Origin of the sequence: Micromonospora sp. NPDC049081 (genome assembly GCF_040648835.1) — a bacterium.
Lineage (GTDB): Bacteria > Actinomycetota > Actinomycetes > Mycobacteriales > Micromonosporaceae > Micromonospora > Micromonospora antibiotica.
This window is the reverse complement of record NZ_JBEZEK010000020.1, coordinates 1-57,100: the sequence shown is the minus strand read 5'-3', so window position 1 is coordinate 57,100 and position 57,100 is coordinate 1. Positions and strand designations below refer to the sequence as shown.

The window sequence follows — 57,100 nt, the reverse complement described above, 5'->3', positions numbered from 1 at the left end:
TGACACCAACGGCTGGGTCAGCACCGCCTGGGTACGCCCCTGCTCATAGCCCTCCCCGCCGCGCGCGGGCGTCCGTCCCGCCCGTAGCTCTCCGGCGGTGCTGCCGCATGGCGCAGCCGTGCGGTAGGTCCCTCTCCCCTCTCGGGCCCCTGCCCCGCGTCGGATCCCCTCCCCGTGTCACCTGCCCGGAGACACGTGTGCCCGGCTGACAGCCCCTGCCAGCCGGGCACACGTCGTACCTGCGAGTGAGTGGCGCAGGGTGCCGGCTCCCGCCGCCGGGTAGCGGGCCGCATCCGCGGTGCTGGGCTGGGATGTTCAGGTGGCGGGGGTCGCGGCGACGTACAGGCCGACCCCTTGGACACCGACGATGATCCCGTGGGCCTGGAGGAGCATCACCGCTCGCTGCACGGTCGAGACGCTTGCCGAGTACAGCCGGGCCAGCTCGGTGTAGGTGGGCAGCCGGCTTTCCGGCGGGTACTCGCCCTGCTGGATGCGGGCGTGCAGGTCGGCGGCGATCTTCCGGTAGCCCGTCGGGATGGTCATGGAGCCTGCCTCCGTCCGGCAGTACTTTCGTCGGAGACCCGTATGACTGTCGGGCATTTTTATGCCTGACAGTCATACGACCTTCTGGAGAGTGGTACCCCCGTCGCGGTTACGCATTGTGCGGGCGGGCGATCTACTCCGGGCTGTCGGGCGCCCGGCAGCGGTTCCCGCGCTACGCGGGGGGCTTCGGCGCGACGAACGACCCCTTGCCCTGGTGCACCTCGATCCAGCCCCGCTCATCCAGGATCCAGAGCGCTCGTTTGATCGGGTTGTCGGACGAGCTGTACTGCTGGGCGAGCTGAGCGATCGTCGGCAGTTTGTCGCCGGGTTTGAGCGTGCCGCTGCGGACCGACGCGATGACGTCGTCAACAACCTGTTCATAGACGGGCTTGCGGGGCATGGGACCACCTCTCGTCAGCCGGTCCAGAATCTCACCAGGCGCGACACGGTGTGGACTCTGTGTTGACTCAGGTGCCTTAGGGTCCTAAGTTGGTCCCTGTCGGGAGGCTTCCTCGTCAGCAGCGGAGCGCCTTCCGGCCCCGATTGGCAAGCCGGCACAACCGCCCGGCCGTCGGCCGTGGCCTGCATCTTTGGTGCACCCAGGAGGAAAACGGGATGGATGAGCGTCCACATCAGGGGCTGGGACGAGGGGCGTATCCGGTGCCGGGTGGCCCTGCTCCGCTGCCCGACGGCGACCGGGTGCCGGTGCCGGTCCGGCCACGCCGCGCGGCGGTGCGTCGGCGGCGGTTCGCCTACGGGGTGGCGGTCGCGGTGTGCGTACTCGTGCTGCTCGTGGTGGGGATCGTCCGGTGAGCGGGACGGGGCGGCGGTGAACGAGCTGCCGGTGGGCCGCCGGGTCGCCCAGTGGCGGGTGCGGCGCAACATGACGCAACAGCAGTTCGCCGACCATCTCGGCAAGTCGAAGAGCTGGGTCGACAAGGTCGAGCGCGGGGTGCGCCGGCTGGAACAGGTGTCCAACCTCCGGATGGTCGCCGAGACGCTCCGCATCGACCTGGAGGTGCTGCTCGCCGGGTCGGCGGGGGAGTCGGCGCGACCGGAGACCGCCACCACCGGTGTCGACGCGGTGCTGGCCGCGCTCGCCCGCTACCACGTCGAGCCGCCGGCCCGGCCGCCCGACGTCGCGGAGGTGCGCACCCGCCTGGCCCACGCGGAGCAGAGCTACCGGCACGCCCGTTACCCGGAACTGCTCGTCCTGCTGCCCGGCCTGGTCGATGCCGTCCGCGCGGCGCGGGCACTCCGGCCCGGTCGGGCCACCGACGGGCTGCTCGCCCGGGGGTACGGCCTGGTCGCGCTGGTGCTGCTCAAGGTCGACCGGCCGGAGGTGGCCTGGCTGGCCGCCGACCGGGCGGTGGCCGCCGCGCAGGTCACGAAGGACCCGTGGGTGGCCGCCGCCGCCACGGTGCCGCTGGCCCAGGCCCTGCGCCACGGCGGCCGGCGGCGGGCCGCGATGGAGGCCGCCGCCGTCGCCGCCCACCGCCTCCTGCCGGGGCGTTCCCCGGGCACGCCCCTGGCGACCTCGTCGACGCCCGGTGACGACCGGTCGGCCGACCCCGCGCTGCTCGCCACGCTGCTGCTCCAGGCCGGCCTGGCCGCCGCCGGGCGGGGTGACGGCCGGGCCGCCCGGGATCTGCTCGACCGGGCCGGTCGGGCCGCCCGGGAGGCCGGGGCCGAGGGCGGCGGCGCGGCGGTCGAGGCCGCGCGGGTGGTCGCCGAGGCCGCCCTCGGCGAGGTCACGGCGGCGACGGTACGCCACGAGCGGCTGGTGGCCGGCGACGAGTGGCGGTGGCTGCCCCCTGAGCATCGGGCCGCGTACCTGCTCGATACCGCCCGTGCCTACGTGCTCGACGGCAACCTGCTCCGCGCCGGCCGGGCGGTGCTCGAAGCGGAGCGCACCGCCCACGGCGAGGTGCACCACCGCCCGGCGGTACGCCCCCTGGTCGCCGTGGTGGCCCGTTCCCCCGCCGCCCCGCCCGCCCTGACCCGCCTCGCCGCCACCCTCCACGTCACCTGACAGCCCCAGACAGAGACCTGCGACACGTATCATGTGTATTACGTATCTAGGGGGCTGCCGTGAAGTTGAACAGCAAGGGTCAGGTGACGATCCCGGCGGAACTGCGGGTCCGGTACAACCTGCACGAGGGTGACGAGGTCGACGTGATCGAGGAAGGCGGCGCACTGCGCATCGTGCGCGTCAGTGACGCTGAGACCCGTGGTCAGCGTCTGGTCCGGCACATGCGCGGCAGGGGCAGCGCCCCGGAGGTGCAGGGCATGTCGACCGAGGACCTGATGGACCTGCTCCGTGGGGAATGAACGGATCCGGGCTGTCGCCGCTCGGGTGCCGGAGACGGTTGCCACGCTGGTCGACACCAACGTCCTGCTGGACGTCTTCACCGAGGACCCGCAATGGGCCGACTGGTCGGCTGAGGCCCTGGCCAGCGCCCGCGACGAGGGCATTCTGGTGATCAATCCGATCGTGTACGCCGAGGTGTCAGTGCGGTTCGACGGTGTCGAGGAACTCGACGATGCGCTGCCCGCCACGGATTTCCTCCGCGAGGACCTGCCGTACCCGGCGGGCTTCCTGGCCGGCAAGGCGTACGCGCGGTACCGCCGGCAGGGCGGCTCCAAACGTTCGCCGATCGCCGACTTCTACATCGGCGCACACGCGGCGGTCTGCCGCTACCGCCTGCTCACCCGCGACAGCAGCCGCTACCGCTCGTACTTCCCGACGCTGAAGTTGATCGCGCCCGGCGAGTGACGGCCGTCCGTCGCCTGGCCCGTCCGTCGTTGGCGTAGGGCGGGGTGGCTACCTGTCGCCGTAGTGGTACCGGCAGGCGATGATCTCGACGTCGTCCTTCGTGATGCGGTACACCAGCCGATGTTCGCGATCGATCCGGCGGGACCAGAAGCCGGACAGCTCACCCCGCAGGGGCTCCGGCTTGCCGATGCCCTCGTATTCGTTGCGCATGACGTCGGCGATGAGATCGTTGATGCGTTTGACCAGCTTGCGGTCCGTGTGGCTGAGGTACTGGTTCCACGCCGTCGCGGTGAAGACCAGCCTCACCCGACGTCCCGTACGGTCGTCGGGTCGACCAGTTCCCGCTCGGTGGCGTCACCCTCGTCGAGTTCCGCGATCGATCGGCGCAGGGCCGCCGCGTTGCCCGGACTGCGTAGCAGGTACTCGGTCTCCTTCATCGACTCGTACTCCGCCAGCGGCACGATGACCACCGGCTCGTGACCCGACCGGGTCACCACCACTTCCTCCGCGTCGTTGATGACGCTGTCGAGTTCGGCGGCCAGGTTCTGCCGCAGCTGGGTGAAGTTCACGGTCCGCATGACCACCTCCGAGGTAGGTACAGAAAACTGTACCTGACCTGGTTTATTCCAGGAGTGAGCGGTACAGCTCCAGGGTCTGGACGGCGATGGCGTCCCAGGAGAAGTGCTCCACGGCCCGCCGCCGGCCGGCGAGACCGAACGCCTCGGTGCGCTTCGGGTCGGCCAGCACCTCGTTGATCGTCGCGCCGAGGTCGGCGACGAAGCGGTCCGGGTCCAGCGGGTTGCCGGAACCGTCGCCGGCCTGCTCGATCGGCACCAGCAACCCGGTCTCGCCGTCGGCGACCACCTCGGGGATGCCGCCGGTGGCGGTCGCCACCACCGCCGTCTCGCAGGCCATCGCCTCCAGGTTGACGATGCCCATCGGCTCGTAGACCGAGGGGCAGACGAAGACGGTGGCGTGGGTGAGCACCTGGATCACCTCGGGCTTGGGCAGCATCTCGGCCACCCAGACCACCCCGGACCGGTTGGCCCGCAGCTCGGTGACCAGCCCCTGCACCTCGGCGGCGATCTCCGGGGTGTCCGGGGCGCCGGCGAGCAGCACCAGCTGGGTGTCGGCGGGCAGCTCCCGGGCGGCGCGCAGCAGGTAGGGCAGGCCCTTCTGCCTGGTGATCCGCCCGACGTACACCACGCTGGGGCGGGCGGGGTCGACGCCGAGCCGGTCCAGCACGTCGGTGCCGTGGTCGGGGGCGTACTGGGCGGTGTCGATGCCGTTGTAGACCACCCGGACCCGGTCCGGGTTCACCGCCGGGTAGGCGGTCAGCACGTCCCGCCGCATCCCCGCACTCACCGCGACGATCGCGTCGGCGGACTCCATCGCCGTCCGCTCGCACCAGGAGGACAGCGCGTAACCGCCGCCGAGCTGCTCGGCCTTCCACGGGCGCAGCGGCTCCAGGCTGTGCGCGGTCACCACGTGCGGCACCCCGTACAGCAGCTTGGCGGTGTGCCCGGCCAGGTTGGCGTACCAGGTGTGGCTGTGCACCACGTCGGTGCCGGCGCACCCGGCGGCCATCGCCAGGTCGACGCCCATGGTGCGCAGCGCTGCGTTCGCGCCGCCCAGGCCGGCCGGCTCGGGGTACGCGGTGACGCCCGGCTCGACGCGCTCCGCGCCGAAGCAGTGCACCCGGACGTCGGCGAGCCGGCGCAGCTCCCGGGCCAGGTACTCGACGTGCACCCCGGCCCCGCCGTACACCTCCGGCGGGTACTCGCGGGTGAGCAGGTCCACGCGCAGCGGGGCGGAGTCGGTCATGCCCGGCACCCTAGTGCAGATTCCGGCCGCGCACCGGTCACGGAACTGTGCCCGTACGAGTGGTGAAGTCGCAGCGGTATGGATAGCGTCTGGTCATGGCTGCCAAGGTGCTCGCGATCGTCCTGGCCGGCGGAGAGGGCAAGCGCCTCATGCCGCTCACCGCGGACCGGGCCAAGCCGGCCGTCCCGTTCGGCGGGATGTACCGCATGGTCGATTTCGTCCTGTCCAATCTGGCGAACGCCGGCTTTCTCAAGATCGTCGTTTTGACCCAGTACAAGTCCCACTCCCTGGACCGGCACATCACCAAGACGTGGCGGATGTCGACGCTGCTCGGCAACTACGTCACACCGGTGCCGGCCCAGCAGCGCCGGGGCCCGTGGTGGTTCGCCGGTTCCGCCGACGCGATCTACCAGAGCTTCAACCTGATCAACGACGAGCAGCCGGACTACGTGATCGTCTTCGGCGCCGACCACATCTACCGGATGGACCCCCGGCAGATGGTCGACGACCACATCGCCTCCGGCGCGGCCGTCACCGTCGCCGGCATCCGCCAACCGCTGTCGATGGCCGACCAGTTCGGCGTGATCGAGGTCGGCGAGGACGGCAAGCGGATCCGGGCGTTCCGGGAGAAGCCCACCGACGCGGTCGGCCTGCCCGACGCTCCCGACCAGATCTACGCCTCGATGGGCAACTACGTCTTCTCCACCCGGGCGCTCTGCGAGGCCGTCGAACGGGACGCCGCCGACAAGACCAGCAAGCACGACATGGGCGGCAGCATCATCCCGATGCTGGTCGAGCGGGGCGAGGCGAACGTCTACGACTTCAAGGACAACGAGGTGCCCGGCAGCACCGACCGGGACCGGGGCTACTGGCGGGACGTGGGGACGCTCGACTCGTTCTACGACGCGCACATGGATCTGATCAACGTGCACCCGGTGTTCAACCTCTACAACTTCGACTGGCCCATCTACACCGACCAGCCGCCGTACCCGCCGGCGAAGTTCGTCCACCAGTGGGGCGAGCGGGTCGGCCGGGCCGTCGGCTCGATGATCTCGCCCGGCGCGGTGATCTCCGGCTCGCTGGTGGAGAACTCGGTCGTCTCGCCCAAGGTCAAGGTGCACTCCTGGGCGCAGGTCGACGGCGCGGTGCTGATGGAGGGCGTCGAGGTGGGCCGGCACGCGGTGATCCGCCGGGCCATCCTCGACAAGAACGTCTTCGTGCCCGAGGGCGCCGAGATCGGCGTCGACCTGGAGAAGGACCGGCAGCGCTACACGGTCTCCGACAACGGCGTCGTCGTCATCGGCAAGGGTCAGCGCGTCGAACCCTGAGCCGGGTGTGACCCGGCCGACGCCGGGGAAGACAGCGCACCGACCCGTACCCCAAGGAGGTTTCCGCAGTGGCCCACCCCCGTGCCGGACAGCCCGCCGAGCCCGCCGACCTGGTCGACGTGCCCCGGCTGGTGACCGCCTACTACGCCGAGCACCCGGACCCGGACGACCCGGCGCAGCAGGTCTCCTTCGGCACCTCCGGCCACCGGGGGTCCAGCCTGCGCAACGCCTTCAACGAGGATCACATCCTCGCGGTCACCCAGGCGCTCTGCGACTACCGCCGGGAACAGCACCTCACCGGCCCGCTCTTCCTCGCCCGGGACAGCCACGCGCTCTCCGCCCCCGCCGAGGTCAGCGCGTTGGAGGTGCTCGCCGCCAACGGGGTGACCGTGCTGCGGGACAGCCGCGACGGCTACACCCCCACCCCGGCGCTGTCGCACGCCGTGCTCACCCACAACCGGGGGCGCACCGACGGGCTCGCCGACGGCATCGTGATCACCCCGTCGCACAACCCGCCCGACGACGGCGGCTTCAAGTACAACCCGACCAACGGCGGGCCCGCCGACACCGACGTCACGAGGTGGATCCAGGACCGGGCGAACGCGATCCTGGCCGCCGGGCTCAAGGAGGTCAGACGCATCCCGTACGCGCGGGCGCGCGCCGCCGACACCACCGGCACGTACGACTTCCTCGCCGGCTACGTCGACGACCTGCCGTCGGTGCTCGACATCGACGCGATCCGCGACGCCGGGGTGCGGATCGGGGCGGACCCGCTCGGCGGGGCCAGCGTCGCCTACTGGGGTGAGATCGCCGAGCGGCACCGGCTCGACCTCACCGTGATCAACCCACTGGTCGACCCGACCTGGCGGTTCATGACCCTCGACGGCGACGGCAAGATCCGGATGGACTGCTCGTCGCCCAACGCGATGGCGTCGCTGATCGCCGCCCGGGACCGGTTCCAGGTCTCCACCGGCAACGACGCCGACGCCGACCGGCACGGGATCGTCACCCCCGACGGGGGCCTGATGAACCCCAACCACTACCTGGCGGTGGCGATCGGCCACCTGTTCCGTACCCGGTCGCAGTGGGGTCCGGCGGCGGCCGTCGGCAAGACCCTGGTCTCCTCCTCGATGATCGACCGGATCGCCGCCGACCTGGGTCGACCGCTGCTGGAGGTGCCGGTCGGCTTCAAGTGGTTCGTCCCCGGGCTGCTCGACGGCACGGTCGGCTTCGGCGGCGAGGAGAGCGCCGGGGCGTCGTTCCTGCGCCGCGACGGCAGCACCTGGACCACCGACAAGGACGGCATCCTGCTCTGCCTGCTCGCCGCCGAGATCATCGCCAGTACCGGCCGGACCCCGAGCGAGCACTACGCCGCACTGACCGAACGCTTCGGCGCACCCGCGTACGCCCGGATCGACGCCCCGGCCAGCCGGGAGCAGAAGGCGGTGCTGGGTCGGCTCTCCCCGGAGCAGGTCACCGCCACCGAGCTGGCCGGTGAGCCGATCATCGCCACCCTGACCAGTGCCCCGGGCAACGGGGCGGCCATCGGCGGGCTGAAGGTGACCACCGAGTCGGGTTGGTTCGCGGCCAGGCCGTCCGGCACCGAGGACGTCTACAAGATCTACGCCGAGTCGTTCCACGGGCCGGCGCACCTGGCCCAGCTCCAGCAGGAGGCGAAGGCCCTGGTCGACGCCGTGCTGGAGTAGTTTCGGCGGCTGCCCTGCGCCCCGTCCGGCTATCGGACGGGGCGCACGCCGTGCTGCCCCGGTGCCCGGAGTTTCCGCTCCGGAGCGTTTCGTGGACCTCGACTCGCTCGTTGCGCATGAGGCGACCGAAAACGGGTGAGGGGGCGGACGATGACCTGTTCCAGGGCGGTCTCCGACCCTGGTTCCGAAATCGATGTCGTCGAATCCCGGGCAGCGTCGTCGGGACGCCATCGGGAACTGGTCGGTCGGCTGCTGCGCTGCTATCCCGTGAGCTTCCTGGTGCTCGCCCCGTATGCGCTGTTGATCTTGCCGATGGCGTTGGTCAATGACAACCCGCGTACCGGTTTCATCGTGTTCCTGGTGGGCCTGGCGTTGCTGGGCAGTGTCTCCGTGGAGACGTTCTGTCTGCTCCTCGGGCGACCCGATCCGCAGTGGCGGCGCGGCATGCGCCAGGCGACCGCCCGGTACCCGGGGATCTATCCGGTGGCCCGCCTGGTCGTGCTGATCAGCATCGCGGCCGCACTGCTGGGGGCGCACCTCGGGGAGGGGAGCCTCGTCGCGCAGATCTCCGGGGAGACGTCCGACACGCCGATGGTGGCGCTGACCAAGTTGTTCTCCGGTTGGGCGGCGCTCGGGTTCGCGCTGCTGGTCGCCAGCCACCTGGGCGGCCACCTGTCCAAGGCGAAGCTGTACGGCTGGTTGGGCGCGCTCGTCGTCACCAAGGCCTTCGTCACCGTGCTGACCGCCCTCACGGCGCCCCTGATCGCCTTCGTCTTCTTCGCGGTCACCGCCGGGGTGGTCTGCGGCGTGTTCCGGTTGCGGTACCTGGTGTTCGGCACACTGGTGCTGGTCCTGTTGTGGCCGGCCATGTTCGACTACCGCAACGGGATACGGGAGGACCAGGGCGTCGCGGTGGACGACGCGGTGACCGCGACGGACCGGATGCGCCTGGACCGGCAGCTGACGGTCGTCGCCCCCACGGAGGTCCCCGTCGACCTCGGTCAGCCCGAGGGCGTCGACTACCTCAGGTACGGGCTGGTACCGCGGCTCCTGGACCCCGGCCGGCCGGCTCTGACGACCGGGCAACGGATCAACCAGTACCTCGGCGGTAGCCGGACGTCGGCCTCCAACTTCCTGCTGCTGGGCAACATGTGGTTCTTCGACGGTCCCGTCGGGGTGGTGGCCGTGCACGCCTTCTGGGCCGGGTTCGTGGCGCTGTTGCTGCGCTGGCGGGGCCGGCCCGGCCCGGCCCGGTTGAGTCTGGTCTGTCTGGTGTTCTCCGACGCGTTGCTGTGGTCCGGCACCTACCCCGACTCGATGATCGGGTTCCTGCAACACGCGGTGTCGGCGATGGCGGTCTTCTTTCTGCTGTGGTTGGCCCGCAGATTCCCGGGCCGGGCGCCCGCATGACCCGAGCGGGGCGGGGATCCGGGTGAAACGTCAGCGGGAGTTGGTCGGCGGGCTGCTGCGGTGCTATCCCGTCAGCTTCCTGGTGCTCGCCCCGTACGCGGTGTTCATCGTTCCGATGGCGGTGCTCCACCACAACCCGCGTACCGGCTTCCTCGTGTTCCTGGTGGGCCTGGCGTTGCTGGGCAGCGCCAGTGTGGAGACGGCCAGCCTGTCCTTCGGGCGTCCCGATCCGCAGTGGCGGCAGGGCATGCGGCAGGCGACCGCCCGGTTCCCCCAGATCTATCCGGTGGCCCGGCTGGTGACCCTGACCGGCATCGCGGCGAACATCGTCGGTGCCCACCTCGGTCGGGGGACCGTCGTCGCCCAGGTGTCCGGCGAACTGGCCGACACACCTCTGGGCATGGTGTGCGGGCTCTTCTCCGGGTGGGGCACGCTGGGCTTCGCACTGCTGGTCGGCAGCCAACTCAGCGGTCGGCTCTCGCGGCCGAAGCTGTACTGCTGGCTGACCGCTCTCGTCGGCGTGGAGGCGTATGTCGCAGCGCTGACCGCCCGTTCCGCGCCACTGGTCGCACTGGTGTTCTTCGTGGCTGCCGCCGGAGCCGTCTGCGGCGTCTTCCGGCTGCGTCATCTCCTGCTCTGGACGGTGGTGCTCCTCCTCGCCTGGCCCACCATGTTCGCGCAGCGCAACGCCATCCGGGAGGAGTCCGGGGTCATGGTGGACACTCAGGTCACCGCCGCCGACCGGCTCCGTCTGGACAGTCAACTCACGGCGGTGGCGGGCTTCGAGGTCCCGGTCGAGATCGGCCAGCCCGGTGTCGTGGACTACTTCCGGTACGGTCTGGTGCCCCGGGTGATCGATCCGGACCGGCCGGCGCTGTCCACCGGGCAACGGATCAACCAGTTCCTCGGCGGCGGGCCGACGTCGGCCTTCAACTTCCTGTTGCTGGGCAACATCTGGTTGTTCGACGGCCCCGTCGGAGTGGTGGCCGTGCACGCCTTCTGGGCCGGGTTCGTGGCGCTGCTGCTGCGCTGGCGGGGTCGACCGGGGCCGGCCCGCTTGACGTTGTGCTGCCTGGTCTTCTCCGATGTGCTGCTCTGGTCCGGGACCTACCCCGACTCCACCATCGGCTTCCTGCAACACCTGATGTCGGCGGTACCGGTCTTTCTCCTGCTGTGGCTGACCCGTCGCTCCCCCGTCGGGCGGGACGACCGGGTGCCGCTGTTGCGGGGTGCCGCCCGGTGACCGTCCGGGTCCGTGCTCGCGCGGCCCGGCACCGGGCCGTTCCGGGCCCGCCCCGGACCGGTCGCCGTGCCCTGCTCGCCCTGGTCGTCGGGGGTCTGTCCAGCGGCGGCAACCTGCTGGTGGCGATCACCGTCACCCGGCTGGAGCCGATCGGTGGGGTGGGTCAGTTCGCGCTGGCCTTCTCGTTCTACATCCTCGGCTCCGGGCTGGTACGCAGCATGGTGACCGACTCGACCCTGGCGGCCGGTACGGGGGCCGCGTCCGCCGCCCGGCGGGCCATCCTGCTCGGCACGGTCAGCGGCGTGGCGCTCGGCGCGGCGGGGATCGCGTTTGGCTCGTCCTATCTGGTGTTCGTGGGCCTCGCCCTGCCCGGTCTGGTGCTCTACGACTACACCAAGGCGATCGCCGTCGGCGTCGGGACACCGTCCGGGGCCCTGGCCCAGGAGACCGCCTGGGCGGCGGTCACCGGCTGCGCCGCGCTTGCCGGCCTGTTCCGGCTGCTCGACGCGCCGTACGTGTTCGCCCTCTGGGCGTTCGGTGGCGGGCTCATCGGCGTGGTCGTCGCGCTCCGCCGCCGGTACGCGTTGCGACCCGGCTGGCGCATCGGTCGGGCGGAGAGCCGCGTCGCGTTGGGGTTCGGCACGCAGTTCCTGCTGACCACCGGATCGGCGCAGTTGGCGCTGACCGCCCTGGCCGCCTTCGCGGGCACCGCGGTGGTCGGCGCGTTGAGCGCCGGCAGGACGCTGCTGGGGCCGGTGAACCTGGTCCTGTCCACCGCCGCCACGCTGATCCTGCCGCACCTGGCCCGCAGCCGTGCCGAGTCCCGCGCGGTGCGGACCCGGGTGGCCGTACGACTCGCGATGCTGGTGTCCGCCGGCGTCCTGCCGATGACGACGGCGGTCGCCCTGCTGCCCGACGCGGTCGGGACGACGCTGCTCGGCGCCAACTGGGACCTGGCCCGCAGCCTGTTGGTGTTGCTCGCGCTGGAGAGCCTGTTCGCGGCGCCGGCTGCCGTCGGCTTCGCCGGGCTGCGGGTGGAGCAGGCGAGCCGGCTGGCGATCCTGCTCGGCGTCCTGCTCGGCGGAATCCGGGTGCCCGTGGTCGTTGCCGCAGCGGTCCTGTCCGGTCCGACCGGTGCGGCCGGCGCACTCGCGGTGCTGGCCCTGGCCAGCGCGGTCGCCTGGGGCGGCAGCTATCTCCTGCTGCTGCGCAGGCGCGAGGCGGACCGCGCGCGGGGTGTCCGGCGAGACCCCACCGACGAACTGGCCGACGTTGTCCGCCCGACGTGAGCTGCCCCCGCCCCGCGGCACCGGGCGGGGGCGGCACCCGCGTCAGGCGACGGTCGACAGGGCGGCGCGGACGCGCTCCACCACCGTCTTGACCCCCGCGTCGGTCAGCTCCGGATAGGTCGGCAGGTTGATGCCGCGCCGGCTCAGGTCCACGGTCACCGGGCAGTACGCCTGCGGATCGTGGTGCGCGGGCAGTTCGGGGATCGGCACGAAGAAGGGCCGGGTCTCCACGCCGAGCCGGTCGAGTGCCAGGGCCACCGTGTCCCGGGAGGTGGCGTCCCCCGCCGGCCCGACCAGGAAGGCCGCCATCCACGGTGCGCGCCGGACACCGGCGACCACGGGCTGCGCCGCCAGCGCCGGCTCGTCGGCCAGCTGCGTCTCGTAGCCGGCGATCACCGCGTCGCGCCGGGCGAGAATCTCGTCGGCCCGGTCGAGCTGGGCGCAGAGCAGCGCGGCGGCCAGGTTGGTCATCCGGTAGTTGTAGCCCAGCACCGGGAAGTAGTACCGCCGCTGCGGATCCATGCCCTGGTTGCGCAGCAGGCGCATCCGGTCGGCCAGCGCCTCGTCGGAGGTGGTGACACAGCCGCCCTCACCCGCGGTGATCACCTTGTTGCCGAAGAAGGAGAAGGTGGTGGCGTCCGCCAGGGAACCGGTCGGGTGCCCGTCGACCGTGGCCCCGAAGGACTCTGCGGCGTCGGCCACCAGGAGCAGTCCGTGCCGCTGGCACAGCGCGCGCAGGGCGGGATAGTCGGCGGGGTGGCCGTACAGGTCGACGGCGATGACCGCCCGGGTGCGTGGCCCGATCGCGGCCCGGACGGCGGCGGGGTCGACGCACCAGCTCTGCGGCAGCACGTCCACACAGACGGCGCGCGCCCCGCAGTACGCGACGGCGTTCGCGGTCGCCACGTAGGTGAGCGCGGGAACGATGACCTCGTCGCCCGGACCGATACCGGCGGCGGCGAGGACCAGGTGCAGGGCGACCGTGCCGTTGGCGGTGGCCACCGCCGTGCCGGCGGCACACCGTCGGGCGAACCGGTCCTCGAAGGCGTTGAGGTAGGGGCCCTGGGAGGAGACCCAGCCGCTCCTCAGGGCGTCGACCACGTACCGCTCCTCCAGGTCGGACAGGCTCGGTCGGGCTACCGGATAGCGGTCGTCCGTCATGCTCACGACGCTTCCTCCCCGCTGAGTTCGGCGGCGAACGCGGATCTCGGTATCGGTCCCGGTCGTCCCTGCGCCACCCAGCGCAGCACGTCGAGGTAGTCGGCACCGGTCGCCGCCCAGGTGCGGGCGGCCAACCGGCCGTTGGCGTGCCGGGCGGCGGCGGCGTAGTGCGCCCGGTCGGCCAGCAGCCGCTGGACCGCCTCGGCGAGGGACGCCGGGTCGGTGGCCCGGAAGACCGTCGCCTCGGCACCGGTGAACTCCAGTTGGGCCAGCAGCGGCTCGGCGTCCGCGCAGGCGACGGGCAGCCCCCAGCTGAACGCCTCCAGCATGGCACCGCTGGCCGCCTCCCAGAGCGACGGGATCACCACCGCGTCGGCGCGGGCGTAGAGGGCGTTCAGCTCGTCGAGGGTGACGAACCCGGGGAAGGACACCCGGCCCCGCAGGTCGGGCTGCGCGGCGCGGGCGAGCAGGCGGCTGGCGTCGGGCTCGACCAGCGGGCCGGGGCAGACCAGCCGGCACTGCGGCAGCAACGCCATCGCCTCCAGCAGGGTCGCGTGGTTCTTGTGGGTCGCGGTGGAGGACGGGTAGACCAGCAGGCCCGGTTCGGGCCGGGCGGCAGCCCGTTCGGGTGCGGGCTGGAACGTGGGGGTCGGGATGAGCGCGGTCCGCTCGGCAGCCTCGGGAAACAACCGCAGGGTCTCCCGGTACGGGTGCGGCCAGGTGACCACGAGGGCGGACGCACGGGCCACGTTCTCCCGGACCACCGCGGCGAAGCCGGGGGAGTGGAAGGCGGCCCGCAGGTGCCGCAGGTCGTGCACGACGACGACCGAGGGGCCGGGCCCGATCGGGGCGCTGTGGAACGGGTACAACGTCACGTCCGATCCCCGCTGCCGAGGGACCGAGCGCTGCCGGACCGCGTTGACCGCCCTGCGGACGGCGAGCGAGTCGCGGACCCGGGTCGGCGTCCAGCGGCGCAACAGCTGCCCGGGAGGAGTGTCCGAGCGCAGCGGCTGGGCGATCTCGGTCCAACCGAGCTGATCGGCGGGCACCTGGTCACGCCACTGGTCGAGGGTGCCCCGCAGGATGTTCACCCGCAGGTCGTGGGAGGTGTCGGCGGCCATGCCGGTCAGCAGGCCGTAGGTGAAGGCCTCGACCCCGGCGGCGTGTCCGGGGCGGATCGGGGTGGCGTCGACGGCGATCCTCATCGGTCCACCCGCACGAGACGTCCCATCCGCTCGTCTTCCAGGAGTTGTCGGTCGGCGTCCACCATCACCCGTACCAGGTCGCCGAACAGGGTCTTCGGCGCCCAGCCCAGGTGCCGCCGGGCCTTGCTGTAGTCGCCGATGAGCGCGTCGACCTCGGCGGGCCGGAAGTAGGCGGGGTCGATCTCCACGTACCGCTGCCAGTCAAGACCGACCCGGTCGAAGGCGGCCTGGACGAACTCGCGTACGGAGTGCCCCTCGCCGGTGGCCACCACATAGTCCTGTGGGGTGTCCTGCTGAAGGGCCAGCCACATCGCCTCGACGTACTCCGGGGCGTAGCCCCAGTCCCGGACCGCGTCGAGGTTGCCCAGGTAGAGCTTGTCCTGGATGCCGGCCTCGATCCGGGCCACCGCGCGGGTGATCTTGCGGGTGACGAAGTTCTCGCCGCGCCGGGGGCTCTCGTGGTTGAACAGGATGCCGTTGACGCAGAACATGTCCCACGACTCGCGGTAGTTGACCGTCGACCAGTAGGCGTAGACCTTGGCGCACGCGTACGGGCTGCGCGGGTGGAACGGGGTCTCCTCCCGTTGCGGAGGCGGGGCGGAGCCGAACATCTCCGAGGACGACGCCTGGTAGAAGCGGCAGTCGATGTCGGCCGCCCGCGCCGCCTCCAGCATCCGCAGGGCACCGAGCCCGGTGATGTCGGCGGTGTAGCCGGGAACGTCGAAGGAGACGCGGACGTGGCTCTGCGCGCCGAGGTTGTAGATCTCGTCCGGCCGGATGTCGCGGATCAGCGCGGTCAGTGAGGCCGGGTCGGAAAGGTCGCTGTAGTGGAGGAACAGACGCGCCTCGCCGTTGCGGGGATGGACGTCGACGCGGTCGATCCGTTCGGTGTTGAACGAGGACGACCTTCGCTTTATCCCGTGCACCGTGTATCCCCGGTCGAGGAGGAACTCGGACAGATAGCTACCGTCCTGACCGGTGGTGCCGGATATGAGTGCCACTCGCGACATGGGGGTCCTCTCGTGCCGGTTGGGATTTGTTGCGCGACTCCCTTATACCGTTTGCCGGACCGGTGATCATGATTTTTCGGGTGGCGTTCGACGAATTTGCGCCAAGCGCGGTACGCAGTCACCGAAGTGACACTCGCTCGTTGTTCCACCCAGTTCCCAGATTTCAGCGAGGAGCGAGGATGGCCGGTGACACCAGCCCCGCAACGAACGTTGACGAACGGTTGGCGGGTGCCGGGGGGACCACATTCCGGGTCCTCGTCACGGCGGGCTACTTCAGCCCCGGGTGGCGTGCCGGAGGGCCGGTCCGTTCCATTTCGCACGTGCTCGACACGGCCAGCGGCGCGGTTTCCGCCACCCTGCTCACCCGGGATCGCGACCTCGGTTCCCGGGCGGCCTATCCCGGGCTCTCCGGCACCTGGGTGCGACGCGGCCGGACGAAGGTCTTCTATCTCGGCGTACGGCACCCGGCGCACTGGCTGACGCTCTGGCGTTCGTTGCGGTCGGCACGTTTCGATCTGCTCTACGTCAACAGCGTCTGGTCGGTCTTCTCCATTCTTCCGATCGCCGCCACCCGGCTCGGCCTGCTGCGGGCGGATCGCATTCTGGTGGCCCCGAGGGGTGAATTCGGCTCGGCCGCCCTCGCCCTGCACCGGGCCCGCAAACGGATGTTCCTGGCCGGTTGGCGGTGGATGCTGCGGGGGCCCCGGGTGCTGTGGCACGCCACCGGGCCGCAGGAGGTCGCCGACATCCGGGGGGTGCTGCCCCGGGCCCGGATCGGCGTCGTCGCGATCGGCGTCGGCCCCGAACCGCGCCCCGCACCGGCCGACCCGCCGCCGGCCGACCCGCCCCGGCTGGTCTTCATCGGTCGGATCTCACCGATGAAGAACCTCGACCTGGTGCTCGCCGCGCTCGCCCACGTCCGGGCCCGGGTGCGGCTCGACATCTACGGCCCGGTGGAGGACGCCCGGTACTGGCAGCGCTGCGAGCAGTTGTGGTCCGCCCTGCCGGACCCGTCCGTCGTCAGCTACCGGGGAGAGTTGCGCCCCGACCAGGTCGGCGAGACCTTCGCCCGGTACGACGCCTCCGTCCAGCCGACCCGGGGGGAGAACTTCGGCAACGCGATCGCGGAGAGCCTGGCGGCGTGCTGCCCGGTGATCTGTTCGGACCGGACACCGTGGACGGCCGTGCTGCGTGACGGCGGCGGGCAGGTGCTCACCGAGCTGACCCCGGTGGCGTTGGGCGCGCTGGTCACCCGGCTCGCCGCCACCTCGCCCGGGCAGCGGCAGGCGGCCCGGGCGGCGGCGGGGGAGGCCTACCGCCGCTGGTGGCTCAACCGGCCCCGGATCAGCGTCCTCGACCAGGCATGGCAGGCGGTCAGCGCCCCGGCGTGCCGGGTCCCCCCACAGGGACGGCCGTCGTGACACCGGCCGACCCGCGTACCGCCGACCCGGACCCCGCACCGCACCGCCGGGCGGACCGCGCCCACCGGTGCCGGGCGGTCCCCGCCCCACCGCGACCGACCATGAGGAGACGTCCATGACCCGGGTGATGACCGTCGTCGGGACCAGACCGGAGATCATCCGGCTGGCCCGCGTGATCGACACGCTGGATCGGACCGTGGAGCACACGGTGGTGCACACGGGCCAGAACTGGGACCCCGCGCTGTCGGACATCTTCTTCACCGAGCTGGGCGTCCGGTCCCCGGACCGCTTCCTGCGGGCCGACACCCGGTCGCTGGGTAGCCTGCTCGGGGCCGTGCTGGTCGGCACCGAACAGGCGATCGGTGAGCTGCGCCCGGACGCGCTGCTGGTGCTCGGCGACACCAACAGCGCCATCGCCGCGTTGATGGCCCGGCGGATGAAGGTCCCCGTCTACCACATGGAGGCCGGCAACCGCTGCTTCGACCTCAACGTGCCGGAGGAGACCAACCGCCGGCTGGTCGACCACGTCGCCGACTTCAACCTCGTCTATTCCGAACACGCCCGGCGCAACCTGCTCGCCGAGGGCCTGCACCCCCGCCGGATCCTGCATACCGGCTCACCCATGCGGGAGGTGCTCGACCACTACCGGCCGCAGATCGACCGGTCCACCATCCTGGCGCAGCTCGCCCTCGAACCGGGCGGCTACTTCGTCGTCAGCGCCCACCGCGAGGAGAACGTCGACCACCCGGACCGGCTCCGGCGGCTGCTGGACTGCCTCTGCGCCGTACGCGACGAGTGGCGGCTGCCGTTGCTGGTCTCCACCCACCCGCGTACCCGCAAGCGCCTGGAGTCCCTCGCCGTCGACGGCACGCTGCTGGACGGCATCACCTTCCACGAGCCGTTCGGGTTCTTCGACTACGTGACCCTGCAACGGCACGCCCGGTGCACGCTGTCCGACAGCGGCACCGTCAGCGAGGAGGCGGCGATCCTCGGGTTCCCGGCGGTGACCCTGCGGGAGTCCATCGAGCGCCCCGAGGCACTGGACTGCGGGGCGATCGTGATGACCGGGCTGGACCCGGCCGGGGTGGTGGAGGCGGTACGGGTCGTGGTGGCCCAGGTGGCCGCCGGTCCGGTCGCCTGCCCGCTCGACTACCAGGTGCCGGACACGTCACGCCGGGTGGTCGACTTCATCCTGTCGACCGTGCGCCGGCACCACGCCTGGGCGGGCATCCGCCGCTGACCGGTCCACCGGCCGGGCGGGCACCCCGGTGACCACCGCGCCGGCCGGGACGTCCCGGGTCACACACGCGCCCGCACCCACCACGGCGTCCCGACCGACCCGTAGCCCCGGCAGGACGGCGGCGGTGGTGCCCACCATGACCCCGTCGTCGAGCCGGCAGTAGCCGGAGACCGCGGCGAGCGGATTGACCGAGACGTGGTCGCCGAGCACGCTGTCGTGCCCCACCGTGCAGTTCTGGTTGAGGTGCACCTGACGGCCCAGCACCACGTTCGTCGTGACCCGGGCGCCACCGGCCGCGAACAGCCCTTCCTGGAAGACGCAGTCCGGGCCGATCTCGGCGGCCGGGTGCACCACCGTGGCGGCGGGCAACCCGTAGCGGGCCAGGGCCCGGTCGGTCTCGCGGCGCAGCCGGGGGTGCCCGACGCCCAGCGCCACCTGCAGGCCCGCCGGTGCTCCGGCGAGCCACCGGGTGGGGCCGAGGAAGGGCACCCCGAGCCGCCGCACCCGCTCCACGTTCGGCGCGGTCGGATAGTCGTCGACGAAGCCGAGGACCCGCCACCGGGCGTCGTCGACCGGGTAGGCGTTCAACAGCCGAATTACCCCGAATATCTCCCGGCCCATCCCGCCCACACCTACGATCACTAGGTCGGTGGTCAACCGTTGCCCCCTCGGCCACGCAGAGCACCGGTCGCGCTCCGCCATCCGCCCCCGGGCGGCACCGCCGGGGTCCGCCCGGCGCGGGCACCGGCAAGGGTCGAGTTCCCGGCCCGCGGACGCGTCCCCCTCCACGACTGCGGCATCCGGTACGGGCTGCGCCCCCCGGTAGCCCCGGTCGTTGCCTGTGCAAGCCAGACACCCCTGCGGGATGCCGATCTGCGGACGGCACGGTGAAGGTGGGCCGATGGTGGACAAGTTGACAAGGCTGCCCTCCCTGGACGACGCCGCCGTCGTGCGCCGGACCGGTGACACGGTGGGCAGCTACCGGGTGGTCGCGACCGCAGGGGTGTTCGAGCCGGGCTTCCGGGGTGGCGGCCCGATCCGCTCGCTGCGGTTCATCCTGGACACCCTGCCGGGGCATCTCGACGTCACCCTGGTCACCCGGGACCGGGATCTCGGCTCGTCTGCACCGTACCCCGGTCTGTCCGGGCGGCTGCTGCGGCGCGACGAGCGGTCCGCCGTTTTCTACCTGGACCCGTGGGCGCCGCGACACTGGGCCCGGCTGATCCGCCACGTCCGCGCCCGCCCGGTCGACCTGCTCTATGTCAACAGCATCTGGTCGCTGTTCTCGGTGGTGGCGATCCTGGCGGCGGCGCTGCGCCTGGTGCGCGTGGGGGCCGTCCTGGTCGCCCCGCGCGGTGAGCTGTCGCCCGGCGCCCTCGCGATCCGGTCCGCCAAGAAGCGGCTCTTCCTGGCGGTGTGGGCGCCGCTGCTGCGCCGGCTGGGGGTGCGCTGGCAGGCGTGCAGCTGGCTGGAGGAACAACAGATCCGGGCGACCATGCCGTGGGCGCAGGTGATGGTGAACGGCAACGAGAGCCCGATCCCGGCGCACCCGGCCCCGCCGGCCCGACCGCACGACGGGCCGCTGCGGTTGGTCTTCGTCGGCCGGATCTCGCCGATGAAGAACCTCGCCACCGCCCTGGAGGCGGTGGCCGGCACCACCCGGCCGGTCGAGTTCGACATCTTCGGTCCAGCGGAGGACCCCCACTACTGGGCGCGCTGCCAGCGGGTCATCGCGGCCATGCCGGGCCACGCCCGGGTGCGCTACCTCGGCGAACTCCCGGCGGCGGACGTCATGCCGACGTTCGGCCGGTACGACGCCTTCCTCTTCCCCACCCTCGGTGAGAACTTCGGCCATGTGATCCTGGAGAGCCTGGCGTCGGGCTGCCCGGTCATCTGCTCGGACAACACGCCGTTCAGCGAGCTGATCGCCGACACCGGCGGGACGGTGGTGCGGCCGGCGACGGCGGACGGCCTCAGCCGGGTGCTCGACCTGCTCGCCGACCGGTCACCCGAGGAACGGGCCGAGGCGAAGGCGACGGCCGGCCAGCGGTACCGGCGTTGGCGGCAGCACCGCCGGGAACCGAACGTGCTGGAGCACGCCCGCCAGTTCTGCCGCTGAGCCCGTCCGAGCCGCGCCCGGCGTCACCAGGGCCGGGCCCGGCTCGTTCACCCCAGTGACCGGGACCACCTGCCCCGGTCCGGTGCTCTCCCAGCCGTACCCTGCGATCGAGGACAGTCAGTGCCCAGTCGTGTTCGTACGATGGTCCGGCGGGTGCGGGACCATCTGGCCGCGTCCCGCGACCCCGAGGCGTTCGTCCGGTCCCTGGGGGTCAACCTGACCGGCCGGGTCAGGTTCTACGGGGTCAACCGGGCGATGTTCGGCTCGGAGCCCTGGCTGATCACCATCGGGGACAACGTCTACGTCACCTCCGAGGTGCAGTTCGTCACCCACGACGGTGGCACCCTGATCCTGCGCAAGGACTATCCCGACCTCGACTGGACCGCGCCGATCAGGATCGGCGACGACGTCTACATCGGCATGCGGGCGATGATCCTGGCCGGGGTCACCATCGGCAACCGGTGCGTCATCGGGGCGGGTTCGATCGTCACCCGGGACATCCCGGACAACACCGTGGCGGCGGGGGTGCCGGCGCGGCCGGTGCGCACCACCGACGAGTACCTCGAACGGCTGCGGGCCAAGTCGCTGGGCATCGGACACCTGCCCGTCCCGGCCAAACACGAGGCGATGAAGCGGATCTACGGCGTCCCCACCGGTTGACGCCCACGGGGCCCGCCCGCCGCAAGGTCAGGCCCGCCGGTAGGCGACCTGCGGCGGACGGAACTGGTGCACCCCGCTGATCGTGATCGCCCCCAACGCCCCGGTCACCCCGGTCACCTCGTAGCCGAACCGGTCACCGGTCATCGCCGCAGCGGTGGACCCGAGTTGCAGCGGCACGGCACAGCCGACGCTGCTGGCCCGCACCGTGGGCGGGGTGACGCCGCTGACCTGCCAGACCTGCCCGTACCAGTGCCAGCCGGCGGGTAGCGGCACCGGGGCACCCAGCACGGACTCCTTCACCCCGACCGTGGTGACGGCGACGGTGCCGAAGTCGGCGAGCGGGCCGAGCAGGGCCGGCCGGCCGGTGGTCGGGTCGTGGGCGTACACGCCGTGCCGTAGTACGCCGGTGCCGACCTTGGTGACCTCCACACCGGCCCGGTCGACCGGGGTCGGCTCGGCCAGGAAGAACGGGTGCAGCAGCAACCGCTGGTAGGCGCCGGTGCAGGTGCTCTCCACCGTCGGGCCGGACCGGACGAGGAAGTACCCTCCCCGGGCCCGGGTCACCCCCGGCGGCGGCTCCGGCAGGGCCTCGTCGGGGTCCGCACGCCACATCCCGTAGCCGGGGGAGACCGGCACGGCGTACGGCACCCCGGCGACGGTGACCCGGTCGGGCACGGTGAGGTTCGTCGGGCCCACCGGGACCAGCAGCCGGTGGAACAGTTGCGGCGCGTCCAGCTCGGCCTGGGCGGCCGCGCCGACCCGTTCGATCAGCACGAAGTCCTGGCTGCCGGTGGAGACCACGATCTCGGTGGCGGTCGAGGGAGGCATCAGGTAGCGGCGGTAGGCGGTGCCGGCCACCGACTCCCCGGCGGCCAGGGTGCGGCCCCAGACCAGCTGCGGGTAGTTCTTCTTGAGACTGGAACTGATGAACCAGCCCTTGGCCGTGGTGTAGCGGGTCCGGATGCCGGGCACCCCGTCCGCGACCGGCAGCAACCCGACGGCGATGCCCCACTGCTGCACGCCGCCGCCGTTGATCACCCACTGGGTCATGCTGCTCGCCGGCATCGACCGGTCGGTGAGGGTCGCCGGGGTGAAGTCGGTCAGCGCAGCGAGGGTGTCGATGTTCGCCCAGGCGGACCAGTTCAGGCCGCCGGCCGCGCCGACGTTGGGCATGAACTGCCGGCGGCTGCCGCCGGCCACCGGGGTCAACGGCGCGCACTGGGTCACCCCCGCGTTCAGGGTGAACCGCGTCAGGGCGGTCACCTGCTGCGCGACGAGCAGGTCACCACCGGGCGACCAGCGGTAGACGTTGGAGATCCGGCACAGCGACGGGATCCTCGGCATGATCGTGGCGATCGGGGTGCCGACGTTCGCCCGCGCCGTGTCGATCATCCCCTGGTAGGAGGGGATGACGTACGACTCCCGGATCACCAGTTCCTGGCCCGTCGACCGGCCGTCGGGCACCGGCCGGCCGTCGAGTTCGACGGCCACCGTGTGGGAGTGGGTGGCCGGGCGGATCTGCACGTCGGGGGTGAGGCCGGTGATCGGCACGGTGGCCCGGTTGGTCGCCCCGGAGACGTGGGTGAGCGGCGCGGTCGGCTTGACCCGGGCACCCTGGGCGATGCCGTCCACGATCGTGTACGGGTTGCCGAAGAGCAGGCTGTTGGCGTTGGTCACCGCCAGCAGGGTGAAGATGCGGCTGCCGTCGCTCCACTGCGAACCCACGTCGGCGGTCGTCTTGCCGTGGTTGGCCACCGCGATCTGGTTGCCGACGTTGTAGCCGTGGTTGCCGCCGACGTACGACCAGCCGGTGTTGATCGGGCAGTTGTCGTCCGAGGTGTCGTGGATGCGGGTGCCGACGGCGGACAGGACCGGCCACACCTGGGCGTCGGTGGCGGTCGAGGGCACCAGGCTCACCTGGGGCAGGCCGGAGTGCCACATGCCGACCATGCTCTCCGCGTACGCCAGGTTGACGGGCATGATCACGTCCCGGGTGGCGTCGATCCGCGACCTGACGGACATCAGGGCGTTGGACCGGTAGACGATCAGCTCGGCCATCCTCCACACCTCCACCGTTGAACTGCGACGATGCTGTCACTGTGCGCGTTTGCCCAGCTGGCGGTTGGTGTCGGTCGGCTCCCGGACAGCACCACCGGCCGTTCGGTTGACCTCGGCCGGGCTGCTGCAGGCCGACGACCGACAAATTTGTCCTAATTGTGATGAAGATTCCGTCTGTGCCGTAATGTGCTGCATGCCTGCTTCGACGAACAGGTGAGGTGTGTACCGGGGGGTTGTCCATGCGCATTCTGATCACCGGTGGGGCCGGCTTCATCGGTGCCAACCTGGCCCGCGCCGCCCTGGACGAGCCGGCCGTCAAGGAGGTCAGCGTCCTCGATGATCTCTCGGTCGGGCTCCGGGGCAACCTCGACGGGCTGGACGTCGAATTCGTCGAGGGGTCGATCCTGGACCCGGCCGCCCTGGACGCGGCGATGGCGGGTAGGGAGGCGGTGGTCCACCTGGCCGCCCTGCCCAGCGTGCCCCGCTCGCTACGCGACCCGCTGGCCTCCCACCACGCGAACGCCACCGGCACATTGATGGTGCTGGAGGCGGCCCGCCGGCACGACGTGGGACACGTGCTCGTCGCCTCCTCCTCGTCGGTGTACGGCATGAACCCGGCATTGCCCAAGGCGGAGCAGACCTGGACCCGCCCGATGAGCCCCTACGCGGCCAGCAAGCTCGCCACCGAGGCGTACGCCCTGGCGCACCAGGCGTCGTTCGGGCTGCCCACCCTGGCCTTCCGGTTCTTCAACGTCTACGGCCCCGGGCAGCGGCACGACCACGCGTACGCGGCCGTCATTCCCCGGTTCACCCACGCCGCCCTGCGCGGCGAACCGGTAGTGGTGCACGGCGACGGCACCCAGTCCCGTGACTTCACCTACGTCGGCACGGTCTGCGACGTCATCCTCGACGCGCTGCGCCGCCGGGTGCACCACCCGCATCCGGTCAACCTCGCCTTCGGGGCGCGGGCCAGCCTGCTCCAGGTGCTCGACGAGTTGGAGGAGCTGCTCGGACGGCCGATCGCCCGGGAGCACGCGCCGCCGCGTACCGGCGACGTCCCCCACTCGCTGGCGGACGACAGCACCCTGCGGCAACTGTTCCCGGACGTCACGCCGGTCCCCCGGGCTCAGGGGTTGCGGGCGACCGGCGCGTGGCTGGCCGCGCGGCTGGGGGTCGCCCCCGCCCTCCTCCGGTGACCCGGGCCGTGGGCCGGCCCGCCGCCGAGGCGGTCGCAGCCGGACCGCCGGCTTCCGCGCCGCCGCCGGCCCCCGCGCCGACGTCGGCTGCGGCGCGGACCGGCACGGCGGTCGTCACCCCGGTGGCGACGTCCGGCCCACCGTCGGGGCCCGGTCGCGACCGCGCCGTCACGGTCGGCATCGCCACCGCGATGGTGGCCAAGGGGATCGGCCTGGCCGCTCCGCTGGTCATCACGCCCGCCTGCTTCCGGTATCTCGGCGACCAGCGGTACGGCCTCTGGATGGCGATCACCGCGCTCACCGGGATGGCCTGGTTCGCCGATCTGGGGCTGGGCAACGGGCTGCTCACCCGGCTCGGTCAGCTGGCCGACGACCCCCGGCAACAGGCCCGGGAGATCTCCGGGGCCTTCGCCACCCTCGGTGTGGTCGCGGTGCTGCTGCTGGCGGCACTCGCGGTGGTCACCCCGGTGGTCCCCTGGGTGGACCTGTTCGCCGTCCGCGACCCGGCCGTCGCCGCGCAGACCACCACCATGGTCCTGATCTGCTTCGGCGCGTTCGCGGTCAACATCCCGCTGTCGGTGATCCAGCGGATCCAGTACGCCCGCGGCCAGATGGTGCAGAGCAACGCCTGGCAGTCGGCCGGGGCCCTGGCCGCCCTGGCCGTCGTGCTGGTCGCCATCGCCGCCGACTGGGGACCGCTGGTGGTCGTCGGCGGCGCGGTGCTGGCCGTGCCGGTGACGAACCTGCTCAACACGGTCACCTACTTCTGGTCCGCCGACCCCGCCGGCCGGCCGGGACCCCGGCTCGTGCACCGGGCCACCGTCGTCGGCCTGCTCCGGCTGGGTCTGCAGTTCTTCGCGCTCACCACGATGTCGTCGATCGCGCTCAACGTGGACAACCCCCTGGTCGCGAACGTCCTGGGGCTGACGGTGGCGGCGCACTACGCGGTCGTCGGAAAGCTGTTCGGGGTCCTGTGGATCTTCGTCGGGCTGGTGGGCATGACGGTCTGGCCGGTCAACGGCGCCGCCCTGGCGCGCGGCGAGGTGGCCTGGGTACGCCGCAACACCCGACGCATGATGGTGCTCTACGGCGTGATCGTCGGGGCGGTCGGACTGCTGCTGGTCGGCTACGGCCACCGGCTGATCGAACTCTGGGTCGGCCAGGTCGACCGGTCGACGATCCGGCTCCCCGTCCTCGTCGGGCTGGCCGGCTGGTCCCTGCTGGTCGCGGTCACCTCCCCGCTGATCCTGGTGCAGAACAGCATCGGGCTGCTCCGGCCGCAGTTCGTCGGCTGGGCGTCGTTCCTGGTGCTGGCGACCGGGCTCAAGGTCTGGGGACTGCGACAGTTCGGCCTGGCCGGGCTGCCCGCGGCAGCCTGCGCCGGGTACCTGCTCACCATGGTTCCGGCGGCGCTGGTGGGATACCGGCGGGCCCTCGCCCGGTGCGGACCGTCGTGACCGGCCGGGTCCGGGTGCTGCGGGTCGTCGGTGAGCTGAACTTCGGCGGCACCGAGATGCGTACGGCCGAACTGCTGCCCCGGCTCGCCGCCGCCGGCACCGAGCTGCACCTGGTGACCCTCAGCGACACGGTGGGGCCCGGACCCCTGGCCGACATGGTCACCCGGCACGGCGGCACCGTCACGGCGATCCCGCTCGACCTGCGCTTCCCCGCCCGGTTCCTGCGCCTGGTCGGGAGGCTGCGCCCGGACGTGGTGCACGCCGACTGCGCCAACTTCTCCGGGGTGCCGCTCGCGCTCGGCGCGCTGCGGGGCGTACCCGGACGGGTCGCGCACTTCCGGGGGGACGACAATCGGCCGCGTACCCTGCGCCGCCGGGTCTACCGGTGGATCTGCGGTCGGCTGCTGGGCAGCTGCGCCACCGACATCCTGGGTGTCTCACCCAGTTCGCTGACGTTCGGCTACCACCCGGGTTGGCGTGCCGACCCCCGCTGCCGGGTGGTGCTCAACGGGCTCGACCTCGACCGGCTCCGCCGCCCCAGCCCCGACGACCTGCGGGCCCTGATCGGCGCGGGGCCGGCCGACCTGGTCTGCGTGACCGTGGGCCGGGCCTCGCCCGAGAAACGCCGCTGGCTGTTGCCGCCGATCCTGGCCGCGCTGCGGGAACTGGGCGTGTCCGCGCACGCGGTGCTCGTCGGGCCGGGTGACCCGGCCGACGACGACCGGGTCCGGGCGGCGGCACACGCCGTCGGGCTCGGCGACCGGGTGCACCTGCTGGGCCCCCGCGACGACGTGGGCGGGCTGCTGCGGCAGGCCGACGTCGTCGTCCACCCGTCCTGCCTGGAGGGGTTGCCCGGGGGAGTGCTGGAACCCGTCGCGGTGGGCGTGGGCACGGTCGCCGCCGACCTGCCGGGCGTGCGCTTCATCGGCGACCGGCTACCCGGGGTGAACATCGTCGGTGTCGACGCCCCGCCGCACGTGTGGGCGCGGGCGGTGGGCCGGGCGGCGGCGTACACCGCGTCGACCGCCCCGGCGGTGGCCGCCGACCGGTTCGAGCACAGCGTCTTCGCCATCGACACGGCGGCCAGCATCCACCTGGAGATCTACCGACGGCGGGCCTCGGCCCACCCCGGGCGGGACCGGGTGCCACGAGAGAGCAGCCGACCCCCGGTCGGCTCGGGACGGTGAGAGAGATGACCGATCAGAGCATGCTCGTCGGCCGGGAGCCACGGCCGGCCGGCGGATCGAATGCACGGGCCGACCAGCCCCGCCCGCTGCTCGTCGGCGCCTACGCCTTCCCGCACGGCGACGCCACCTCCAACCGCCTGCTGCAACTCGCCCGGTCCGCCGCCCCCGAGGGCAGCCGCACGCTCGTCGTCAACGACTGGCCCTGCGAGCTGGCCTTCCCGGCCCGACCACCCGAGGCGGCCGGCGTCGACCTGGTCACCCTGCGCGTGCGTGGCCGGCACCGGCTCACCCGGCTGCCGGCCCGGCTGGCCCGCCCGGTCCGGGTGCTGCGGGCCGCCCGCCGGCAGGGGGTACACCGTGGCGACGTGAACGTGGTGCTGCTCCCGATGGCGTTGATGACCCTCGGCAACTGGACGGTGCTGCGTCTGGTGCTGCGCTGTCCGATCGTGGTCGACGCCAGCGAGCGGCACGACCGGCGGCAGTTCCGGCACGGCTGGCTGACCCCGTACTTCGTCCGGCACCGCTGGTCGACGTTCCTGGCCACCCGGCTCGTCGGCCGGGCCACGGCGGTGTCCACCACGTTGGCCGGCTACCTCGCGGCGCACGGGCTCACGGTGCTGGTGGTGCCGCCGCAGGTGGACTGCGACGACTTCCCGACCGGCCGGCCGCCCACCCTCTCCACCGGCCTGCGGCTGCTCTACGCCGGCACCCCCGCCCGCAAGGACATGCTGGACGTGATCCTGCGCGGCATCGGCCGACTCACGCCGGAACAGCAGCGACGGGTCAGCCTCACCATCGCCGGGGTCACCCGGGAGGCTGCCGCCGCCCACTCCGACCTGGACGTCTCGGTCCTCGACGGGCTCCACGCCGAGGTGCGGTTCCTGGGTCGGGTGCCCCGCGCCACCGTGCTGACGCTGCTCGCGGAGTCGCACTTCTCGATGCTGGTCCGCCCCACCGGGGGATACGCCGCCAACGGCTTTCCGTCCAAGGTGCCGGAGAGTCTCGCCGCCGGCTGCCCGGTGCTGCTCAACCACACCAGCGACCTGGCCACCTACGTGCACGACGGTGTCGAGGGGCTGGTGCTCGACGGCAACGGGCCGGACGACGTGCGGTGGGCGGTCGAGCGTGCGTTGCGGCTGACCGACGACGACTGGACGGCGATGAGCCGGGCCGCCCGGTCGAGGGCCCGTGAGTCGTTCGACCACCGGGCCTGGCGGGACCGGGTCAGCGCCTTCCTGGCGGCCGACGACCGGAGCTGACCCCGGCGTTCCGACGAGGCGGTGGGCGTCCCGACCGGACGCCCACCGTCGTGTGATCCCAGGCCCGGTACCGAAGCCGGGTCTCAGTTTCTCCGCCGTCGGGTGATCGTTGCGCGGCGCCGTCGGGTGAGCTCAGTGCGGCGCCGTCGGGTGATCCTTGCGCAGCGCCGTCGGGTGAGGTGAGCTCAGCGCAGCGCCGTCGGGTGAGCTCAGCGCAGCACGGTCGGGTGATCCCTGCGCAGCGCCGTCGGGTGAGGTGAGCTCGGCGCAACGCCGTCGGGTCGATGTCAGCGCAGCACCGGCACCGGCCGGCGTGGCACGGCGTCCACCGGGGCGTGGACCTGGTGCGGGTGTGCCGGCGCGGGGGAGGGCTCGACGCCGTCGTCCGCGTCGGCCCGGCGGTCGGGCAGGTGCCGCAGCACACCGGCGGCCACCAGCCAGAACACGTACGGGTAGGTCTGCCCGGTGCCGAAGATGGCCGACTCGGTGATCTGGATCAGCACCCCGGTGACGACGAGCCAGACCAGACCCGAGTCGGCCCGGCGCACCGGTGCCCGCAGCGCGACCCGCCCGACGGCCAGCAGCAGCAGCGCCAGCGGCGCCACGGCGGCGAGCCCCAGCTCCAGCAGCAGTTGCAGGTAGCTGTTGTGCACCACGCTCACCCCGGTCCCGAGGGACTCGTCGAGGCTGGCGAGGGCGAACAGGTGGTTGCGGGACGCGTACCCGAAGCCCAGGGTGGGGCGGTTCTGCCACCACAGGTCGACCGTCGCCTGCCACATCTCGGTGCGGCCGTTGGACAGGTCGCCGCCGGTGGGGTCGGTGAAGCGCAGCACGAGCTGCCGCATCCAGGGGCCGGCGAACAGGATCGGCAGCAGGTTGAACAGGTACGCCACCAACAGCCCGGCGGCCAGCCCGGCGGCGATGCGGACCATCCGGCCCAGCCCGTGCCGCAGCACGACCCAGAGGGCGCCGACGAGCACGGCGATCAGCCCGGTGCGGGACTGGGAGAGCAGCAGACAGGCGACGGCCGGCACCATGCCGAGCAGCTCCGCCCGTCGCCGGGACGCCCGGTAGACCGCCCAGCCCAGCGGGGTGGTCAGGGCACAGACGATGCTGAGCATGTTGGGGTTGTTGTAGAGGCCCTCGAAGCGGTCGGTCTGCGACAGCGCGGCGACGAGGGTGCCGTCGGCGAGCCCGAGGCCAAGGCTGAGCAGGGCGGAACCGCTGAGGACCAGGTAGACCACGCGCAGGTCGGCCAGCATGACCGCCCGGTCCGCCCACCGGCAGCGGATCAGGACGTGCACCAGCGCGGCCAGCAGGAGCAGCGCCACGCCGCGTTGGAGAGTCTCCAGCGGCACCACCGACCAGGTGAAGCTCAGCGTGGCGAGTCCCGCCATCGCCCAGAGCGCGCCGATGAGCAGGCGGGTCCACGGGTCGAGCCGGGTCGCCGCCGCACCGGGGGTGCGCAGACCCCAGAAGGTCAGCGCGGCGACCGCCGCGTACCGGGGATAGAAGCTGGCCTCCACCAGGGACGGCAGCTTGGACGAGGCGCAGACCAGGAGCACCATGGTCAGACCCAGCAGCCACCGCCAGCCGTCCATCTGCTGCGCGAGGGCGAACAGCGCGAGCAGCAGCAGAGCCACCGCCCCGACCGCCACCATCGGGACGTTGACACTGGCGACGGTGGTGACCACCGCGACGACGAACGCCCCGACGATCAGGCACAGTTGACCGACTCGGTTCCCCACGTGATGTCCTCTGACTCCGGCAGGCCGGCGGTGCCGGCGGTGGTCGTTTGGTCCGTCAGCGCGGGACGCCCGCCAGGCCCGGCCGGGCCCGGTCGAGCGCCCAGCGGGACCGGGCGGCGTGCATCGCCGCGATCATGTCCGGCCAGCTCGGCGGACGGTAGCCGGTGACCTGGGCGAGGGCGTCCGCGCACATCGACCGGTCGCAGACGAACTCGTCGTCCGGCACCAGTTCGCCGGGCCATCCGTACACTTCGGCGACCAGGCGGAGCAGGTCGTACTTGGCGATCGGTGCGGCGGCGACGTGGTAGAGGCCGGTCAGCTCCGCCCGGGGCAGGACCACGGTGCGCAGCAGCCGGGCGAACTCCACGGTCGTCACCCCGCTGTAGATGGCCCGGGTGAACCCCCGTACCTGGCTGCGTCGGGAGAGGAACCAGTCGACCAGGGAACGGTTCGTGCCCAGCTCGTGCCCGACGATCGAGGTACGCAGGGTGAGGGCCGACGCTCCCGACGCCTCGCCCAGCAGTTTGGACCGGCCGTAGAGGTCGGGCGGGTCGGGCAGGTCGTCCTCACGGTAGCCGCCCCGGCGGCCGGAGAAGACGCAGTCGGTGCTGACGTGCACGAGCCGGCTGCCGAGCTGTGCGCAGGCGTCGGCCAGCAGGTGGGGCAGGAGAGCGTTGAGGGTGACCGTGGGCACCGCGTCCTGCACGTCCGGTCGCTGCTTGATGACGCCGACGCAGTTGACGACGACGTCCGGTCGCAGCTCGTCCACGAGCCGCCGGACGTCGTCGAACCGGGTCACGTCCACGGCCGCGACGATGCGGGCGAGCAGGTGCGCGGGGAACCACCCCGCCCGGTCGTCGATGGTGCGGGCGAGGCCGTGGACGTCGAGATCCGGGTCGTCGGCGAGTTCGCGCAGCACGGCGTGGCCGAGCATGCCGGTGACGCCGACGACGAGGACCCGGCGGGCCGGGCGTTCGGCCTGTTGGTCGCTGCGCCGCCGGGGCACCCGGTCGGGCCGACCGGTGTCGGCGGCCGCGCTCATGTCGTCACCATGGCCGCTGCGTGGGCCTGCACCTGCGCGCGCACCTCGGGCAACGTCATCAACAACGACTCGATCTCCGGTACGGACAGCCGGCGGGCGTTGTGCGAGTGGAAGTCGGCCAGGCCACCGTGCTCGACGTCACCCTCCTCGAAATAGAGGGAGTAGTTGAGGTCGCGGCTGTCCACCGGCACCCGGAGGAAGTCGCCGAGGTCCTCGGCGAACGCGAGTTCCTCCCGGCTGGCCAGGGTCTCGTATAGCTTCTCCCCGTGCCGGATGCCGAGCACGGTGAACTTCGCCGGCACCCCGAACAGGTTGCACAGGGCGGTGGCGAGGTCGCCGATGGTGCAGGCGTCGGCCTTGCGGATGAAGACGTCCCCCGGCTGGCCGAAGGTGAACGCGTGCTCCACCAGATCGACCGATTCGGGCAACGACATCAGGAAACGGGTCATCGTCGGGTCGGTGACCGTCGGCAGGCCGCCGCGCAGGATCTGGTCGATGAACAGTGGAATCACCGATCCGCGCGAGTACATGACATTGCCGTACCGCACGCAGCAGACCCGGGTCCGGGCCGCCGCGTTGTTGCGGGAGTGGGCCTGGGCGACCTTCTCCATCAGCGCCTTGGTCATGCCCATCGCGTTGACCGGATAGACGGCCTTGTCGGTGCTCAACAGGACCAGCGTCTCCACCCCGACCCGCTCACAGGCGTCCACCACGTTGGCGCTGCCGAGCACGTTGGTGCGGACCGCCTCGAGGGGGAAGAACTCGCAGGAGGGCACCTGCTTGAGAGCTGCGGCGTGGAAGACGAACTCCATCCCCCGGGCGGCCTTGAGCACGCTGTCGTAGTCGCGGACGTCGCCGACGTAGTAGCGCACCCGGTCGTTGCCGAGGCGGTGCCGCATCGCGTCCTGTTTCGACTCGTCCCGGCTGAGCACCCGCACCTCGGCGGCACCGGCGTCGAGCAGTCGGGAGACCATTGTCTGGCCGAACGACCCCGTGCCCCCGGTGATCAGGAAACGCCTGTCCGAAAGCGAGGGAAGCATATCTCCTCCTGCCTGTTTCCCGGCGGACCATCCTCGGGAATCGCGATCTCGTCAAAGGTGACCATACTGTTGCAATAACGAGACCGGGCGGGCTTCCGGTAAAGGGAGGAACAATCATGTTTCATCTTTGCCGGGGATGCTGCGCACTCCATTGTCGACCTGTCCGGGGTGGCGAATGTGAAAGCGCGGATCGTCCTTCGTAAAGGTGGTAGGTGTGTTTCATGCCCAAAGTTGCTGTCCATACGGCACCGCCGCGAGCCGGGGCCGACGGGCGGGGAGCCACCCCGACACACCGGCGGCCGTACGACCGCTGGAAGCGGTTGTTCGACGTGCTCGGCGCGCTCGTCGTGCTGACCGTCGGCGCACCCCTGCTGGCCCTCGTCGCCCTGGTGGTGCTCGTGACGCACGGGCGGCCGGTGCTGTTCCGGCACACCCGGCCCGGCCTGCACGGCGAACTGTTCGACGTGGTGAAGTTCCGCACCATGCTCCACCCCGACCCGGACCGGGGGCTGGTGACCGACGCCCAACGCCTCACCCGGGTGGGTCGTTGGCTGCGGGCGAGCAGCCTCGACGAGTTGCCCGAGTTCTGGAACGTGCTGCGCGGCGAGATGAGTGTGGTCGGTCCCCGTCCACACCTGGTGCGCTACCTCGACCTCTACAACGCCGAGCAGGCCCGCCGGCACGAGGTGCGGCCCGGCATCACCGGGCTCGCCCAGGTGCGCGGGCGCAACGCCCTGAGCTGGGAGGCGAAGTTCGGCTACGACGTCGAGTACGTCGACCGACGCTCCTTCCTGCTGGACCTGAAGATCCTGCTGACCACCGTCCGGGTGGTGCTCGCCCGGGAAGGTATCTCGGCTCCCGGCGCCGCCACCTGGCACGAGTTCACCGGCAACGCCCCTGCGCCCGCCTCGGCACCGACCGATGACCGGGCGAACGCGTCGGCACCGGCCGACGCCCGCACGGACGCGTCGGCACCGACCTACGCCCGGCCGGACGCGTCATCCCCGGCCGACACCCGGACGGACGCGTCGTCGCCGGTCTACGTTCAGCCGGTCGACGGCCCGGGGCCCGTGTCGTCGCCGGTCGACGACCGGGACGCCGCGTACCGCCGATGAGCCGGGTGCTGCTGCTGGGCGCGGGTGGTTTCCTGGGCCGGCACATCGGTGCCGCACTGGCCGGGCACACCGACCTGCGGTCGCCCACCCGGGCGCAGTGCGACCTGGTCCGGATGGACCTGCCGGAGCTGACCGCGCTGGTCGCCCGGGAACGACCGGACGTGGTGGTGAGCGCGGCCGGCCGGATCGTCGGTTCCGGGCTCGACTTCGTGCGGGCGCACGTCGTGACCACGGCGAAACTGGTCGAGGCGGTGGCCGTCGCCGCACCCCGGGCCCGGCTGGTCCGGATCGGCTCGGCCGCCGAGTACGGGGTCGTGCCGCACGGCCTCGCCGTCGCGGAGGACCACCCGGCCGCCCCCGTGAGCGAGTACGGGCTCAGCCACCTGGCCGCGACCCGCCTGGCCGAGCTGGCAGGCGACACCGGCCGCCTCGACACGATCGTGCTGCGGGTCTTCAACCCGGTCGGGCCGGGGATGCCGGCGGGAAACATGCTGGCCCGGGTGACCGCGATGGTCCGCGCGGCGGCGGCCGACGGGGCGGGCGACCTCGCTCTGGGGCTGCACGACACCTACCGGGATCTCGTCGACGTGCGGGACGTGGCGGCGGCGGTGCTGGCCGCGACGCGGTGCGCCGCGCCCACGCACCGGGTCGTCAACGTGGGCAGCGGACGTGCGGTCGCGACGCGCGACGTCGTGCGGCTGCTGGCCGACGTGGCCGGTTTCCCCGGGGAGATCCGGCCGGGCGGCTTCCCGCCCGACGCCACCCGCTCGGCCGCGGTGCCGTGGATGTGCGCCGACCTGGACCGCGCCCGCCGGGTGCTCGGCTGGGCCCCGGTCCACGACCTGACCGAATCGCTGCGCGCCCTGTGGGCGGCCGACGGCGTGCGGCCGACCGGTCCGGCGGCTGACGGCGTGCGGCCGGCCGGTCCGGCGGCTGACGGCGTGCGGCCGGCCGGTCCGGCGGCTGACGGCGTGCGGCCGGCCGGTCCGGTGGCCGGCGTGGCGGCGGGGTGACAACGATGCGGATCGGCCTGCTCACCCAGTGGTTCGACCCGGAACCGGGCCCGGCGGCCCTGCCCGGGATGCTCGCCCGCGCTCTCGCCGACCGGGGGCACGAGGTCCGGGTGCTGACCGGTTTCCCGAACTACCCGAGCGGCCGGCTGGCCCCCGGCTACCGGCTGGCCCGCCGGGTCGACGAGACCGACGGCCCGGCCCGGGTCCGCCGGGTCGCCCTCTATCCCAGCCACGACCGTTCCGCGCCACGTCGGTTGGCCAACTACGGGTCCTTCGCCGTCTCCGCGCTGGTCTCCGGCACCCCGGTGCTGCGGGGTCTGGATGCCCTCTGGGTCGGCAACTCGCCGATCAGCGTCGCCCTGCCGATGTGGTTCACCCGCTATGTGCACCGGGTGCCGGTGCTGCTGCACGTGCTGGACCTGTGGCCCGACAGTGTGCTGGCCAGCGGTTTCCTCGGCACCGGTCGGGTGTCACGGACCGTCGAGCGGGGGATGGCAGCCTGGTGCGGTGCGATGTACCGCAGCTCCGCCCGGGTCGCCCACGTCTCCCCGGGCGCCGCCGAGCTGCTCGCCGGCCGGGGGGTGCCCCGGGACAAGCTGGTGCACATCCCGATGTGGGCGGACGAGACCCTGGGCGTCCGCGCCACCGACCTGCGCGCCGACCTCGGACTCCACCCCGACCAGGTGGTGCTGGTGTACGCGGGCGCGCTCGGCGAGGCGCAGGGGCTCGACTCGCTGATCGACGCCTGCGCCCGCACCGGCGACCCCCGCCTGGTCTGCCTGATCGCCGGTTCCGGCACCACCGAGGAGCGGCTGCGTCGGCGGGCCGAGGCGGTGGGGGCGGCGAACGTCCGCTTCCTCGGGCAGCTGCCCCGGGACCGGATGCCCGCGTTGATGGCCACCGGTGACGTCCACTACGTGAGCCTGCGGCCCGGTGGTATGTCCGCGTACACGATGCCGAGCAAGGTGCAGTCGACCCTCGCCGCCGGGCGGGCGCTGCTGGTCGCTGCGGAAGGCGACGCCGCCGCGGTGGCCCGGGACAGCGGCGCGGGCATCACCGCCCGCCCCGGTGACCCCGACTCGATCGCCGACGCCCTGCGGGAGGTCTGCGATCTGGGCCGGGAGAAACTGGACCTGCTCGGGCAGGCCGGCCGGGCGCACTACGACCGGATGTTCTCCGTCGCGACGGGTGCCGACCGGGTCGAGCGGACCCTGCACGAGATGGTGGCCGCCGGGCCGGTCAGGGCCAGTCGTCGCCGGCGGCCAGCCGACGGGTGAGCAGGTCGGCCAGCGGGACCGACTCACCGTCGCGTCCGCCCCGGCCGACGACCAGGGGCGGCCGGGCCGGTGGCACGTCCACGCCGAACAGTCTGGCGCGTACGCCCGGCGGCACGGTGAGCAGGAAGAACCGGCCGTCGACGGCGACCGCGCGCAGGCCGGCCCGGTCGACGTACCAGCCGGTCAGGCCGGTCCGGTAGCGGCCCCGTCCGTCGTAGCCCTGAGCCACCAGCCGGGTGGTCCGCAGCCCCCGCCGGGTCGCCTCGGCCGTGAACCGGGCGACCAGTGCCTCGGCCTGCGCGTGCTCACCGTCGCGTTGGCGGGCGTCGGCCGCCGCGTGCGCCCGCGCCGCCCGCTGCTGCTGCTCCCGCCACCCCGAACCGCCGTCACCACCCATGCCGCGACGGTACGCCCACCCCCTCGACCGCTCAGGCCAGGCCCGCCCGGCGCAACGCTTCGGCCATCGCGTCATTGGCGGGTGCCGGTGCGGAGCCGCCCCGGCCCTGCCGTTGCGGCGACCCGCCCCGGGACCCGCCCCGTTGCTCCCGCTGGCCGCCGGACCCGCCTGCCCCGCCGGACCCGCCCGCGCCGCTCCGCCGGCCGCCCGGCGCGTCACCGCGCCCGCCCTGGGGGGCACCGCGTTCGCGACGCTGCCCGTCGGCCGCCGGTCGGTCACCGCCGGTCGGCACCTCGTCGTCCAACCGCAGCGTCAACGAGATCCGCTTGCGCGGCACGTCCACGTCGAGCACCTTGACCCGCACCACGTCACCGGACTTCACCACGTCGCGCGGGTCCTTGACGAAGGTGTGCGACATCGCCGAGACGTGCACCAGGCCGTCCTGGTGCACGCCCACGTCGACGAACGCGCCGAACGCGGCCACGTTGGTGACCACACCCTCCAGCAGCATGCCGGGGGTCAGGTCGCCGATCTTCTCCACCCCCTCGACGAAGGTGGCGGTGCGGAACTCCGGTCGCGGGTCCCGGCCGGGCTTCTCCAGCTCGGCGAGGATGTCGGTGACGGTGGGCAGGCCGAAGGTGTCGTCGACGAAGTCGGTGGCCCGCAGCCCGCGCAGGATGGCCGACTTCCCGATCAGCGAGCGCAGGTCCTGCCCGGTGCTGGCCAGGATGCGGCGCACCACCGGGTACGCCTCCGGGTGCACGCTGGACGAGTCGAGCGGGTCGGTGCCGCCGGGGATGCGCAGGAAGCCGGCGCACTGCTCGAAGGCCTTCGGGCCGAGCCGGGCCACCTTCTTCAGCTCGGCGCGGGTGCGGAACGGCCCGTTGGCGTCCCGGTGCAGCACGATGTTCTCCGCCAGACCCGCGCCGATGCCGGAGACCCGGGTCAGCAGCGGGGCGGAGGCGGTGTTGACGTCCACCCCGACGCCGTTGACGCAGTCCTCCACCACCGCGTCCAGCGAGCGGGACAGCTTCACCTCGGACAGGTCGTGCTGGTACTGGCCGACGCCGATCGAGCGCGGGTCGATCTTGACCAGTTCGGCCAGCGGGTCCTGGAGCCGCCGGGCGATGGAGACCGCGCCACGCAGCGACACGTCCAGGGTGGGTAGCTCCTGCGAGGCGTACGCGGAGGCCGAGTAGACCGACGCGCCGGCCTCGGAGACCATCACCCTGGTCAGGCCGAGCTGCGGATACCGCGTGATCAGGTCGGCGGCGAGCTTGTCGGTCTCCCGGCTGGCGGTGCCGTTACCGATCGCGACCAGCTCCACCTGGTGCGCCCCGGCCAGCTTCGCCAGCGTCTCGATCGAGGCGTCCCACTGCCGGCGCGGCTCGTGCGGATAGATCGTGTCGGTGGCGACCACCTTGCCGGTGGCGTCCACCACCGCCACCTTCACCCCGGTGCGCAGGCCCGGGTCGAGACCCATGGTGGCCCGGCTGCCGGCGGGGGCGGCGAGCAGCAGGTCGCGCAGGTTGGTGGCGAAGACCCGGACGGCCTCCTCCTCGGCCGCCTGCCACAGCCGGGTGCGCAGGTCGGCCCCGAGGTGGATCAGGATCCGGGTACGCCACGCCCAGCGCACCGTGTCGGCCAGCCACCGGTCGGCGGGCCGACCCGCGTCGGTGACACCGAACCGGCCGGCGATGGCCGCCTCGTAGCGGGTCGGGCCGGTCGGCGGGGCGTCCGGGTCCTCCTCGGCGTCGGGGGCCATGGTGAGGTCGAGCACGCCCTCCTTCTCGCCCCGGAACATCGCCAGGATGCGGTGCGAGGGCAGCTTCGGGTACGGCTCGGCGAAGTCGAAGTAGTCGGCGAACTTCGCGCCGGCGGCCTGCTGCCCGTCGCGTACCCGGGAGACCAGCCGGCCCCGCGACCACATCTGCTCGCGCAGGGTGCCGATCAGGTCGGCGTCCTCGGCGAACCGCTCGATGAGGATGGCCCGCGCCCCGTCCAACGCGGCGGCGACGTCGGCGACCCCACGCCCGGCGTCGACGAACCCGGCGGCCGTCTCCTTCGGGTCCCGGGTGGGGTCGCCGAGCAGCGTGTCGGCCAGCGGCTCCAGCCCGGCCTCCCGGGCGATCTGCGCCCGGGTCCGCCGCTTCGGCTTGTAGGGCAGGTAGATGTCCTCCAGGCGGGACTTGGAGTCGGCCGCCATGATCTGCGCTTCCAGCGCCTCGTCCAGCTTGCCCTGGCTGCGGATCGACTCCAGGACCGCGGCCCGCCGCTCGTCCAGCTCCCGCAGGTAGCGCAGCCGCTCCTCCAGGGTGCGCAGCTGGGCGTCGTCGAGCAGGCCGGTGGCCTCCTTGCGGTAGCGGGCGATGAACGGCACGGTCGCGCCGCCGTCGAGCAGCTCCACGGCCGCCCGCACCTGGCGTTCGGCGACGCCGAGCTCGTCGGCGATCCGCTGATGGACTGACTGGGTCACGATGTTGATCCGCCTTCGTTTCGGGTTCCCTGCTGCATTCTGCCGCCCACCCCCGACGCCGTGCGCCACCCCCGCCGCCGGGCCGGCCGCACTGCCGTCGCAGCCCCCACCGATCCCGGCCCTAGGGCCGGCCTGCCGCACCCCGGTGACCCGTCGTCCCGGTGATCCGTAGTTCCGGTGATCCGTAGTTCCGGTGACCCGTAGTTCCGGTGACCCGTCGGCCCGGTGACCCGTCGCGTGCCGCCGTGCCGGGCGGTCGGCTGCGCTAGCGTGGCGATCATGGAGCAACCTGCGGATCCGCGTGCCCGTCGCCTCTTCGGCGGCAGTGCCCGAGCCCTCGGTGACCTCGCCGCGAGCCCGTTCCGGGCCGACCGGGACCGGATCGTGGCCTCGCCCTTCTTCGCCCGCCTCGGTGGGGTCACCCAGGTGATCAGCCCGGTCGGCTCCGGACTGCTGGTGCACAACCGGCTCACCCACAGTCTCAAGGTGGCGCAGGTGGCCCGGGCGATCGCCGAGCGGTTGACCGCCGACCCGACCCAGCGGGGTCTGCTGGAGAAACTGGGCGGCTGCGACCCGGACGTGGTGGAGGCTGCCGCCCTCGCCCACGACCTCGGTCACCCGCCGTTCGGGCATCTGGGGGAGCGGGTGCTGGACCGGTTGGCCCGGCAGCGGCTCGGGCTGGCCGACGGATTCGAGGGCAACGCGCAGTCGTACCGGATCGTCACCAGCACCGAGATCCGGGGGGCCGCCACCACCGGTCTCGACCTGACCGCCGCCGTGCGGGCGGCGATGCTGAAATACCCGTGGACCCGGCTGGACCACCCCGACCCGCACCCCCGGCACCTGCGTCCCGCCCCCCGGGGCGCCGCCGCCCCACCGGACGACCCGGACAGCGGCTCGGCGAAGTTCGGCGCGTACGGCACGGAACTGGCCGACCTGCGACAGGCCCGCGCCCCGTTCACCGGGCGGATCGCGCAGTGGCAGCAGACCGTCGAGGCGTCGGTGATGGACACCGCCGACGACATCGCGTACGCCATCCACGACGTGGAGGACTTCTACCGGGTGGGGGTGCTCCAGCAGGGCACCGTCGCCGCCGAGCTGATGGCCTGGCAGCGCGAGGGCGGGCACCTGCGCGCGGTCACCGACCCGGCGCTGGCCGGTGCCGCCCGCCGGCCCGGCACGGCGATCGAGGCGTTGCGCCGGCAACTGCACCGCAAGGACGCCTGGATCGCCGACGACGACGCGTTCGCCGCCGCCGTCGAGCACGTCCGCGAGGAACTGGTGGACGGGCTGCTGGCGTTGCCCTTCGACGGGTCGATCGAGGCGGAACAGTACGTGGCCCGGTTCTCCGCCCGGTGGACCACCCGGCTGGTCGACGCGATCACGGTGACCGCCACCCCGGACGTGCGCTCCGGCCACGTGCAGCTGGCCCCGGCACAGTGGCACGAGGTGCAGGTGCTCAAGTTCGTCCACCACCGCTTCGTGCTGGCCCGCCCCGACCTGGCCCTGCACCAGCGGGGCCAGGCCCGCCTGCTGGACACCCTGGTCGACGCGCTCTGGCAGTGGCTGCTCGACCCCGAGGAGGAGTCCCGGCTGCCCCGCCGGCTGCCCGACCTGGTCGAGCTGGCCGAGGCGGAGCTGCACCCGCGTACCCCCGACCGGATCGGCCGGGCCCGCGGCCGGGCCATCGTCGACTTCGTCGCCCAACTCACCGACGGTCAGGCCGTGGCGATGCTGGACGTCCTGTCGGGTCGCTCCGGGGCGCTGTGGACCGACGCCTTCGTGCTCTGAGCGGCGGGCGGTGGGCGCGCGGTCAGGCGATGGTCTGCCACCAGCCGTCGACCGGCGGCGGGTCGGCCACCACCACCCGCTCGCCGGGGCGGGGCACCGCCAGCCGCACGCCGTGCGCCTTGGCCTCGGCCCAGAGCCGGTCCACCGGCTCGGACCAGTCGTGCAGGGCCAGGTTGAAGGTGGCCCAGTGCACCGGGACGAGCAGGTCGCCGCGCAGGTCGAGGTGGGCGGTGACGGCCTCCTCGGGGAACATGTGGATGCCCGGCCAGGCCCGGTCGTACGCGCCGATCTGCATCAGCGTCACGTCGAACGGCCCGTGCTCCGCACCGATCTCGGCGTACCCGTCGAAGTAGCCCGAGTCGCCGGTGTAGAAGACCTTCCGGTGCGCCCCGGCGACCACCCACGAACTCCACAGCGTGCCGTCCCGCCGCAGCCCCCGGCCGGAGAAGTGCTGGGCGGCGGTCGCGGTGATCTCCAGGCCGCCGACCCGGTGCCCCTGCGACCAGTCCAGCTCGACGATCCGGTCCTCCGGCACCCCCCACCGGTCGAGGTGCGCGCCGACGCCCAGCGGCACCAGGAACGGCGCCGACTGCCGGCGCACCAGCTCCCGGACGGTGGCCATGTCGAGGTGGTCGTAGTGGTCGTGGGAGATGAGGATCGCGTCGACGGTGGGCACCTCGTCGAGGCGTACCGGGGGCTCGTGCAGCCGCTTCGGCCCCACCGCGGCCGACGGCGAGCACCGGTCGCTCCACACCGGGTCGATCAGCACCCGGTGCCCCTCGATCTCGACCAGGGTCGAGGCGTGGCCGTACCAGACGATGCCCAGCTCACGGTCGACGTCGGTGGTCGGGGCCGGGGCGGGCCGCACCAGCGGGACCGGGGCGGTGGGGCGGCGACGCTGCTGGCCGAAGAGCAGCTCCCGGAGCAGGTTGCGACCGGGGTCACCGCCGGGCATGGTGCGGGTGGCCACCCGGTTGTGGAAGGTCCCGTCGCGGAACTGCGCCGACCGGGCGGCCCGTTGCGCGCGTGCGCCGGTCAGTCGGCCGCCCAGCGCCGCCGGCACGTCCCGCGCCGTCCAGGCCAGGCCGGCGACCGCCGCCAGCCCCGCCACCTGCCACAGCCGACCGCCGAGCCTCCGCTCGACCGCGCGTTGCGCTGGTTGCCCCATGTGTCGTCCCCCTCGCCGGTGTCCCCGCACTACACGGTAGTCACCACCGGCGGCTCCCGCCCACGCCGACCCTCGGACCGCCCCCGCTTCCCCGGGCCGGCCGGTGAGGGTCGGGGCCGGGGGCGGCCCGGACGCCGGGCCGTGGGAGGTCCGGGTGGTGGGACGGACGGCAGGGCCGGTCAGCCGCCGTTGCTGGGTCGTTGCCGGGCCACCCGGTGCCGGGGCGCGTCCGCGGTGCCCCTCAGCTGCGCGGTGGCGTCCAGGAGGAACCGGCCGAGCCGGGCCCGGGCCTGCACCACCGGGTGGGTGGCGCCGAAGTTGTCCCGGTCGGCCTGGCCGTCGGCGAAGAGGACGTAGGTCAGCACGGCCGCCCCGGTGGTGTCGAAGACCACACCGGCCTCGTGCCGGGCGTCGACGAACCAGCCCGCCTTGGTGGCCACCCGGGCCCGCTCCGCCGAGGACATGGTGCGCCGGATGCCGTCGGTGAAGGCGACCGGGGCGCGCAGCAGCTTGAGTACGAGGGCGGTCGACGACGGCGACAGCAGGGTGCCGGCGACCAGGGCGCGCAGCAGCGCGTGCGTCTCCCGGGCGGTGCTGGTGCCCAGATAGAACCGGTGCGGGTCGGACAGCGGCTGCACCTGGGTGTTGGGGAAACCCTTGGCGGTCAGGGTGCGGTTGATCTCGGCGGCCGGGCAGACCAGACCGCACAGCCGCGACGCGGTGTCGTCGGAGACGGTGAGCAGGTTGGCCAGCACGTGCCCCACCGTCACCGAACTGGGGTAGGCGGTGTCCAGGACGAAGATGCCGTCACCGCCGGGCACCACGGTCGAGGCGGCCACCTCGACCCGCTGGTCGAGGGTGAGCAGCCCCCGGTCGATCTTGTCGAGCACTGCGACGGCCACCGCGATCTTGTTGACGCTGTACGCCTCGACCCGCCGGTCGGCGGACTCGGAGACCGCGACCAGCGGGGTGACCCCGTTCTCCAGGCTGAGGTGGACCTGCCAGTTGCCGCCGGTCAGCGACTTCTCCCGCTGGAAGGCCGCAGCGATCCTCGGGGCGACGAGCTCGGGGCTCGCCGCAGGGGCAGCGGACTTGCCGGGGCGGCCGGCGGCCGATGCCGGTGTGCCGACGAGTACCGCCCCGGCCGTGGCGGCCGTGCCGAGACCCAGCGCCGTCCTGCGGTTCACCCTGCTGGTCACGTCTCTCCCGTCGAGCGGTGCCCGGAGCTGTCTCCGGGCCACCACTCTAGGTGGGCGGACCGGCCCGTGGGGGGCTGCTCACCGCCGCCGACGCCGGGCCGCCCCACCCGCCGCGAGTGCCGTCCCGACCGCCAGCGCCGTCCCGGCCGCGACCGCCGCCCCCGCCGCGACCGCCGTCGCCGCCCGGCCGGTCGGGGCACCGGCCCGGCGCAGCAGGTCGGACAGCTCCGGCAGCCACCCGCCGCGGACGGCCGCGCCCGCCGGGTCCGGGGAGAAGACGACGCCGTCGTGCGGGGCGACCGGCTGCCCGGTCAGCCCGCCACGCCGCATCAACGGCCCGACGAGCGCGTCGTAGACGCCCGGCAGGAGGGTGAAGCCACCCCGCATGAGCAGGTTGACCCGGCCCACCGACACCTCCCGGCGGGGCCGGTCGGCCAGGCGCGCGACGGCCCGGGCCACCCGCTGCGGGGTGGTGATCGGCAGCGGTGGCCGGCCGGCCCGCCCGAGGTAGTTCGCCGCCCGTTGGTAGACCGGGGTGTCCACGCTGCCCGGGGTGACCAGGCAGACGTGCACCCCGGGCAGGTCCCGGGCCTCCTGCTGCACCGAACGGACCAGCCCCTGAAGGCCCCACTTGCTGGTCACGTAGCCGCTCATGTAGGGGGCGGTGACGTGCCCGAGGACCGAACCGGTGAGGATCAGGGTGCCCCCGCCGGCCGCCCGGAACCGGCGCAGCGCCACCCGGACGACGCCGGCCGCGCCGAGCAGGTCGGTGCGGACCACCTGGTCGAAGACCTCCGCCGGGATCTCCTCGAACCGGCCGTACGCCATCACCGCCGCGGTGTGCACCCACACGTCGATCCGACCGAACTCGCGTACCGCCGTGTCGGCCAGGGCGTCGAGCGCGTCGGGGTCGGTCACGTCGGTGGGCACCGTGCATACCCGGTCCGCGCCGGCCGCGCGGCACTCCCGGCGTACCTCGGCCAGGCTGGCGGGGGAGCGGGCGGCGAGGACCAGCCGGTCCCCGCGCCCGGCGAACTCCCGGGCCGCCGCGCGGCCGATGCCGCTGGTGGCCCCGGTGACCACCACCACCCGACTCACGGAGCCAACACGACCTTGACGCAGCCGTCCTCCTTCTTCTGGAACATCTCGTACGCCTTCGGCGCGTCCACCAGCGGCATCCGGTGGGTCCGCAGGTCCTCCACGCCCAGCGGGTCGTCGTCGCCGGACAGCAGCGGCAGGATCTCGTCGGTCCACCGGCGTACGTGGCACTGACCCATCCGCAGCTGGATGCCCCGGTCGAACATCTCCATCAGCGGCATCGGGTCCACCTCGCCGCCGTACACCCCGGAGATCGAGACGGTGCCGCCGCGCCGCACCGCCTTGAGGGCGGCCTTGAGCACGGTCAACCGGTCCACACCCACCTTGTCGATCATTTTCTCGGCCAGCTTGTCCGGCAGCAGCCCGGCGGCGTGCTGGGCCAGCTTGCCGCTGGTGGAGCCGTGCGCCTCCATCCCGACCGCGTCGATCACCGCGTCCGGGCCGCGCCCGTCGACCAGGTCGACCAGTGCGCCGGGCACGTCGTCGAGCTGGCTGACGTCGAGCGTCTCGATGCCGTGCCGGCGGGCCATCTCCAGCCGCTCCGGCACCAGGTCCAGCCCGATCACCCGGCCCGCGCCGAGGTGCCGGCCGATCCGGGCGCAGAACTGCCCGACCGGGCCGAGGCCGAACACGGCCAGGGTGCCACCGGGCGGGGTGTCGGCGTACTTCACCGCCTGCCAGGCGGTCGGCAGGATGTCGCTGAGGTACAGGTAGCGCTCGTCGGCCCCGGTCTGCGGGATGACGATCGGGCCGAACTGCGCCTGCGGGACCCGCAGGTACTCGGCCTGCCCACCGGGGACCGAACCGTAGAGGGAGGTGTAGCCGAACAGCGACGCGCCCTTGCCCTCGGCGGTCACCTGGGTCGTCTCGCACTGGGCGAAGAGCTGCCGCTCGCACATCCAGCAGTGCCCGCAGGCGATGTTGAACGGGACGACCACCCGGTCGCCGGGCTTGAGCCGGGTCACCCCGGGGCCGACCTCCTCGACGACGCCCATCGGCTCGTGCCCGAGGATGTCACCGGGCTTCAGGTACGGCCCGAGCACCTCGTACAGGTGCAGGTCGGAGCCGCAGATCGCGGTCGAGGTGATCCGGACGATCGCGTCCGTCGGCTCCTCGATCCGGGGGTCCGGGACCTCGTCCACCCGGACGTCGCGCTTGCCGTGCCAGGTCAGTGCCTTCATCGCTGCTGTCCCCTCTCCGTGCCGTCGAGGGGTCTGCTACCCGAGCGGGGACGCTTGAACCGGCCACCGGCCAGCCAAGGTCGGCGGCCCACCGAGCCGTGATCGTCCCCTGCCCCTGCCCCTGCCCCTGCCTCGGCTCCTGCTCCTGCCCCTGCCGTGATCGTGCTCGGTCCTTGCCCGTGGTCGTCCCCGGTCTCCGTCGTGATCGCGCTCGATCCTGGATGTAGTGGCCTCACGGCGTGCGGAGGCCACTACATCCAGGATCGAGCCCGCAGCCCGCAGCCCGCAGCGTGGGGCGTGGGGCCCGTAGCGCGGGCGTGGGGCCCGCAGCGTGGGGCGCGCTGGGTGCGGGGCGTGGGGGCGGGACGGAGCGACCGCCGCACCCCTCGGTCGGGGGTGCGGCGGTCGGTGGGTCCGGAGGCGGCCGGTCGGACCGTCGGCGGGGTCAGGAACCGGGGGTGTCGCCGCGCTTGGCGGTGGCGGTGAGGTAGTCCCGGTTGAGCCGGCCGATGGTGTTCAGCGGGATGCCCTTGGGGCAGACCGCGGTGCACTCGCCGGCGTTGGTGCAGCCGCCGAAGCCGGCCTCGTCGTGCGCGTCGACCATGCCGATCACCCGGGTGTAGCGCTCCGGTTGGCCCTGCGGCAGCAGCGACAGCTGGGTGACCTTGGCGGCGGTGAAGAGCATGCCGGAGCCGTTGGGGCAGGCCGCCACGCAGGCCCCGCAGCCGATGCAGGCGGCGGATTCGAAAGCCGCGTCGGCGTTGGCCTTGGCCACCGGGGCGGCGTGCGCCTCGGGGGCGCTGCCGGTCGGCGCGGTGATGTAGCCACCGGCCGCGATGATCTTGTCGAAGGCGTTCCGGTTGACCACCAGGTCCTTGATCACCGGGAACGCGCGGGCCCGCCACGGCTCGATGTCGATCGTCTCGCCGTCTTTGAACTGCCGCATGTGCAGTTGGCAGGCGGTGGTGCCGCGCTGCGGGCCGTGCGCGTCCCCGTTGATCATCAGGCCGCACATGCCGCAGATGCCCTCGCGACAGTCGTGGTCGAACGCGACCGGCTCCTCCCCGGAGAGGATCAGCCGCTCGTTGAGCACGTCGAGCATCTCCAGGAACGACATGTCGGGGGAGACGTCGTCGACCGGGTAGGTCACCATCCGCCCCTTGTCCTGGGGGCCGGACTGACGCCAGATGCGCAGGGTCAGGTTCACTTGTAGCTCCGCTGCGTGGGGTGGACGTACTCGAACTTCAGGTCTTCCTTGTGCAGCACGGCCGGCTCACCGGTGCCGGTGAACTCCCAGGCCGCCACGTAGGCGAACCGGTCGTCGTCGCGCTGTGCCTCACCGTCGGGGGTCTGGTGCTCGGCCCGGAAGTGGCCGCCGCAGGACTCCTCGCGGTGCAGGGCGTCGATGCACATCAGCTCGGCCAGCTCGAAGAAGTCGGCCACCCGGCCGGCCTTCTCCAGCGACTGGTTGAGCCCTTCGCCGTCGCCCGGCACCCGGACCCGCTGCCAGAACTGCTCCCGCAGCGCCCGGATCTCGTCGATGGCCTTGCGCAGCCCGGCCTCGGAGCGCTCCATGCCGCAGTGCTCCCACATGATCTGACCCAGCTCCCGGTGGAACGAGTCCACCGTCCGGTCGCCGTTCACGGCCAGCAGCCGGGCGATCCGGTCCTCCACCTCGCGCCGGGCCTGCACCGCCGCCGGGTGGCTGGCGTCGACCTTCTCCCGGGGCCCGGACGCCAGGTAGTGGGCGATCGTGGTGGGCAGCACGAAGTAGCCGTCGGCCAGGCCCTGCATCAGTGCCGACGCGCCGAGCCGGTTCGCGCCGTGGTCGGAGAAGTTGGCCTCACCGATGACGAACAGGCCGGGGATGGTCGACTGGAGGTCGTAGTCGACCCACAGCCCGCCCATCGTGTAGTGCACGGCCGGGTAGATCCGCATCGGCACCTGGTACGGGTCCTCGCCGGTGATCCGCTCGTACATCTCGAACAGGTTGCCGTACTTGGCCTCGATGGCCTTGCGGCCGAGCCGGTCGATCGCGTCGGAGAAGTCGAGGTAGACCCCGAGCTTGGTCGGCCCGACGCCCCGGCCCTCGTCGCAGACGTTCTTGGCGGCCCGGGAGGCGATGTCCCGGGGTACCAGGTTGCCGAACGACGGGTAGATCCGCTCCAGGTAGTAGTCCCGCTCGTCCTCGGGAATGTCCCGGGGGGCGCGGTCGTCGTCCTTGTTCTGCGGCACCCAGACCCGGCCGTCGTTGCGCAGCGACTCGCTCATCAGGGTCAGCTTGGACTGGTGGTCGCCGGAGACCGGGATGCAGGTCGGGTGGATCTGGGTGTAGCAGGGGTTGGCGAAGTACGCGCCCTTGCGGTGCGCCCGCCAGGAGGCGGTGACGTTGCAGCCCTTGGCGTTGGTGGAGAGGTAGAAGACGTTGCCGTAGCCGCCGGAGGCGAGCACCACCGCGTCGGCCATCTCGGTGCTGATCTCACCGGTGACCATGTCCCGTACCACGATGCCCCGGGCCCGGCCGTCCACGACGACCAGTTCCAGCATCTCGTGGCGGGTGTGCATCTCCACGTTGCCCAGGCCGATCTGCCGCTCCAGCGCCTGGTACGCGCCGAGCAGCAGCTGCTGGCCCGTCTGGCCCCGGGCGTAGAAGGTGCGCTGCACCTGTGCGCCGCCGAAGGAGCGGGTGTCCAGCAGCCCGCCGTACTCGCGGGCGAACGGGACGCCCTGGGCGACGCACTGGTCGATGATGTTGACCGACACCTCGGCGAGGCGGTGCACGTTCGACTCGCGGGAGCGGAAGTCGCCGCCCTTGACGGTGTCGTAGAAGAGCCGGTGCACCGAGTCGCCGTCGTTGCGGTAGTTCTTGGCGGCGTTGATGCCGCCCTGCGCGGCGATCGAGTGTGCCCGGCGCGGGCTGTCCTGGTAGCAGTAGCTGCGGACCTGGTAGCCCTGCTCGGCGAGGGTGGCGGCGGCGGAGCCACCGGCCAGGCCGGTGCCGACCACGATCACCGTCATCTTGCGCCGGTTCGCCGGGTTGACCAGCTTGGCCTCGAAGCGGCGGGTCTCCCAGCGCTTCTCGACGGGGCCGTCGGGAGCCTTCGTGTCGGCGATCGGCTCGCCCTCGGTGAAGAGTTCCATGTCAGGACACCAATCCGGTGAGTACGGCGAACGGGACCACCAGGTAGCCGGCGCAGAGCACGACGGCGAAGACCAGCGCGGCGGTGCGGGCCCGGCGCTCGCCCCGGGGGGTCTGCTGGCCGAGGCTGCGCAACGCGGAGAACACCCCGTGCCGCAGGTGGAAGCCGACGGTGACGATCGCCAGCGTGTAGAACAGCGTCACGTACCAGCGGTCCGGGGCGAAGTCGGCGACCACGTTGCCGTACGGGTTGCTGGCGTCGCCGACCGGGTTGAGGGTGCCGGTGGTCAGGTCCAGGATGTGGTAGATCACGAAGAGCAGGATGATCACGCCGCCCCAGCGCATGGTGCGCGCGGCGTAGCTGCCCTGGACCTTCTTGCGGTGGGCGTAGCGCACCGGGCGGGCGGCGCGGGCCCGGACGGCCAGCACGGTCGCCGCCCAGATGTGCCCGAGTACGGCCACCACCAGCGCGGTGCGCAGGATCCACAGGAACCAGACCCCGGGCAGCAGCGGCTTGCCGATGTCGCGCAGCCAGTGCGCGTAGTGGTCGAACGAGGTCTCGCCGGTGAACACCTTGAGGTTGCCGAGCATGTGGGCGACGAGGAACAGCACGAGCATGATGCCCGTCACCGCCATGACGGCCTTGAGGCCGACGTTCGAGCGGATGGGCGACCGAGTTTTCGTGATTACCACCTGACCGACGCTAGGAGCCCTGCAATCAGTCGTCCAATGCATCGACCTCGCAGTCTCGATAGCCATAAGCTATGAAGATGCAGCTCCATCAGCTGAGGTACTTCGTCGCAGTGGCTGAAGTACGACATTTCACCCAAGCCGCCGACCTCGTCGGCATAACCCAGCCGTCGTTGAGTAAGCAAGTTCACGCTCTGGAGACCGCCCTCGGCGCCCCCCTGTTCGAGCGGGTACGCGGCAACATCGCCCTCACCGCCGCCGGTGAGGTGCTGCTGCCGTTGGCCAAGCGCATCCTCGCCGACGTCGACACCGCCACCCGGGAGGTGCAGGAACTGGTCGGCCTGCGCCGGGGCCGGGTCCGGCTCGGGGCCACCCCCAGCCTGGCCACCTCGCTCGCCCCACCGGTGCTGCGCCGGTTCCGCGACGCCCACCCCGCCGTCGACCTGCGGGTCGAGGAGGGCGGCTCGCAGGACCTGGTCCGCGACCTGCTGCGCGGCGACCTCGACCTCGCCCTGATCATCATGCCCGCGCAGGGGGCCGACCCCGGGCTGCGGGTCGACCCGATCCTGCGGGAGAGCCTGGTGATCGCCTCGGTGGAGCCGCTGCACGCCGCCCTGGTCAGCGGCGAGTTGCGGATCACCGACCTGCGCGACCAACCGCTGGTGATGTTCCGCGAGGGCTACGACCTGCGCGACGCCACCATCCAGGCGTGCCGGGAGGCCGGCTTCGAGCCCACCTTCTCGGTCGACGGCGGCGAGATGGACGCCGTGCTCAGCTTCGTCGAGGCCGGCCTGGGCATCGCCCTGGTGCCGGGCATCGTGGTCAGCCGCCGCCCCGGCATCCGGGTCACCCGGCTCGCCCCGCCCGGGGTGCGCCGGACCATCGCGGTGGCCCGCCGCCGCGACGTGGTGCCCACCCACGCCGGGCGGGAGCTGCGCCGCATCCTGCTCGACTACGTGCACGCGGCCACCAGCACCAGCGACCTGCCGCCGGGCGTGGAACCGCTGCCCTGATCAGCGCCCCTCGGCGTCGTCCATCGCGCGGTAGATGCGCTGCTCGGAGACCGGATAGGGGGTGCCGAGGGCCTGCGCGAAGACGTTCACCCGCAACTCCTCGATCATCCAGCGGATCTGCCGCACCGGGGCCGAGGCGCGGCGGGCCGGGGGCAGCCCGGCCACCAGGTCCCGGTACTCCTTCTGCACCGTGGCGATCCGGTCCTGCTGGGACTTGTCCCGCTGCGGGTTGGCGGTCAACCGGTCCAGCCGGCGTTCCATCGCGGTCAGGTAGCGCAGCAGGTCGGGCAGGCGCGCGTAGCCGGTCTCGGTGACGAAACCGTCGTGCACCAGGCCGGTGAGCTGCTGGCGCAGGTCGGCCAGGGCGGCCACCACGGCCAGGTTGCGGGTCGCGCCGAGCCGCTGCTCCACCGCGTACGCGGCGGCGAGCACCTGACGGACCCGGCCCATCACCTCCACCACCGTGTCGACCAGGTCGGCGCGGACCCGGTCCCGCAGCGCGGCGAAGCCGTCCGCGTCCCAGGCCGGCCCGCCCGCGTCGGCGATCAGCTTGTCGATGGCGGCCCCGGCGGCGTCGGCGATGAGCTGCTGCACCCCGCCGTGCGGGTTGCGGCTCAACGCCAGCTTCGCCTCGTTGCTCAGCCGCCCCTGCAGGAACTGCGCCGGTGACGGCACGGTCAGCCGCAACAACCGCCGGGTGCCCGCCCAGTGTGCGGCGGCCTGCTCCGCCTCGGAGTCGAAGACCTTCACCCCGACCGTCGTACCCTCGTCGACCAGCGCCGGGTAGGCGGTCACCGCGTAGCCGGCCCGGACCTGCTCGATGGTGCGCGGCAGGGTGCCGATGGTCCACCCGGTCAGCCCGGTCCGGGCCACCTCCGGTGCGGCGGCGGCCACCACCTGGCGTACCTCCTGGCGGAGCTGGCGTTGCAGGGCCGGCAGGTCCTTGCCCTCGGCGACCGGCTTGTCGGCGTCACCGATCACCCGGAACGTCACCCGCAGGTGCGGCGGCAGCTTCGCCGGCTCCCACGCCTCCCGGGGCACGGTCACCCCGGTCATCCGGCGCAGCTGCTGGCTGAGCGCGTCCAGCAGCGGCTCCGCACCGGGGGTGATCGCGGCCAGCGCCGCGCGGGCGTGGTCCGGTACCGGGACGAAGTTGCGCCGGATCGGCTTGGGCAGCGACCGGATCAACGCGATCACCAGCTCCTCGCGCAGCCCCGGCACCTGCCAGTCGAAACTCTCCGCCGGCACCTGGTTGAGCAGCGGCAGCGGGATGTCGACGGTGACGCCGTCGGTGGGCGCGGTCGGGTCGAACGTGTACGTCAGCGGCAGGGTCACCCCGTCGGCCCGCCACTCGTCCGGGAAGTCGGCCTCGTCGACCCCGCCACGCCCGGCATTGACCAGCACCTCCCGGGTGAGGGTGAGCAGGTCGGGTTGCTCGTGCCGGGCCTTCTTCCACCAGGCGTCGAAGTGTCGCCCGGAGACCACGTCGGCGGGGATGCGCTGGTCGTAGAAGGCGAAGATGCTCTCGTCGTCGACCAGGATGTCCCGGCGGCGGGCCCGGTTCTCCAGCTCCTCGATCTCGGTGCGGAGCTTCTCGTTGTCCCGCCAGAACGGGTGGTGGGTCTGCCAGTCCCCCTCGACCAGGGCGTGCCTGATGAACAGCTCCCGGCTCAGCGCCGGGTCGATCCGGCCGAAGTTGACCTTCCGGGAGGTGACCAGCGGGACGCCGTACAGGGTGACCTTCTCGTAGGCCATCACGGCGGCCTGCTTCTTCTCCCAGTGCGGCTCGCTGTAGCTGCGCTTGACCAGGTGCTGGGCCAGCGGCTCCACCCACTCCGGCTCGACCCGCCCGGCGACCCGGCCCCACAGCCGGGAGGTCTCCACCAGCTCGGCGGCCATCACCCAGCGCGGCGGCTTCTTGAACAGCGCCGAGCCGGGGAAGACCGCGAACTTCGCCCCCCGCGCGCCCAGGTACTCGTGCTTCTGGGCGTCCTTGAGCCCGATGTGCGACAGCAGGCCGGGCAGCAGCGACTGGTGCACCTTCGGGGTGTCGATCTCCTCCGGCAGGTCGGCGGCCGGACCGCGCCGGCCCCCGTCGGCCGGGGCCTGCGTCGCGCCCCGCCGCCCCCGCCGCCCGTCACCCTGTTCCGGGGTACGCAGTACCTGGCGCAACTGGGCCACGATGTCCTGCCACTCGCGTACCCGCAGGTAGTTGAGGTACTCCGCCCGGCACATCCGGCGGAACGCGCTGGACGACAGCTCCCGCTGCTGCTCCCGCAGGTAACGCCACAGGTTGAGGAACGACACGAAGTCGGATTCCTTGTCGGCGAACCGGGCGTGCGCCTGGTCGGCCTGGGCCTGCTTCTCCGCCGGCCGCTCCCGGGGGTCCTGGATCGACAGCGCGGCGGCGATCACCAGCACCTCGGTGGCGCAGCCGTTACGCTCGCCCTCGATCACCATCCGGGCCAGCCGGGGGTCGACCGGGAGCTGGGCCAGCCGCCGGCCCAACGGGGTGAGCCGCTTGGCCGGGTCGGCCTCGGTCGGGTCCAACGCGCCCAGCTCGTGCAGCAGGTTGACCCCGTCGGTGACGTTGCGCCGGTCCGGCGGGTCGATGAACGGGAACGCGGCGAGGTCACCGAGGCCGATCGCGGTCATCTGGAGGATCACCGAGGCCAGGTTGGTGCGCAGGATCTCCGGGTCGGTGAACTCCGGCCGGGAGGCGAAGTCCTGCTCGTCGTAGAGCCGGATGCAGATACCGTCGGAGGTCCGGCCGCAGCGGCCCTTACGCTGGTTGGCCGACGCCTGGGAAACCGGCTCGATGGGCAGCCGCTGGACCTTCAACCGGCTGGAGTAGCGGGAGATCCGGGCCGAACCCGGGTCCACCACGTACTTGATGCCGGGCACGGTCAGCGAGGTCTCCGCGACGTTCGTGGCGAGCACCACCCGGCGACCGGGGTGGGCGGCGAAGACCCGGTGCTGCTCGGCCGCCGACAGCCGGGCGTACAGCGGCAGGATCTCGGTGCCCAGCAGCGAGCGTTTCGACTGGGTCAGCTTGCCCAGCGCCTCGGCGGTGTCCCGGATCTCCCGCTCCCCACTGAGGAAGACCAGGATGTCGCCCGGCCCCTCGGCGGCCAGCTCCTGCACCGCGTCGCCGATCGCCTGGATCTGGTCGCGGACGTTCTCCTCGTCGTCGGCCCCGTCCTCGTCGCCCTCGGCGACCTCGACCAACGGCCGGTAGCGCACCTCCACCGGGTACGTCCGCCCGGACACCTCGACGATCGGCGCGGGCCGGCCGTCGGCGTCGGCGAAGTGCTCGGCGAACCGGGCGGTCTCGATCGTCGCCGAGGTGATGACCACCTTGAGGTCGGGACGCTGGGGGAGCAGTTGCCGCAGGTAGCCGAGGATGAAGTCGATGTTGAGGCTGCGCTCGTGCGCCTCGTCGATGATCAGGGTGTCGTACTGGCGCAGCATCCGGTCGGTCTGCAACTCGGCCAGCAGGATGCCGTCGGTCATCAGCTTGACCAGGCTGCGGTCGCTCACCTGGTCGGTGAAACGCACCTTGTAGCCGACCACGTCCCCCAGTTCGGTGCCGAGTTCCTCGGCGATCCGGTCGGCGACCGTCCGGGCGGCCAACCGGCGGGGCTGGGTGTGCCCGATCAGCCCGGTGATCCCACGCCCCAACTCCAGGCAGATCTTGGGCAGCTGGGTGGTCTTGCCGGAGCCGGTCTCACCGGCCACGATCACCACCTGGTGGTCACGGATCGCGGCGGCGATGTCGTCTCGGCGCTCGCTGACCGGCAACTGCGCCGGATAGGTGATGCTCGGCACGGCGGCCCGCCGGGTGGCCAGCCGGGCCTCCGCCCGGGACACCTCCCCGGCGATCTCGATCAGCGCCTCGTCGCGCCGCTGCGGGTCACGCAGCTTGCGTACCCCCTCCAGCCGCCGCTGGAGGCGGCGCTGGTCGCGGAACATCAGCGGGGTGAGACGGCGGTGCAGCTCACGGGCGGACACGGCATCGGCGGGCGCGGCGGGGCCGGAGGCGGTTGGATTCTGCATGTCGTCGCCAAGGATAGGCAGCCCGCCGCCGGACCGCCCCCGGGTTACGCCTCCCGGGCTACGGTGCCGCCTCCGACGTGTGGGTGTGGTCCGGGTGGCGGTCTGTTGCGGGGCGGCCCGGGGGTAGCGGCTTTCGGGCGGTGTCCGCCGTGTGGATGTGTTCCGGGCGGCGGTCTGTTGCGGGGGCGGCCCGGGGGTAGCGCCTCCCGGGCGGTGTCCGCCGTTTGGGTGTGGTCCCGGTGGCGGTTTGTTGCGGGGCCGTCCCGGGTTGCGCCTCCCGGGTGGCATCCGCCGTGCGGTCTGTTGCGGGGCGGCCCCGGGTAGCGGCTCTCGGGCGCGACGCGGCGTCCACCGTCAGGGTGTCTCCGGTCCGGGCAGGTCATGGTGTCTGCGCGACGACGGGTGCGGGCGGGTCATGGCGTTGCGGGCCGAGGGGGTCGAGACGCAGGTCACGATGCTGCGGGCCGAGCGGTCCAGGTGTCGTCGCGTCCGTCGGAGCGCTGCCCGGGAAACCGGCCGTCGCCGGGCTACGCTGACCGCCGGACGACGCGACACGGGGGGCTGCCGGATGACGACGACGATGCTGGACACCGACCGCGCACTGGTCCAGGCGGCCACTGCGGTCGCCAAGCTGCGCTGCCGCAGCGACAACCACTCCGTCGCGGCGGCCGCCCGGACCGCCGACGGCCGGGTGTTCACCGGGGTGAACCTCGCCCACTTCACCGGCGGCCCCTGCGCCGAGCTGGTGGCCCTCGGCGCCGCCGCCACCCAGGGGGAGACGGAACTGGAGACCATCGTCGCCGTGGGCGACCGGGGGCGCGGGGTGCTCCCGCCGTGCGGACGGTGCCGGCAGGTACTGCTCGACTACCACCCGGGCATCCAGGTCATCGTCGGGCCGATCGACGCACTGCGGAAACTGCCGGTGACCGACCTGCTGCCGGACAGCTACGTCTGGGCCGACCAGCAGCTGGACGCGTCGGCGATCGTGCGGACCGGGCAGTGGCCGATGCCGACGGTCCCGGCCAGCCGGCCCGCCTCGGAGGACTGACCCGGCGTCGAGCCCCGCTCCCTCCCGGTCCCGGCTTCTCGGTGTGGAGCCCCTGTTCTCTACTCCTCGATCCTTGGCGTCGAACCGTGGGCCGCTCCTTGGTGTCGCTGGACTCGGTGGCGGCGTTCCTGCGCGGTCTTCTCGGCTGGCGCGTGTTCCTCTGGTAGCTACCCGTGGGCCGCTCCTTGGTGTCGAACCGTGGGTCCTCGGTGTCGACGTCGGGGCCTCGATCCGTCAGGGCAAGCGTGGGGCATGATGTCTCCGGCGATGTCTGGAAGATCCGCGTCGGCATCGCCAACAGGATCCTCGATGCTCTGGCCAGCACCTGACGGACTGATCAACCTCGCCCGCCCTCCGAAGTAGGACGGGTCTCTTCCCCGGACCCGGGTCTCTTCCCCGGACCCGGGTTTCCTCTCCGGACCCGGGTTTCCTCTCCGGACCCGGGTTTCCTCTCCGGACCCGGGTTTCCTCTCCGGACCCGGGTTTCCTCTCCGGACCCGGGTCTCCTCTCCGGACCCGGGTCTCCTTCCTTGGCACCCGGGGGCCCTGCCCCGAACCCTGGGGGCCCTTGCTCGGCACCGTGGCCCCTTCCCTGACACCTGGGCCCCTTCCCCGGCACCGGGTGCGTCTTTCCGACCGCCGGGAGTTCTCCACGGGGTCCTGGGGCTCAAGCAAGATCACGCTCGATCCACGAAGTAGTGGCTTTCTTGTCGGTGAAGGCCACTACTTCCATGTTCGTGCATGATCTTCCGACCGTCGCGGGAGGCACGGGCACCGTGGCACGCAGGGGGCGGGCGGGGATGCCGGGGCATGGGCCGGGCGCGAGGGCACGGGTGGGTGCGCCAGCGAGTGGGTGCGGGCGCGGCGGGGTGGCGCATCGCGCCAGCGAAATGCTGGGTCAACGACGCGATCGCCGCCCACGCCGCGATCTTGCGCATGTCGTTGTTCTGGTCCACCACGGGGCTGGGTAGGCAGCCGCGAATGGAATGCGGCGGGGCGGCGAACGGCGCCGTGTGGAGGGAGGAGGCGGCAGTGTGGTGGGGTGGCGGTGTGGGGAGCGGGGATGCGGTGAAGGGCGGGGGTGTGGTGAAGGGCTGCGGTGTGGTGAAGGGCTGCGGTGTGGGGCGGGGGTGTGGTGAAGGGCTGCGGTGTGGGGCGGTCGGCCGTGTGGGGGTGTGGGGTGAGGCGGAGAGCGGCCGTATGGGGAGTGGGGGGCGTGGTGGGAGATCAGGCCCGGGAGCGGTGCCCGCGACGGTGTAGTGCGGCGCGTACCTCGGCGAGGAAGCCGGGAAAGTCCTCGCGGAGCCGCCGGGCGGTCAGGTGCAGCACGATCCACTCCCCGCCGAGCAGTTGGTTCAGTCGACGCCGGTCCCGGTGGAACTGGTCGGCATCGTTGTGCCACAGCCCGTCGTACTCGACGGCGACCTTGAACTGTGGCCAGGCGAGATCAAGCCGGGCAACGAACCGACCGTCGGCCGTGACGACCCACTGGGTCTCGGGTCGAGGCAGGCCGGCCAGCACCAGGCGGACCCTCGTCCGTGACTCCTGCGGCGACCCGGCCCCAGGATCGGCCAGGTCGACGGCGCGGAGCAGGGCTCGCCACCCGCGTTGCCCGGCCCGCGCGAGGGCATAATCCCGCAGGGTGGGGATCTCGGTGACGCGGCCGGCCAACAGCGCGTCGATGACGACGACAGCCTCCACCACATCGCACCACCGGGCCAGGTCCCAGCAGGTACGTTCTGCCGAGGTCACCGGTACCCCGGCCTGGTCGATCACGTCTTCGGGCGCGAGATCACCGTGGTGCACCCGTAGGCCGACTGCCGGTCCGCGTCGGCGCCCGGCCGCTGGCTGTCCGCCCCCGACCAGACGCCTGTGGTGTACGAGCACATCGATCGGTTCGTCGGCGGGCACGCCGGTGACACCGAGCAGGACTGCGGCGGAGCGGCCGGCGATGGCGGCACCGGACGGCAGCAGCCAGCGGGCCGCAGCCGTACACCGGTGGCGGTGAGTGACCCTGAGCTGGGCGTCGGCGTAGACGTCCCGAAACAGCGGTCGCCAGGCGGAGCTGCGCAGGTCGTTGCGGGTGAGCAGCCCGCGCGACACGGCCACCGATCCACGGAAGATGCGCCCCCGCAACTGCGGCGGGCGACGGGGAGCCTTCGGCATACCCCCACCTTGCCGGCGCGTCGCCTCCCAGTCTGTCCCCTGTGGATAACTTCGTCGCCGCCTCTGCCGTGGTGCCCCTTCGCCCGCACTCCCTGTGGATAACCCCGAGGTGACGGATGACGTCTTTGCTGCGAGAGGCAGCTGGCCCGGGTGGCTGAAGATCACGCTGCAACCAGGATGTAGTGGCCTCCCCGCCGTGGGAGGCCACTACATCCTGGTTCGAGCACGATCTTGCGCCGTGCGGATCCGCATCCTCTGTCGACGACGCGCTGAGACTGACCCTCTAGCGGCGGATTGGGACTGACCCCTCCGAGGCTGGAGGGGTGATCGCATTGGAAGACTGGGCTGAGA

The 57,100-nt window shown here is 72.4% G+C and carries 48 protein-coding genes (1 of these 48 cut by a window edge); 24 read left to right on the top strand and 24 right to left on the bottom strand.

All coding sequences use genetic code 11. The features are described 5' to 3' along the window. Nucleotides 1-49 carry the end of a hypothetical protein gene (locus AB0B63_RS24485; protein ID WP_219469273.1) on the top strand. It extends 263 nt beyond the left edge of the window, so only the last 49 of its 312 coding nucleotides appear in the window; its start codon lies beyond the left edge, outside the window; its stop codon occupies nucleotides 47-49. 266 nt (nucleotides 50-315) lie between these two features. Here the strand turns inward: AB0B63_RS24485 and AB0B63_RS24480 are convergent, their stop codons facing one another. Next, nucleotides 316-543: a GntR family transcriptional regulator gene (locus AB0B63_RS24480; protein ID WP_357022598.1), complete on the bottom strand. Its 228-nt coding sequence runs from the start codon at nucleotides 541-543 to the stop codon at nucleotides 316-318. 172 nt (nucleotides 544-715) lie between these two features. Continuing rightward, nucleotides 716-943 carry a winged helix-turn-helix domain-containing protein gene (locus AB0B63_RS24475; protein WP_357022595.1) on the bottom strand — a complete coding sequence of 76 codons (228 nt, stop codon included), beginning with the start codon at nucleotides 941-943 and terminating at the stop codon, nucleotides 716-718. Between the two features lie 215 nt (nucleotides 944-1,158). Between AB0B63_RS24475 and AB0B63_RS24470 the strand changes: the two genes are divergently transcribed. From AB0B63_RS24470 to AB0B63_RS24455, 4 genes are read left to right on the top strand one after another with little or no spacing between them, the layout of a single operon-like run. Beyond that, on the top strand, nucleotides 1,159-1,356 hold the full coding sequence (locus tag AB0B63_RS24470) for a hypothetical protein (protein ID WP_357022593.1): 198 nt from the start codon (nucleotides 1,159-1,161) through the stop codon (nucleotides 1,354-1,356). Nucleotides 1,357-1,372: 16 nt separating this feature from the next. Beyond that, nucleotides 1,373-2,575, top strand: coding sequence for a helix-turn-helix domain-containing protein (locus AB0B63_RS24465; RefSeq protein ID WP_357022590.1), 1,203 nt, complete (start codon nucleotides 1,373-1,375; stop codon nucleotides 2,573-2,575). Nucleotides 2,576-2,634: 59 nt separating this feature from the next. After that, nucleotides 2,635-2,874 (top strand): AbrB/MazE/SpoVT family DNA-binding domain-containing protein, encoded by a 240-nt coding sequence (locus AB0B63_RS24460; RefSeq protein ID WP_208569022.1) that lies wholly within the window; start codon nucleotides 2,635-2,637, stop codon nucleotides 2,872-2,874. Then, a complete protein-coding gene (locus AB0B63_RS24455; protein WP_357022587.1) occupies nucleotides 2,864-3,319 on the top strand; it encodes a type II toxin-antitoxin system VapC family toxin in 456 nt (151 codons plus the stop codon). The genes AB0B63_RS24460 and AB0B63_RS24455 overlap by 11 nt, the downstream gene beginning before the upstream one ends. Before the next feature lie 48 nt (nucleotides 3,320-3,367). On the opposite strand, the gene AB0B63_RS24450 is transcribed toward AB0B63_RS24455, so the two are convergent. Genes AB0B63_RS24450 through glgA form a run of 3 tightly spaced genes read right to left on the bottom strand, consistent with a single transcriptional unit; the run spans nucleotide 3,368 to nucleotide 5,143 of the window. Beyond that, the gene (locus AB0B63_RS24450; protein ID WP_208569020.1) at nucleotides 3,368-3,625 is read right to left on the bottom strand and encodes a Txe/YoeB family addiction module toxin; all 258 of its coding nucleotides are present in this window, start codon (nucleotides 3,623-3,625) and stop codon (nucleotides 3,368-3,370) included. Then, on the bottom strand, nucleotides 3,622-3,897 hold the full coding sequence (locus AB0B63_RS24445; protein ID WP_357022583.1) for a type II toxin-antitoxin system prevent-host-death family antitoxin: 276 nt from the start codon (nucleotides 3,895-3,897) through the stop codon (nucleotides 3,622-3,624). Before AB0B63_RS24445 ends, AB0B63_RS24450 begins: the two co-directional genes overlap by 4 nt. A gap of 43 nt (nucleotides 3,898-3,940) precedes the next feature. Continuing rightward, nucleotides 3,941-5,143, bottom strand: coding sequence for a glycogen synthase (glgA, locus tag AB0B63_RS24440; RefSeq protein ID WP_357022580.1), 1,203 nt, complete (start codon nucleotides 5,141-5,143; stop codon nucleotides 3,941-3,943). A gap of 95 nt (nucleotides 5,144-5,238) precedes the next feature. On the opposite strand from glgA, the gene glgC reads away from it, so the two are divergent. From glgC to AB0B63_RS24415, 5 genes are all read left to right on the top strand, one after another. Beyond that, nucleotides 5,239-6,471 carry a glucose-1-phosphate adenylyltransferase gene (gene glgC, locus AB0B63_RS24435; protein ID WP_208569019.1) on the top strand — a complete coding sequence of 411 codons (1,233 nt, stop codon included), beginning with the start codon at nucleotides 5,239-5,241 and terminating at the stop codon, nucleotides 6,469-6,471. A 68-nt stretch (nucleotides 6,472-6,539) separates the two neighbouring features. Further along, nucleotides 6,540-8,177, top strand: a complete 1,638-nt coding sequence (gene pgm, locus AB0B63_RS24430; protein ID WP_357022576.1) for a phosphoglucomutase (alpha-D-glucose-1,6-bisphosphate-dependent) — start codon at nucleotides 6,540-6,542, stop codon at nucleotides 8,175-8,177. A gap of 150 nt (nucleotides 8,178-8,327) precedes the next feature. Further along, nucleotides 8,328-9,587: a hypothetical protein gene (locus AB0B63_RS24425; RefSeq protein ID WP_208569017.1), complete on the top strand. Its 1,260-nt coding sequence runs from the start codon at nucleotides 8,328-8,330 to the stop codon at nucleotides 9,585-9,587. A 22-nt stretch (nucleotides 9,588-9,609) separates the two neighbouring features. Further along, the gene (locus AB0B63_RS24420; RefSeq protein ID WP_357022573.1) at nucleotides 9,610-10,830 is read left to right on the top strand and encodes a hypothetical protein; all 1,221 of its coding nucleotides are present in this window, start codon (nucleotides 9,610-9,612) and stop codon (nucleotides 10,828-10,830) included. Next, entirely contained in the window at nucleotides 10,827-12,119 is a 1,293-nt protein-coding gene (locus tag AB0B63_RS24415; RefSeq protein ID WP_357022571.1) for a hypothetical protein, read from the top strand. The genes AB0B63_RS24420 and AB0B63_RS24415 overlap by 4 nt, the downstream gene beginning before the upstream one ends. 42 nt (nucleotides 12,120-12,161) lie before the next feature. On the opposite strand, the gene AB0B63_RS24410 is transcribed toward AB0B63_RS24415, so the two are convergent. Genes AB0B63_RS24410 through gmd form a run of 3 tightly spaced genes read right to left on the bottom strand, consistent with a single transcriptional unit; the run spans nucleotide 12,162 to nucleotide 15,495 of the window. Further along, the gene (locus tag AB0B63_RS24410) at nucleotides 12,162-13,280 is read right to left on the bottom strand and encodes a DegT/DnrJ/EryC1/StrS aminotransferase family protein (protein ID WP_357022713.1); all 1,119 of its coding nucleotides are present in this window, start codon (nucleotides 13,278-13,280) and stop codon (nucleotides 12,162-12,164) included. Between the two features lie 2 nt (nucleotides 13,281-13,282). Next, the gene (locus AB0B63_RS24405; protein ID WP_357022568.1) at nucleotides 13,283-14,485 is read right to left on the bottom strand and encodes a glycosyltransferase; all 1,203 of its coding nucleotides are present in this window, start codon (nucleotides 14,483-14,485) and stop codon (nucleotides 13,283-13,285) included. Continuing rightward, nucleotides 14,482-15,495: a GDP-mannose 4,6-dehydratase gene (gene gmd / locus AB0B63_RS24400; protein WP_208569012.1), complete on the bottom strand. Its 1,014-nt coding sequence runs from the start codon at nucleotides 15,493-15,495 to the stop codon at nucleotides 14,482-14,484. The genes AB0B63_RS24405 and gmd overlap by 4 nt, the downstream gene beginning before the upstream one ends. A 320-nt stretch (nucleotides 15,496-15,815) precedes the next feature. On the opposite strand from gmd, the gene AB0B63_RS24395 reads away from it, so the two are divergent. Next, nucleotides 15,816-16,916, top strand: a complete 1,101-nt coding sequence (locus AB0B63_RS24395) for a glycosyltransferase (protein WP_357022565.1) — start codon at nucleotides 15,816-15,818, stop codon at nucleotides 16,914-16,916. 115 nt (nucleotides 16,917-17,031) lie between these two features. Next, the gene (gene wecB / locus AB0B63_RS24390) at nucleotides 17,032-18,156 is read left to right on the top strand and encodes a UDP-N-acetylglucosamine 2-epimerase (non-hydrolyzing) (RefSeq protein WP_208569010.1); all 1,125 of its coding nucleotides are present in this window, start codon (nucleotides 17,032-17,034) and stop codon (nucleotides 18,154-18,156) included. Here the strand turns inward: wecB and AB0B63_RS24385 are convergent. After that, entirely contained in the window at nucleotides 18,085-18,813 is a 729-nt protein-coding gene (locus tag AB0B63_RS24385; RefSeq protein ID WP_357022562.1) for a NeuD/PglB/VioB family sugar acetyltransferase, read from the bottom strand. The two genes, wecB and AB0B63_RS24385, sit on opposite strands and share 72 nt — an antisense overlap. Nucleotides 18,814-19,057: 244 nt before the next feature. On the opposite strand from AB0B63_RS24385, the gene AB0B63_RS24380 reads away from it, so the two are divergent. After that, nucleotides 19,058-20,275, top strand: coding sequence for a glycosyltransferase family 4 protein (locus tag AB0B63_RS24380; protein ID WP_357022559.1), 1,218 nt, complete (start codon nucleotides 19,058-19,060; stop codon nucleotides 20,273-20,275). A gap of 153 nt (nucleotides 20,276-20,428) precedes the next feature. Further along, nucleotides 20,429-20,935 carry an acyltransferase gene (locus AB0B63_RS24375; RefSeq protein WP_307799550.1) on the top strand — a complete coding sequence of 169 codons (507 nt, stop codon included), beginning with the start codon at nucleotides 20,429-20,431 and terminating at the stop codon, nucleotides 20,933-20,935. A gap of 27 nt (nucleotides 20,936-20,962) precedes the next feature. Here AB0B63_RS24375 and AB0B63_RS24370 read toward each other — a convergent pair whose 3' ends face one another. Continuing rightward, nucleotides 20,963-22,993, bottom strand: a complete 2,031-nt coding sequence (locus AB0B63_RS24370) for a hypothetical protein (protein WP_357022556.1) — start codon at nucleotides 22,991-22,993, stop codon at nucleotides 20,963-20,965. A 239-nt stretch (nucleotides 22,994-23,232) separates the two neighbouring features. On the opposite strand from AB0B63_RS24370, the gene AB0B63_RS24365 reads away from it, so the two are divergent. From AB0B63_RS24365 to AB0B63_RS24350, 4 genes are read left to right on the top strand one after another with little or no spacing between them, the layout of a single operon-like run. Then, nucleotides 23,233-24,189: an NAD-dependent epimerase/dehydratase family protein gene (locus AB0B63_RS24365; protein ID WP_208569006.1), complete on the top strand. Its 957-nt coding sequence runs from the start codon at nucleotides 23,233-23,235 to the stop codon at nucleotides 24,187-24,189. Continuing rightward, a complete protein-coding gene (locus tag AB0B63_RS24360; RefSeq protein WP_357022553.1) occupies nucleotides 24,186-25,646 on the top strand; it encodes an oligosaccharide flippase family protein in 1,461 nt (486 codons plus the stop codon). The genes AB0B63_RS24365 and AB0B63_RS24360 overlap by 4 nt, the downstream gene beginning before the upstream one ends. Beyond that, nucleotides 25,631-26,833: a glycosyltransferase gene (locus AB0B63_RS24355; RefSeq protein WP_357022549.1), complete on the top strand. Its 1,203-nt coding sequence runs from the start codon at nucleotides 25,631-25,633 to the stop codon at nucleotides 26,831-26,833. Before AB0B63_RS24360 ends, AB0B63_RS24355 begins: the two co-directional genes overlap by 16 nt. Nucleotides 26,834-26,838: 5 nt before the next feature. Continuing rightward, entirely contained in the window at nucleotides 26,839-28,092 is a 1,254-nt protein-coding gene (locus AB0B63_RS24350; RefSeq protein ID WP_357022546.1) for a glycosyltransferase family 4 protein, read from the top strand. A 287-nt stretch (nucleotides 28,093-28,379) separates the two neighbouring features. Here the strand turns inward: AB0B63_RS24350 and AB0B63_RS24345 are convergent, their stop codons facing one another. Genes AB0B63_RS24345 through AB0B63_RS24335 form a run of 3 tightly spaced genes read right to left on the bottom strand, consistent with a single transcriptional unit; the run spans nucleotide 28,380 to nucleotide 31,922 of the window. After that, nucleotides 28,380-29,840, bottom strand: coding sequence for an O-antigen ligase family protein (locus AB0B63_RS24345; protein ID WP_357022543.1), 1,461 nt, complete (start codon nucleotides 29,838-29,840; stop codon nucleotides 28,380-28,382). A 55-nt stretch (nucleotides 29,841-29,895) separates the two neighbouring features. Next, nucleotides 29,896-30,882, bottom strand: a complete 987-nt coding sequence (locus AB0B63_RS24340; RefSeq protein WP_357022540.1) for an SDR family oxidoreductase — start codon at nucleotides 30,880-30,882, stop codon at nucleotides 29,896-29,898. Continuing rightward, nucleotides 30,879-31,922, bottom strand: coding sequence for a polysaccharide biosynthesis protein (locus tag AB0B63_RS24335; RefSeq protein WP_208569000.1), 1,044 nt, complete (start codon nucleotides 31,920-31,922; stop codon nucleotides 30,879-30,881). Before AB0B63_RS24335 ends, AB0B63_RS24340 begins: the two co-directional genes overlap by 4 nt. A 221-nt stretch (nucleotides 31,923-32,143) precedes the next feature. Between AB0B63_RS24335 and AB0B63_RS24330 the strand changes: the two genes are divergently transcribed. Genes AB0B63_RS24330 through AB0B63_RS24320 form a run of 3 tightly spaced genes read left to right on the top strand, consistent with a single transcriptional unit; the run spans nucleotide 32,144 to nucleotide 35,327 of the window. Continuing rightward, nucleotides 32,144-33,037, top strand: coding sequence for a sugar transferase (locus AB0B63_RS24330; RefSeq protein ID WP_357022535.1), 894 nt, complete (start codon nucleotides 32,144-32,146; stop codon nucleotides 33,035-33,037). Further along, a complete protein-coding gene (locus AB0B63_RS24325; protein ID WP_357022533.1) occupies nucleotides 33,034-34,050 on the top strand; it encodes an NAD(P)-dependent oxidoreductase in 1,017 nt (338 codons plus the stop codon). Before AB0B63_RS24330 ends, AB0B63_RS24325 begins: the two co-directional genes overlap by 4 nt. 5 nt (nucleotides 34,051-34,055) lie before the next feature. Next, the gene (locus AB0B63_RS24320; RefSeq protein ID WP_357022530.1) at nucleotides 34,056-35,327 is read left to right on the top strand and encodes a glycosyltransferase family 4 protein; all 1,272 of its coding nucleotides are present in this window, start codon (nucleotides 34,056-34,058) and stop codon (nucleotides 35,325-35,327) included. On the opposite strand, the gene AB0B63_RS24315 is transcribed toward AB0B63_RS24320, so the two are convergent. Both AB0B63_RS24315 and AB0B63_RS24310 read right to left on the bottom strand, forming a co-directional pair. Continuing rightward, nucleotides 35,290-35,724, bottom strand: a complete 435-nt coding sequence (locus AB0B63_RS24315; protein ID WP_208568996.1) for a hypothetical protein — start codon at nucleotides 35,722-35,724, stop codon at nucleotides 35,290-35,292. The genes AB0B63_RS24320 and AB0B63_RS24315 overlap by 38 nt on opposite strands. A 31-nt stretch (nucleotides 35,725-35,755) precedes the next feature. Next, complete coding sequence (locus tag AB0B63_RS24310; protein ID WP_357022527.1) at nucleotides 35,756-38,200, bottom strand: Tex family protein; 2,445 nt, start codon at nucleotides 38,198-38,200, stop codon at nucleotides 35,756-35,758. 279 nt (nucleotides 38,201-38,479) lie between these two features. Between AB0B63_RS24310 and dgt the strand changes: the two genes are divergently transcribed. Beyond that, nucleotides 38,480-39,991 (top strand): dGTP triphosphohydrolase, encoded by a 1,512-nt coding sequence (gene dgt, locus AB0B63_RS24305; RefSeq protein ID WP_357022524.1) that lies wholly within the window; start codon nucleotides 38,480-38,482, stop codon nucleotides 39,989-39,991. Nucleotides 39,992-40,013: 22 nt separating this feature from the next. Here dgt and AB0B63_RS24300 read toward each other — a convergent pair whose 3' ends face one another. The 7 genes from AB0B63_RS24300 to AB0B63_RS24270 form a co-directional block, all read right to left on the bottom strand. After that, nucleotides 40,014-41,159: an MBL fold metallo-hydrolase gene (locus AB0B63_RS24300; RefSeq protein ID WP_208568993.1), complete on the bottom strand. Its 1,146-nt coding sequence runs from the start codon at nucleotides 41,157-41,159 to the stop codon at nucleotides 40,014-40,016. A gap of 179 nt (nucleotides 41,160-41,338) precedes the next feature. Beyond that, nucleotides 41,339-42,358 carry a serine hydrolase gene (locus tag AB0B63_RS24295; RefSeq protein WP_357022521.1) on the bottom strand — a complete coding sequence of 340 codons (1,020 nt, stop codon included), beginning with the start codon at nucleotides 42,356-42,358 and terminating at the stop codon, nucleotides 41,339-41,341. A gap of 78 nt (nucleotides 42,359-42,436) precedes the next feature. Next, entirely contained in the window at nucleotides 42,437-43,456 is a 1,020-nt protein-coding gene (locus AB0B63_RS24290) for an SDR family NAD(P)-dependent oxidoreductase (RefSeq protein ID WP_357022519.1), read from the bottom strand. Continuing rightward, a complete protein-coding gene (locus AB0B63_RS24285) occupies nucleotides 43,453-44,637 on the bottom strand; it encodes a zinc-dependent alcohol dehydrogenase (RefSeq protein ID WP_357022516.1) in 1,185 nt (394 codons plus the stop codon). The genes AB0B63_RS24290 and AB0B63_RS24285 overlap by 4 nt, the downstream gene beginning before the upstream one ends. Before the next feature lie 445 nt (nucleotides 44,638-45,082). Then, the gene (locus AB0B63_RS24280; protein WP_208568989.1) at nucleotides 45,083-45,844 is read right to left on the bottom strand and encodes a succinate dehydrogenase/fumarate reductase iron-sulfur subunit; all 762 of its coding nucleotides are present in this window, start codon (nucleotides 45,842-45,844) and stop codon (nucleotides 45,083-45,085) included. Further along, nucleotides 45,841-47,778, bottom strand: a complete 1,938-nt coding sequence (locus AB0B63_RS24275; RefSeq protein ID WP_208568988.1) for a fumarate reductase/succinate dehydrogenase flavoprotein subunit — start codon at nucleotides 47,776-47,778, stop codon at nucleotides 45,841-45,843. The genes AB0B63_RS24280 and AB0B63_RS24275 overlap by 4 nt, the downstream gene beginning before the upstream one ends. Nucleotide 47,779: 1 nt before the next feature. Continuing rightward, nucleotides 47,780-48,511, bottom strand: coding sequence for a succinate dehydrogenase cytochrome b subunit (locus AB0B63_RS24270; RefSeq protein WP_208569079.1), 732 nt, complete (start codon nucleotides 48,509-48,511; stop codon nucleotides 47,780-47,782). Nucleotides 48,512-48,540: 29 nt separating this feature from the next. Here AB0B63_RS24270 and AB0B63_RS24265 point away from each other — a divergent pair, with 29 nt between their 5' ends. Further along, nucleotides 48,541-49,479, top strand: coding sequence for a LysR substrate-binding domain-containing protein (locus AB0B63_RS24265; protein WP_357022511.1), 939 nt, complete (start codon nucleotides 48,541-48,543; stop codon nucleotides 49,477-49,479). On the opposite strand, the gene hrpA is transcribed toward AB0B63_RS24265, so the two are convergent. Continuing rightward, entirely contained in the window at nucleotides 49,480-53,535 is a 4,056-nt protein-coding gene (hrpA, locus tag AB0B63_RS24260; RefSeq protein WP_357022508.1) for an ATP-dependent RNA helicase HrpA, read from the bottom strand. Between the two features lie 568 nt (nucleotides 53,536-54,103). On the opposite strand from hrpA, the gene AB0B63_RS24255 reads away from it, so the two are divergent. Beyond that, nucleotides 54,104-54,583, top strand: a complete 480-nt coding sequence (locus AB0B63_RS24255; protein ID WP_208568985.1) for a cytidine deaminase — start codon at nucleotides 54,104-54,106, stop codon at nucleotides 54,581-54,583. 1,227 nt (nucleotides 54,584-55,810) lie between these two features. On the opposite strand, the gene AB0B63_RS24250 is transcribed toward AB0B63_RS24255, so the two are convergent. Continuing rightward, nucleotides 55,811-56,749, bottom strand: coding sequence for a hypothetical protein (locus AB0B63_RS24250; protein WP_357022505.1), 939 nt, complete (start codon nucleotides 56,747-56,749; stop codon nucleotides 55,811-55,813). Nucleotides 56,750-57,100 lie beyond the last annotated feature (351 nt).

Bases quoted from the DNA above. Each gene is read 5' to 3' on its own strand.
- AB0B63_RS24445 (WP_357022583.1), bottom strand. From the start codon at position 3,897: ATGCGGACCGTGAACTTCACCCAGCTGCGGCAGAACCTGGCCGCCGAA.
- AB0B63_RS24285 (WP_357022516.1), bottom strand. From the start codon at position 44,637: ATGAAGGCACTGACCTGGCACGGCAAGCGCGACGTCCGGGTGGACGAG.
- AB0B63_RS24335 (WP_208569000.1), bottom strand. From the start codon at position 31,922: ATGCTTCCCTCGCTTTCGGACAGGCGTTTCCTGATCACCGGGGGCACG.
- dgt (WP_357022524.1), top strand. From the start codon at position 38,480: ATGGAGCAACCTGCGGATCCGCGTGCCCGTCGCCTCTTCGGCGGCAGT.
- AB0B63_RS24340 (WP_357022540.1), bottom strand. From the start codon at position 30,882: ATGAGCGCGGCCGCCGACACCGGTCGGCCCGACCGGGTGCCCCGGCGG.
- AB0B63_RS24255 (WP_208568985.1), top strand. From the start codon at position 54,104: ATGACGACGACGATGCTGGACACCGACCGCGCACTGGTCCAGGCGGCC.
- gmd (WP_208569012.1), bottom strand. From the start codon at position 15,495: ATGTCGCGAGTGGCACTCATATCCGGCACCACCGGTCAGGACGGTAGC.
- AB0B63_RS24370 (WP_357022556.1), bottom strand. From the start codon at position 22,993: ATGGCCGAGCTGATCGTCTACCGGTCCAACGCCCTGATGTCCGTCAGG.
- AB0B63_RS24265 (WP_357022511.1), top strand. From the start codon at position 48,541: ATGAAGATGCAGCTCCATCAGCTGAGGTACTTCGTCGCAGTGGCTGAA.
- AB0B63_RS24475 (WP_357022595.1), bottom strand. From the start codon at position 943: ATGCCCCGCAAGCCCGTCTATGAACAGGTTGTTGACGACGTCATCGCG.
- hrpA (WP_357022508.1), bottom strand. From the start codon at position 53,535: ATGCAGAATCCAACCGCCTCCGGCCCCGCCGCGCCCGCCGATGCCGTG.
- AB0B63_RS24380 (WP_357022559.1), top strand. From the start codon at position 19,058: ATGGTGGACAAGTTGACAAGGCTGCCCTCCCTGGACGACGCCGCCGTC.
- AB0B63_RS24410 (WP_357022713.1), bottom strand. From the start codon at position 13,280: ATGACGGACGACCGCTATCCGGTAGCCCGACCGAGCCTGTCCGACCTG.
- AB0B63_RS24350 (WP_357022546.1), top strand. From the start codon at position 26,839: ATGACCGATCAGAGCATGCTCGTCGGCCGGGAGCCACGGCCGGCCGGC.
- AB0B63_RS24325 (WP_357022533.1), top strand. From the start codon at position 33,034: ATGAGCCGGGTGCTGCTGCTGGGCGCGGGTGGTTTCCTGGGCCGGCAC.
- AB0B63_RS24330 (WP_357022535.1), top strand. From the start codon at position 32,144: ATGCCCAAAGTTGCTGTCCATACGGCACCGCCGCGAGCCGGGGCCGAC.
- AB0B63_RS24320 (WP_357022530.1), top strand. From the start codon at position 34,056: ATGCGGATCGGCCTGCTCACCCAGTGGTTCGACCCGGAACCGGGCCCG.
- AB0B63_RS24480 (WP_357022598.1), bottom strand. From the start codon at position 543: ATGACCATCCCGACGGGCTACCGGAAGATCGCCGCCGACCTGCACGCC.
- wecB (WP_208569010.1), top strand. From the start codon at position 17,032: ATGACCCGGGTGATGACCGTCGTCGGGACCAGACCGGAGATCATCCGG.
- AB0B63_RS24250 (WP_357022505.1), bottom strand. From the start codon at position 56,749: ATGCCGAAGGCTCCCCGTCGCCCGCCGCAGTTGCGGGGGCGCATCTTC.
- glgA (WP_357022580.1), bottom strand. From the start codon at position 5,143: ATGACCGACTCCGCCCCGCTGCGCGTGGACCTGCTCACCCGCGAGTAC.
- glgC (WP_208569019.1), top strand. From the start codon at position 5,239: ATGGCTGCCAAGGTGCTCGCGATCGTCCTGGCCGGCGGAGAGGGCAAG.
- AB0B63_RS24270 (WP_208569079.1), bottom strand. From the start codon at position 48,511: ATGCATTGGACGACTGATTGCAGGGCTCCTAGCGTCGGTCAGGTGGTA.
- AB0B63_RS24365 (WP_208569006.1), top strand. From the start codon at position 23,233: ATGCGCATTCTGATCACCGGTGGGGCCGGCTTCATCGGTGCCAACCTG.
- AB0B63_RS24315 (WP_208568996.1), bottom strand. From the start codon at position 35,724: ATGGGTGGTGACGGCGGTTCGGGGTGGCGGGAGCAGCAGCAGCGGGCG.
- AB0B63_RS24300 (WP_208568993.1), bottom strand. From the start codon at position 41,159: ATGGGGCAACCAGCGCAACGCGCGGTCGAGCGGAGGCTCGGCGGTCGG.
- AB0B63_RS24405 (WP_357022568.1), bottom strand. From the start codon at position 14,485: ATGAGGATCGCCGTCGACGCCACCCCGATCCGCCCCGGACACGCCGCC.
- AB0B63_RS24275 (WP_208568988.1), bottom strand. From the start codon at position 47,778: ATGGAACTCTTCACCGAGGGCGAGCCGATCGCCGACACGAAGGCTCCC.
- AB0B63_RS24425 (WP_208569017.1), top strand. From the start codon at position 8,328: ATGACCTGTTCCAGGGCGGTCTCCGACCCTGGTTCCGAAATCGATGTC.
- AB0B63_RS24470 (WP_357022593.1), top strand. From the start codon at position 1,159: ATGGATGAGCGTCCACATCAGGGGCTGGGACGAGGGGCGTATCCGGTG.